Source organism: Asaia bogorensis, assembly GCF_900465345.1.
In the GTDB taxonomy this organism is placed as follows: domain Bacteria; phylum Pseudomonadota; class Alphaproteobacteria; order Acetobacterales; family Acetobacteraceae; genus Asaia; species Asaia bogorensis_A.
Genome location: NZ_UEGO01000036.1, coordinates 1 through 57,671 on the forward strand (window position 1 = coordinate 1; position 57,671 = coordinate 57,671).

A 57,671-nucleotide genomic window follows, 5' to 3' on the forward strand; every position below is an offset into this window, starting at 1 on the left:
GCATCTCAAGATGCGGAAAAGTCGGTCGCCGCCAGGTCCCCTGATCCACCCCACAAAACACACCACCACCCCCGCGGGGTGGAGCAGCCCGGTAGCTCGTCAGGCTCATAACCTGAAGGCCGCAGGTTCAAATCCTGCCCCCGCAACCAAATACCCTACAGACATAATCCAGGGACAGCGCAGATCTCTCACAGAGAATACGCGTCTATACGCGCGCGTGTGCTCGCGCTGAGTGCAGCCCAGATAACCGCGGCAAATATGCGCGGGTGCCACGTCAGGGAACGTCCTCCGCCCCATAACAGGCCGGAAGCCCAACCACAGCGCAACCCAGGCACAGGATAATCAAATCCTCGGCAAGGATGACACATGGTCTTGTTTCCGCGAAATATCTCATGACAAAGTATTAAACCCGGGTGGGGCCATAGAGAGGGCTCACGTTCATGCAGCGTCGAGATGTTCTTGCAGTCATTCCGTTTGTGACAGGGTTGAGTATGGTTTCAGATGCCGCCGCGGCCGAACCCAAAGTGCCGATCGTTCTGGTGCATGGTCTGCATTGTGGTGGCTGGATCTGGCGTTATGTAGCGCCTTTTCTGCAGCGCGCGGGTCATCAGGTCATCACACCTACTCTGACCGGCACAGGCGATCGGGCGCATCTTCTCTCACGCGAGATTACACTTGAGACGCATATCGAGGATGTACTGAGTGTCGTCGATATGCTCGATCTGCCGCGTTTCGCGCTCGTGGGGCACTCTTATGGCGGAATGGTAGTCAGCTGCGTGGCTGACCGGATGAGGGATTGTATCGCGAAGCTCATCTATCTGGATGCACTGATCGCGCAACCAGGACTCTCGGCCTTTGATATTCTACCGAAGGGAATGGCCACGATACGGCGCGAGCGCGCCCGTGTCGGTGGGGCAGATGTGGCCTTTCCAGTGCCCCCTGAAAATGCTGTGTTTCTGCCTGATGCTGATCGAAAAGCATGGTTCATGCGGCATCTGCGCCCTCATCCCGTCGGCACTTATGAGACGCCAGCACGCCTTGAGCGGCCAGCCGGAGCGGGGCTGTCTGTTACCTATATTGCCTACGAAAATCCGGCTTTAGGCTCGATTGAGCCCAGCCGCGCCTTTGCGAGAGCTCAGCCGGGTTGGCACTATCACAGCGAAGCCGTGCCGCATGATGCCGAAATCGTTTTTCCAGAGAAGGTTGCCTCTCTGATCACGGGCGCACTCTGAACCGTCGCAGGGACTGGTTTATCCCTGCGACGGACTCATTGTCAGACCTGCGCCATGAGCGCAGCGTTGCCACCTGCGGCGGTGGTGTTGGTGCTGCAGGCATATTCGAGCACGAGCCATTCGAGAGGATAGCTGCCTGATGCGTCAGGCCCATGAAGGGAGACGATCTGGCCTTCGCGGGAGGCGAGATTCTGGAGCAGGTCCGTTGTGAACGATGAATTGCCATTGCCCAGCGCGACATCGATGAGCGTATTGTCTTGCATGGGGCACACTACGGCTTCCAGACCGGGAGGACGTTCTGGCAGCGCGCGCAGTAGCGTCGCAGGAATGGCGCAGCGATTGCCCGCAGCCAGTGCCGCCAGAATCTGAGTACATAAATCTGCCGTTGTAGGGCCTGCACAAAGCACTGTGCCTCGGGGGGCGAGGGAGTATGTGTTGGTTTCACCCACGGGGCCACTGAGTGAAAGGGATGTGCCGAGAGGGGTGTTGTCGCAGGCAGGGAGTGTTATCGTGGGAAGCGTCGTGGCGACCCAGTCAGCGAAGAGCCTGGCTTCGGCGGGAAGGTTGTGCAGGAAGGCCGGCGATTGTGCCGGACGCTCTGCGAGCAGTCGACGCAGATAGAGAGGGCCACCTGCTTTGGGGCCTGTGCCTGAGAGGCCGTGACCACCGAATGGCTGCACACCCACGACGGCCCCGACCAGATTGCGGTTGATATAGATATTCCCCGCATGGCTCTCGGTTTTCAGGGTTTCTATCGTATCATCGATACGCGAATGAACACCGAAGGTCAGAGCGTATCCCGTGCTATTGATGGCGGCCATGACGTCGGGCAGAGCTTCGCGCCGATAGCGCAGGACATGCAGGACGGGGCCAAAGACCTCCCTCTCCAGATCGGAGACCGCGCCGATCTCGATAAGGGTGGGGGGGACAAAGGTGCCGCTCTGGGCTTCGGGGGTAACGGTCGTCTGGTAGACGTCATGTCCTTTTGCCCGGAACGCGTCGATATGCGCCGAGATCATGGCGTGAGCCTCTGCGCTGATCACCGGTCCGATATCGGTCTCCGGCTTTTCTGGCGTACCAGTCCGCAGCTCCCGCATGGCACCCTTGAGCATGGTCAGCAGGCGGTCTGCACTTTCTTCCTGAACGCAGAGCAGACGCAGGGCGCTGCATCGCTGGCCAGCGCTGTCAAAAGCCGAGGCCAGTACATCGGTCACGACCTGTTCTGTCAGGGCTGAGCTGTCGACGATAAGCGCGTTCTGTCCGCCAGTCTCGGCGATGAAGGGAATGGATGCCCCATCCGGGTTGAGTCGATGTGCGAGCTGCTTCTGGATCAGGCGGGCGACATCGGTGGAGCCGGTAAAGAGCACGGCGCGTATTCCCGGAGCGGCGACGAGTTGTGCGCCTGCGCGACCATCGCCCGGGATGAGCTGGATGACATCCTGCGGTATGCCGGATGCATGCATCAGACGGACAGCTTCCTGTGCGATGAGGGGGGTCTCTTCGGCAGGTTTGGCCAGCACGGTATTGCCGACAGCCAGAGCGGCGGCAACCTGCCCGATAAAAATGGCCAGCGGAAAATTCCATGGGCTGATGCAGGCCACGGGCCCCAAGGGCTGGGCAGCAGAGCCCAGATGGCGTGTCTGGGTAGCGTAATAACGCAGGAAATCGACGGCTTCGCGTATCTCGGCTACAGCATTGGCCAAGGTCTTGCCGGCCTCCCGTATGATGAGAGCCATGAGGCGCGGTGTTTCGGCTTCCAGCGCCTCGGCTGTTTTTTCCAGAAGGGCTGCGCGCTGCGCGGGACCTGTGTCGCGCCAGTTGGGGAGGGCGCTTGCCGCGCGTGTCAGGGCCTCGTCAATGGCTTGCGGGGAGAGAAAGGCAATATGGCCGACGATCTCCGTGGTGCTGGCAGGGTTGATGATGGCTTCGCCTTCGGAAGCGACCGGAGCCGGTGTGGCCGCGAAGACTGCGGCAAGGTCGCGCAACGTGTTCTCGTCAGACAGGTCGAGACCGCGGGAATTCTGCCGCTCAGTGCCATACAGGGCGGGAGGTCGGGCGACGGTGAAGCGGGAGGTTTCCTGTTCTGCCAGGGTAACAGGGCTTGTGATCAGCGCCTCGACAGGAATCGCCGGATCCTGGATGCGGTTGATGAAGGAAGAGTTGGCCCCGTTTTCGAGGAGGCGCCGGACAAGATAGGCCAGGAGTGTCTCATGCGTGCCAACCGGCGCGTAGATGCGTACCGGGCGATCGAGCTTCTGAGGGCCGACGACTTCATTATACAGCCCTTCGCCCATGCCATGCAGGCACTGGAACTCGTATTTCTCGATCGAGAATTCCGGCCCGGCATAGGCGTGTATGCTGGCGAGGGTCTGAGCGTTGTGCGTGGCAAATTGCGGGAAGATGGCATCGGGTGCATCCAGCAGTTTTCTGGCACAGGCGAGGTAAGCAATATCGGTATGGATCTTGCGCGTGTAGACCGGGAAATCGCTTTGCCCATCGGTCTGGGCACGCTTGATCTCGCTGTCCCAGTACGCACCCTTGACCAGTCGGACCATGAGCCGGTGGCCGCTGCGGCGGGCAAGGTCGATCACCCAGTCCAGCACGAAGGGCGCGCGCTTCTGGTAAGCCTGAACGACGAAGCCGATGCCTTTCCAGTCTTTCAGGGCTTCATCCGCACAGAGGGCTTCGAGCAGATCGAGCGAGAGTTCGAGGCGATCAGCCTCCTCGGCGTCGATATTGAAGCCGATGTCATAAGCGCAGGCGAGATGGGCCAGTTTTGTGACGCTTGGCAGAAGCTCCGCCATGACGCGATCGCGCTGGAGGCGGGTATAGCGTGGGTGCAGGGCGGACAGTTTGATGGAGATGCCAGGGCCACGATAGACGCCCAGACCATTGGAAGCGTTGCCGATTGCATGAATGGCGGTTTCATAGTCGCGGTAATATCGCGCGGCATCCTCTGCCGTCATCGCGGCTTCGCCGAGCATGTCGTAGGAGTAGCGGTAGCCTTTTTCCTCCAGCTTGCGTCCGTTTCTGAGGGCCTCGGTGATGGTCTGTCCGGTGACGAACTGCTCACCCATCAGGCGCATGGCCATATCGACACCGCGACGGATGACAGGCTCGCCGCAGCGCTTGAGCAGGTTGTCGAGTGTCTGTGGCAGGCGTCTGGCTTGTGTGGTTGAAAGAAAACCACCCGAGACGATCAGCCCCCAGGTGGCGGCGTTGACGAAAAGAGGCGTTCCCTTGCGGATATGGCCCTGCCAGTGGCCCTTGGCGATCTTGTCGCGAATCAAGGCGTCGCGTGTTGCGGTATCGGGGATGCGCAGCAGGGCTTCGGCGAGGCACATCAGGGCGACGCCTTCCTGCGAGGACAGGTCATATTCCCTGATGAGACCCTGCACGAGCCCGGGTGTGCCATTGCGGCGAAGCGCCTCGACCAGTTTGCGGGCCGTGGCGCGCGAAGCAGCTTCCTGTGCAGGTGTAAGTGTTGCCTCAATGGACAATGCAGCCACGCGTTCGGGCTCTGAGGCACGCGTATGGTCGGTGATTGCCTGGCGCAAGGCGGAACGCTCGGGAGTGATCGTGCGGAAGGCGGCAAAGGGTGCGTTCATCACAGGCCATATCGTTGCTGGTTGTTTATGATCCCTTATGGTGATTTGCTCCAAATGAGTTATGGAAGAATGGAGATCGGGCCGTATATTATTCTTCTTTAGAGAATTTAACCGAATATCGTTCGGATGGGGTGGTAGTGGCACTGGATGAGATTGATCGCAGGATTCTGAGAATCCTCCAGAAGGACGGCCGGATGACCAATGTGGAGCTCGCCAGGCTAGTGAATCTCAGCCCTGCTGCGACGCTTGAGCGCGTCCGCAAGCTCGAACATTCCGGGGTGATCAGGAATTACATGGCGCGTCTGGACCCCGAGACCGTCAATCTTGGATTGCTGGTCTTTGTGCAGGTGACGCTGGATCGTACGAGTGCCGATATTTTCGATTCATTCGCGAAAGCCGTGCGGGCCATACCGCAAGTGAGTGAATGTTACATGGTGGCGGGTGGATTCGATTATCTGGTGAAGGCGCGGGTGCGGGACATGAATGCGTATCGTGCCTTTCTAGGCAAAACGCTTACACGTCTGCCGGGAGTGCGACAGACGCATACTTATACCGTGATGGAAGAAGTGAAAGCGGATCTGGAATTGCCGGTCTGATCTCTGGGTTGTCAGTCGAGGCAGGCAACGCCTTCATGCAGATCGAATGAGAGTCTGGCGCCTTCCAGAGCAGACATGGTGAGAACAGGCGGCTGGGTCGTATCCCCCCTGCGGTAGCGTATGCTGGCATTGACGATATGGCCGTCAATATGAAGCCTGGCACGGTGCAGAACGGCATTCTCACTGATCATGCCTTTCCCTGTCTCGAAATCCTGCTGGATCGGGCTGCCCTTGAGTCCGGGTAGATTGTTTACAGGAATAACGAGGGGCTCGGGTGTATTGTCACCCGTGGCAATGATCGCTTTCCGGCTCTGGCCGTTATAGGAAACAGGGAGAAGGAGGGCAGCCTGCAAGCCTGAGATATCCGATTGCAAGGCCACCGGGCGTTTGCATGAGAAAGGGGCGTCGGGACCAAAACTCATATCATGATCTGTCATGGTGATATGGTTCAGAACGCCCAATGACTGCAGGCCGATAACGACATGGCTGCTTTTCGTGACCATCATGAGCTGGTTATTGAAGGTCGTGTGTCCCAGTGTCAGGCTCGGGACAAGCACCAGCAGAGCTTTTGGCGTGGCGATTGTGTCATCATGCAAGGATGAGACGGTACCGATGACCTGCCAGTGGTGGGTCTGAAAGAGGGGCTCAGGGACGGACCCGAGCAGGGAAGCCGTGTTGATGACGGCATTTGACGGCGTCCCATCCAGAGTCACCCTGACGCCAGCTGTTGCTGTCGGAACACCGTTCACGAGCGTTTGAAACGGGTTGAAGGCCAGTGTGTCGTGTCGAGGGCCGTGCACTGTCAGCCGAGGGAGTTCTTCCCCACGGGTGGAGAGCATGACCTGATCAAGATCGTTGAAGACCAGATCTGGTTTATTGAAATAGGCCTTGAGGGGCGTACGAAAGAAATGATCAAGATAGGCCTTGCCCTGTGCCCAGGCCGTTGAGCGGTCTTCAAGCAGGAGATTGCCTGCAAACATTGTGAAAAGCATGAAATTGAAAGGGTTGATGCTCTGAGCCGGATTACCCCAGGGTTCGGCATGGCGCAGGGCATCATTGATGATCCGATTGGACAAGGACAGATTGCCCTGGGTTCGGGCAATCGCAGCGTCACACAGGGCATTACGCATGACGTTGAAACCGGGCTCTGGCGCCGCGCTTGCATCGAGCGCGCTTCGGATCTGCCTGAGACGGTCTGTATCCCCTGCCTCGAGGGCCTCGAGGATACCTCGTGTATCACTTACGGCGAGTGTCGTTCGGCCAAGCCTGTCCCTGCTCAGACTGTCGGGCTCGAAGAGATGGACAGGGCCTGCGATACCAAGTTCCTGTGCCTTCAAAGGCGTCGTACTGGCGCCGAAGGTTATGATACTGCACAGAGCGAACCGCAGAGCAAAACGCATGGTCAAAATCTCTTCGCGTGAAAAGTCATTCACAATGGATAAAGAGTATTCAGAATGAATGAAAGAAAGATACAATCATCAAAGGTGGCAGAATTATATGGTTACGAACAGATATATGGCTCTGGTGATTGGCCGACTCGTTGATGATAGAATTCCATGAATTGTTAAGCCAGCACAGCGGCGGTCTTATGAAATCTGCGTCTGAAAGATGCCAAGACCTGACCTGTGTTGAAAGATGAGCGGCTGCGCTCATGTCCATAAGCGACTGGCTTCTCCTTATGGAATGGTGCGTTTTGCGGCCGGGAGACGGTACTTGGCCACGCCGCCAAGAGCTTTGTTCAGTGCAGGAAGTCGTATGGGAGCCCGCTATTTCCTGGGAAACAGGACGACGAGACGCGCTCCGACGATACTGATGCAGGCATGACACGACATGCATGACAGCAGGATTTCGGGATCATTTATAGGGAGTGGTGAACCGGGTGGGACTCGAACCCACGACCATTCGATTAAAAGTCGAATGCTCTACCGGCTGAGCTACCGGTTCACATGAGGCGTCTGGCTACAATATGAGCCAGAGGCCGTCAACCGACTGAATCGGGCTCAGTCGGTTTTCATGCGGCTTTTACAGCCGTCACGTCCTCGATCAGGCTTCAGGACGCATGGAGATGATGGCATCGGGGTCCTTGACCATACCCGAGGCGCCAGCGCCGCGCTTGACCTGATCGATATGCTCCATGCCCGACACGACCTGACCGGCGATGGTGTACTGGCCATCAAGCGAGGGGGTGGGCTGGAACATGATGAAGAACTGGCTGTTGGCCGAGTTCGGGTTCATGGTGCGGGCCATGCCCAGCGTGCCGCGCTCGAACTTGGCTTCACGCGTGAATTCGGCCTTGAGGTCAGGCAGGTCGCTGCCGCCCGAACCGGTGCCGGTCGGATCGCCACCCTGAGCCATAAAGCCTTCGATGACGCGATGGAACTTCACGCCGTCATAAAAGCCCTGCTCGGAGAGGGTGCGCAGGCGCTCGGCAGCCAGGGGAGCGAGGTCGGGGCGGAGTTCGATCACGACATCGCCGGTCTTGAGCTTCATGACGAGGCGGTTATTGGTCTCGGACATTGACGTCTATCCTTGTGTTTGCGGAGCCTTGAAAGGCCACGCGGCCTATGTCGGCTTCTCTGTCGCATTGGGCAAGAGATGCCGGGCAATATTCTCTGGCACATAGGGGTGTATATCGCCCCCATAGGCCAGAAGCTCGCGCACGAGGCTGGAGGCGATCAGACGATGCTCTTCACGTGCGGTGAGAAAGACGGTTTCAAGTTCAGGGGCCAGATTCCGGTTGATGGCCGCCATGGGCATTTCGCTGGTCAGATCGGATTCGGAGCGGAGGCCGCGAATGATGAAGCGCGCCTTTTGAGCACGGGCGGCATCGACCATGAGGGTGCTGAAGGCAACCACGCTGACCTGCGTGATGCCCTCAAGGGCAAAGGTCTCGGTGATGCAGGCGCAGCGTTGGTCAATCGAAAGACGTGGCGCCTTGCCGGGGTTGAGTGCCACGCCGATGACGAGGTGATCGACGAGATTCAGGGCACGGTGGGCGATATCGAGATGGCCCAGGGTGAACGGGTCGAACGTGCCGGGATAAAACCCGACACGTTGACCGTTCGATGGGGCGTCAGTTTGCACTGTCATCCGGTGTTGTCTCGCCAGAGGAAGTGGCCTCGGATGAGGGAGCCTCTGAGGAGGTTGTGTCCGGCGCGCCGGAGGCGGCGGCATCCGATTCCTCAAGTGAGGTTTCGGCGTCATCGGCATCCGTGCCCTCGGATTCCGCAACCGGGAAGATGCTGGTGACGCGCTCTTCTGCACCGACGCGGAACAGGGTAACGCCGCTGGCCTGGCGGGCCATGACACGCACCTGAGAGACCGGCACCCGGATGAGACGTCCGACATCGGTCACCATCATGACGTCGGTGCCATCCAGCGTAGGCAGGGTCGCAACAACCTCGCGACCGCGTTTGGGGTTGGTGAGTGTCATATTGGCGATACCCTGACCACCACGGCCGCTGACACGATATTCGTAGGCGGAAGAGCGACGACCGAAGCCGGCATCGGTGACAGTGAGCAGGATTTCTTCCTGAGCGGCGAGCTCGTCAAAGCGCTCCTGCGTCAGATCACCGGCATCGATGGCTTCGTCGGCATCGTCAGAGGCGATTTCCTCGATCTCTTCCTCGTTGCCGGCTGCATTGGCCGCGGCTTCAGCGCGGCGCTTGGCATTGGCCGCACGCAGATAGGCGGAGCGTTCCTCGACGCTGGCGTCGACATGGTTGAGGATGCAAAGCGAGTTGACCTCGTCGCCGGTGGCGAGGCGAATGCCGCGTACGCCTGAGCTGTCACGACCAGCAAAAACACGCAGCGTGTCGTCGGTGATCTGGAAGCGGATCGAACGGGCCTTGCGTGTGGCAAGGAACACATCCTGACCCTCGCGGCAGGTGGCGACACCCACCAGGCTGTCGCCCTCATCGAGCTTCATGGCAATCAGGCCGGAGGCGCGGATGTTCTTGAAATCGCTCAGGCGATTGCGTCGGACATTACCGCTGGCTGTTGCAAAGACGAGGTGCAGATCTTCCCACTGCTCCTCTTCCTGCGGCAAAGCGAGGATGGCCGTGATCGAATCTGTGCCGAGGTCGGGCAGGAGATTGACCAGGGCGCGACCCTTGGCGGTAGGGGAGGCCTCTGGCAGGCGCCAGACCTTTTCGCGATAGGCCTTGCCGCCCGATGAGAAGAACATGACCCATTGATGGGTGTGAGCGTTGAAGCTGTTGACGATGACATCGTCACCGCGACGCCCCGCGGCCGTACGGCCACGGCCGCCACGGTTCTGGGCGCGGAAGATTTCGAGCGGTGTGCGTTTGATGAAGCCGTCACGCGTGATGGTGACGACCATCTGACCGGGTTCGATCAGGCTTTCATCCGACTGGTCGCCCAGCGCATCCGAAATTTCGGTCATGCGCGGTGTGGCGATTTCGGCGCGGGCCAGAAGCAGCTCGTGACGCATGACTTCCATGCGACGGACATGGCTGCCGATGATTTCGAGCAGTTCGTTGATCTTGGTGGCGACCTCGCTCAGCTCGCCCTGGATCTTGTCACGCTCCAGACCAGTCAGGCGTTGCAGACGCAGTTCGAGAATACCGCGGGCCTGCACTTCAGTCAGATGGACCTTGCCATCGACGATGATATTGCCTTCGTCATGGATCAGCTCGATGAGCGGCTGCACGTCGGCGGCGTTCCAGGCGCGGGCCATCAGGGATTCGCGTGCGGTGGCGGCATCGGGGGCGCTGCGGATGAGAGCGATCACCTCATCGATATTGGCAACCGCGATGACGAGGCCGACGAGCAGATGGCCGCGATCACGCACCTTGTTCAGGTCAAAGCGCGACCGGCGCAGGATGACGTCTTCACGGAAGCGGATGAAGGCTTCCAGAACGTCCTTTAGCCCCATTGTGCGGGGCTTGCCGTCATCGAGGGCAAGGCAGTTGACGCTGAATGAGGTCTGAAGCTGGGTGAAGCGATAGAGCTGGTTCAGCACGACTTCGGGCGTTGCGTCGCGCTTGAGCTCGATCACGATGCGCATGCCGGAGCGATCGCTCTCGTCGCGGATGTCGGAGATACCCTCGATTTCCTTGGCGCGGACGAGATCGGCGATCTTTTCCTGCAGCGTTGCCTTGTTCACCTGATAGGGAATTTCGGTGACGATGATCGCCTGACGATCCTTGCGGATATCTTCGATTTCGGCGCGGGCGCGCATGGGAACGGAGCCACGGCCCGTCTCGAAGGCCTGACGGATGCCACGACGGCCCATGATAATGCCGCCCGTCGGAAAATCCGGGCCGGGGATGATCTTCATCAGATCATCGAGGGTGGCTTCGGGGTTTTCGATCAGGGCAAGCGTCGCGTCGATGACTTCGCCGGGGTTGTGCGTCGGAATGTTGGTCGCCATACCGACGGCGATGCCGGAGGCACCGTTGACCAGAAGATTGGGGAAGGCGGCAGGCAGAACCTTGGGTTCGCTTTCGCTTTCATCGTAGTTCGGCTGGAAATCGACCGTGTCGCGGTCGATATCGTCGAGCAGGAAGGACGCCGATTTGGCCAGGCGCGCTTCGGTGTAACGCATGGCAGCCGGGCTGTCGCCATCGACCGAGCCGAAATTGCCCTGACCGTCGATGAGACGGACGCGCATCGACCAGGACTGGGCCATGCGCACCATGGCGTCATAGATCGAGCTGTCGCCATGGGGGTGGTATTTACCCATGACATCACCGACCGCACGGGCCGATTTGCGATAGGGCTTGTCGGAGGTGAAGCCGCTCTCACGCATGGCGTAAAGGATGCGGCGATGGACCGGCTTGAGGCCGTCACGGACATCCGGCAACGCGCGCGAGACAATGACCGACATGGCATAGGCGAGGTAGGAGGAGCGCATTTCCTCCTCGATGGTCACCGGGATCTGGTCAAAGGGTGCGGCTGGCGGCGTCAGGTCGGTCAAGGCAGGTCCGTCTTGTTGATGTGTCGATCAGGGAAGAAGGCGTGAAAAGTGGCCGATCAGAACGGGATCTCGTCGTCCAGATCGCCGCCCGGTGCGTCCCAGCCACCGCCATTATTGCCACTCTGATTGCGCGAGGGAGACTGGCTCATGCCATTGCCACCGCTGCGAGCCGGGGCATTGCCGCCGCCATAGGAACGTGACGGGCCGCTTTCATAGCCGCCCCCCATGCCGCCACTGGACTCACCATCGCGGTTATTGTCGAGCAGGGTGAGTTCACCACGGAACCGGTCAAGCACGATTTCGGTCGTATAGCGCTCCTGTCCGCCCTGGTCGGTCCATTTACGTGTCTGGAGCTGGCCTTCCACATAGACCTTGCGGCCCTTGCGCAGAAAACGCTCGGCGACATCGGCCAGGCGCTCGTTGAAGATCACGACGCGGTGCCATTCGGTGCGCTCCTTGCGCTCGCCTGAGGCGCGGTCATTCCAGCTTTCAGAGGTGGCAACGGTCAGGTTGACGATCTTGGCACCGGACTGGGCATTGCGTGTTTCCGGGTCGCGGCCCAGATTTCCCACCAGAATGACTTTGTTTACACTTCCTGCCATGGCGACCGACCCTAAATACTGAAAATCGAGCCATCTTAGCCCAGCCCGACGCTGGCGTCACGCCTCGGGCGGCATTGCTGCCGACTTTAATCCTGTGGGGGGCAATCCTACATAGGTCTCGAAACGTTCTCGTCTTTCCGTCCCCCAATCTGCCTTGCGTGGTGCTGATGTCTGATCTGCCGTACAACCAGTCCATTCGTGTGCGCGGTGCCCGCGTGCATAATCTGAAGAATATCGACGCCGATATTCCCAGGGACCAGCTGACGGTGATCACGGGACTGTCAGGTTCCGGCAAGTCGTCGCTCGCTTTCGATACGATCTATGCCGAGGGGCAGCGGCGTTATGTCGAAAGCCTGTCGGCCTATGCGCGCCAGTTTCTGGAACTGATGGGCAAACCGGATGTGGATTCGATCGAAGGGCTGTCGCCTGCCATCTCAATCGAGCAGAAGACCACATCGAAAAACCCGCGTTCGACGGTCGGGACGATTACCGAGATCCATGACTACATGCGCCTGTTGTGGGCGCGAGCCGGTGTACCCTATTCGCCAGCTACAGGGCTGCCTATCGAGGCACAGACGGTCAGCCAGATGGTCGATCGTGTGATGGCGATGGAGGAGGGTACACGGCTGATGCTGCTGGCCCCTGTAATTCGCGATCGCAAGGGCGAGTATCGCAAGGAGCTGGCCGAGCTTCAGCGCAAGGGCTTTACGCGTGTGAAGGTCGATGGCGAGACCTATGAGATTGCAGAAGCCCCTCATCTGAACCGCAAGCTGCGTCATACGGTTGAGGTTGTGGTCGACCGCGTGGTTGTGAAGCCGGGTATCGAGACGCGTCTGGCTGACAGTTTCGAAACAGCGCTGAGCCTTGCCGATGGTGTTGCCTATGCCGAGCAGGTGCGTCGCGCCGGAGAGGAAGGCGCGAGCGAGCATATCGTGTTTTCAGCCAAGTTTGCCTGCCCGGTGAGTGGCTTTACGCTTGAGGAGATCGAGCCGCGTCTGTTCTCGTTCAATGCGCCGATGGGTGCCTGTCCGGTATGCGACGGGATAGGTACAGAGACGCATTTCGATGCGCGGCTGATCGTACCTGACGAGAATCTGTCTCTTGCCGAGGGGGCGATTGCCCCCTGGCGCGATGCCAAGACGCCCTGGTACGACCAGACGCTGGAAGCGATGGCGCGTCATTTCAGGGAGAGGATGACAACGCCCTGGAAAAAGCTCGGTGAGGATTTCCGCCAGGCATTGCTTGAGGGAAGCGAAGACTCGGTTGTTTTCACCTACAAGGATGGCAAGCGGGCTTACGAACTCACCAAGCCTTTCGAGGGGGTAATGCGTAACCTGCAGCGTCGTCTGGCCGAGACAGACAGCATGTGGGTGCGTGAAGAAATGTCACGCTATCAGTCCGATGTTCCCTGTCATGCCTGCCATGGTGCGCGTCTGAAGCCTGAGGCGCTTTGCGTGCGTGTGAACCACCTGAATATCGCGCAGGCCTCCGATCTGACCATCCGGCGGGCGCTTGACTGGTTTGGGGGCGTCGAGGCGTCCCTGACGCCGCAGCGTGCCGAAATTGCGCGGCGTATCCTGCGTGAGATCCTCGACCGGTTGCGGTTTCTGGATGATGTGGGGCTCGATTATCTGACTCTTTCACGCGGTTCGGCCACGCTTTCGGGTGGAGAGAGCCAGCGTATCCGGCTAGCGAGCCAGATTGGATCGGGGCTGACCGGTGTGCTGTATGTGCTCGACGAACCCTCTATCGGATTGCATCAGCGAGACAATGAGCGCCTGCTCGGGACGCTCGACCGGCTGAAGAAGCTCGGTAATACGGTCATCGTGGTCGAGCATGACGAGGATGCGATCCGGGCTGCCGACTGGCTGATCGATATGGGGCCGGGGGCGGGTGCGCTGGGTGGCACGGTCGTGGCCTGTGGTCGCCCCGAGGAAGTGGCGAAGAACGAGAACAGCATCACAGGAGATTACCTATCTGGCCGACGCGTGATCCCGGTACCGGAAAAGCGTCGTGTCTGCGACGGGGACCGCATGCTGACCCTTGTGGGGGCGTCCGGCAACAACCTGCATGACGTGACAGCGCGTTTCCCGCTGGGTTGCTTTGTAGCCGTTACCGGGGTGTCGGGTGGTGGTAAATCGACCCTTGTGGTCGACACACTTTACAAGGCGCTATCGCGTGAGCTGATGGGGGCCAACCAGTCGCCGTTGCCGTACAGGGCGCTTGAGGGGCTGGAGCATCTCGACAAGATCATCGACATCGATCAGTCCCCGATCGGACGGACGCCGCGCTCCAACCCGGCAACCTATACGGATCTGTTTACGCCGATACGCGACTGGTTTGCCGAACTGCCGGAGGCTAAGGCGCGCGGGTACAAGCCGGGGCGCTTTTCGTTCAACGTCAAGGGTGGGCGTTGCGAGGCATGCCAGGGTGATGGTGTGCTCAAGATCGAGATGCATTTTCTGCCCGACGTGTTCGTGACCTGCGATACCTGCAAGGGGCAGCGCTATAATCGTGAGACGCTGGATGTGAAGTTCCGCGGTAAATCGATTGCCGATGTGCTGGCCATGACGGTGGATGAGGCTCTGCCCTTCTTCCATGCTGTGCCGCGTATTCGTGACAGGCTGGCGATCCTTCAGCAGGTGGGGCTTGGCTATGTCACGCTGGGCCAGCAGGCGACGACGCTCTCGGGTGGCGAGGCCCAGCGCGTCAAGCTGTCGAAGGAACTGGCGCGACGGGCGACGGGACGGACACTTTATATTCTGGATGAGCCCACGACAGGTTTGCACACCGAAGACGTGCGCAAATTGCTGGATGTGCTTCATGCGCTGGTGGATCAGGGGAATACCGTTCTCGTGATCGAACATAATCTGGACGTGATCAAAACAGCGGACTGGCTGATTGATATTGGCCCGGAAGGCGGTGATGGTGGTGGACGGATCGTTGCCGAGGGGCCACCAGAGGTCATTGCAGCGACCGAAGGGAGCCACACCGGGCGTTTCCTCGGGCCGCTCCTGCCGCCTCGGGCCGTCGAGGTGCAAGCACCCGTCAAGAAGAAGAAAGCTGTGCCAGCGGCTCGGAGAAAGGTGCGTGCGTCATGACCATTATAGTGTCCTTTTGCGGGCGGATCACGCCGCGCGAGAGGCAGGAGAGCCTTGAGTCGATCAATGCCTGCCTGAACAATATAAGGGTTATGCCATTTGAGGACCTGACTGACGGAGAGCGACGTACGGCGCGTATGGCTGTCGTGGCCAACCCGGATCCGGCTGATCTGTCCGACCTACCTATGCTCGAATGGGTGCAAAGCCTGTGGGCAGGGGTCGAGCGGCTGGTCGAGGAAATGCCGAACCCGGCGATACGCATTGTCAGGATGACTGATCCGCAGCTGGCGCTCACGATGTCAGAGGCGGTGCTGGCCTGGACGCTTTATCTGCATCGCGACATGCCGCTTTATCGCGAGCAGCAGACAAAGGCGCGCTGGTGCCAGCATCCGCTCGTTTTGCCGCAGGACCGCCCTGTCGGTATTATGGGCATGGGGAATCTGGGGCGGGCGGCCGCGCATAAATTGAGGGAAAACGGCTTTCCCGTGACGGGCTGGAGCCGCACGCCGTGGGCGACGGCCGATATTCCCATGACATATGGTCCATCCGGGCTTGAAGCCCTGTTGAGGCAAAGTGCGATTGTTGTGGTCCTTCTGCCCCTGACGCCGCAAACCCGTGGGCTGCTTGACGACTGGCGTTTCGGGCAGATGCGCGAGGGGGCGTCACTCATCAATTTTGCACGGGGGCCGATTATCGATCAGGCGGCGCTGGGTAGGGCGCTTGACCGTGGGCATCTGTCGCATGCTGTGCTGGATGTTTTCGAGCGTGAGCCTCTGCCGGAGGACGACTGGTTGTGGAGTCATCCTAAGGTGACGGTACTGCCTCATATTTCTGCCCCGACCCAGACGGGCACGGCATCGCAGCTTGTGGCGCGTAACCTGCAGGCGTTTTATGATCAGGGTGTTATTCCTGCCTGTGTCCAGCGCGATATCGGGTACTGACAGGCGGGCCTGATTATCAGGAAAATTTCATGGCGCCGTCGCTGCTGGTCGGCTCGCTGGCCGATGCCGGGGGGCCGAGGGTCATTTGATCCTTGTGGATCAGACGGGTGGCACTATCCACGCATATCCGGGACTTTCCCATCCGGGCAGCATGATGTCCGTCTCTCTAACCAAGACCGGACGGATATAGAGGCGGATTGAACGGCTCGGCGAGACATGGGCCGTGGCTGGTCCGGTGGGTCTTGCGTCTGATTTTGTGAATTGCGCTGGTCGGGCAAGTCGTCAGAGTGAACTTGCCATTCCAGACGAGGTGCCCCGGCGTTGTCGTGAGGCGGACAACGCCGAAGGTGGTCGGGGGTTACTGGTCGTACATCGGGCGGAGGGTTTTGCCCGTTGCAGCGGCAGGCGCCTGAGGGGCGGCGCTGCTGAGATTTTCGAACTGCTCGGGGTGCTGCGAGATATTGACGCCGCCAACGGGCTGCGGATGGTGCAGATCGTCATATTGCAGCGGTGTGATGGAGAGCGTCTGATCCATCGTGGGCAGGAGCTTGACGTTCCAGCCGCCGCCAAGGGCGCGGACCAGTCCGATATCAGCCTGGTAGAGACGCGTGGCCACCTCGATCTGATGGATGCGGGTCTCCAGCGTCTGGACCTGGGCGAAAATGGCTTCGAGATATGTGCCCACGCCACCCTGATAGAGCGTCATGGTCATGTTCTGGGTCGCCAGGGTCGCATCGACGGCTTTTTCGAGCGTACGATTTTCCTGATCGAGGCGGCTGGTGCGTGACAGGCCGTCTTCCACTTCACGGAAGGAGTCCAGCACCTTGCTGCGGTAGTTGTCGCGTGTCTCGCGATAGGCCGACCAGGCATGCTGGAGTTCGGCGCGTCTCAAGCCGCCCTCAAAAATGGGAAGCTCGAACGAGGCGCCGTAGGACCAGAGCGAATTGGCCAGATTGGCGAGATCAAAGCCGTTCTGGGCAAAGCCGCCACCTGCCTGGAGCGAGATGTGCGGGTAGAACGCGGCACGGGCAATGCCGATCTCGCGATTGGCCTGAGCCATCTCGCGTTCGGCGCTCGCGATATCCGGGCGGCGCTGAAGCAGCTCGGACGGGACGCCGGCGGGAAGGCTGGGTTGATGGAAGCCCATGACCTGCGTCGGCGCGATATGAAACGACGAGGGTGAGGCATTGGTCAGGATGGCGATGGCGTGCTCGGTGACTTCACGGGCAGCCTGCACATCAAGCTCGGCGGCCTGTGTCGAGTAGAGCTGCGCCTGGGCACGGGCCACGTCGAGGCGTGGGGCAGCCTGGTTCAGCAACTGGTTCTGCGTGATCTGCAGAGCCTTCTGATAATAGCCGATCGACTGGTTGTAGATGGCGATCTGCGCATCATAGCCGCGTAACTGCACGTAGTCGGAAGCAAGCTCAGCCTGAAGGCTCAGCCGTGACATGGCGAAGTCGGCGGCTTTTTCCTGCGCGTACTGCTTCTGGGCGCGCACATGGTTGCGGATGGACGACCAGAAATCGGGCTCCCAGGAGGCCAGGCCGTGATATTCCTCATCCGTCTCGGTGATGTTGCCCTTGTAGCGGAACAGGCGGTCTTCTGACTGTTTGTTGTCAAAGGCACCGGCACCGAGTGCAAGATGGGGTAACAGCTCAGAACGGGCCTGAACGACGAGGGCGCGTGCCTGAATGAAGCGTTCGGCTGCGGCCTGGAGGTCGGCATTGGAGGTTGTGAGCGTCGCTTCCATCTGGTTGAGAAGCGGGTCGTTCAGCAATGTCCACCAATTGGTGGGCAGTGTGGCATCGGCCGGGGTGGCTGTGGCGAAGGGACCCTGGCCGTGCCAGCTGGCTGGCACGACGAAGGTGGGCGGCTTGTAGGTTGGCGCGAGGTCACAGGCTGACAGACCGAAGGCTGTCAGAACCGTGCCGCAGGCCAGAGCCAGCTTCTTGATCTTTCTTGTGGTCATTCCGAGGCCCCGAATCCGGACTGGTTGTAGCCGCGCTGGGGTGTGGTGACGTTGACCTTGTCACCTTCCAGCAGGTCGGCTGGCGGGTTGGCGATAATACGATCCTTGGGCGAGATGCCTGCCTGGATTTCGGTTGAGGTATCCGCCATGCGGCCTACGACGACGTTCTTGTAGTGAACCGTGTTGTCATCATTCACGACGACGACCTGCATGCCCTTTTCCTCGAAGACGAGGGCGGAGGTCGGGACCTCGAAAAGGTGGGCCGTTTCGTTATGGGCCTTGAGCTGGACCGAGGCGAAGGTGCCGGGCCAGAGAACCTCACCGGGGTTTTCCATGGTGAATTCCGAGGTCACGGTGCGGGTGTTCGGGTCATAGCCGCGTGCTGTGGTCAGGAAGCTCGCGTGGAACTTCTTGTCCTTGAACTGGGGCACGCTGACATCGGCGGTGATGTCGGGCTGGAGGATATAGGAGAACACTTCCGGCACGGACACGAAGAGGCGCAGCTTGTGCACGTCGGCCACGGTAAACAGTTCGGACGCTGCACCCGTGCTGTTGAGATTGCCGCCACCATCATGGACGTAATCGCCCACATTGATGCTGCGCGATGTCACGATGCCATCGAAGGGGGCCACGATGGTCTTGAACTTCTCAAGGGCCGCAAAGTGATCGACATTGCGCTGGGCGGCGTCGACCTCGGCCTTGGCCGACTGCTCGTTCGCGTTCGATACAGAGACCGACTGGCCTGAAACCGATTGCGACTTGCCCATCGCGCGCCAGCGTTCGGCTGTGACGGCGGCAAGGTGGTACTTGGCGAGTACCGCATTCAGGTCCGCCTGAGCCTGGGCGTACTGCGCATCCAGCGCGGGTGCGTTGATTTCGGCCAGCGCATCGCCGGCCTTCACATGGGCGCCGTAATCCTTGAACCACATTTTCACATAGCCCGAGACCTGCGGGTAAATCGGGGCCTGATACCAGGCATCGATATTGCCGGGGAGGGTGAGGGCCACCTTGTCAGGCGACTGGATGGGGTTCAGCACCGCGACATTCGGGATGGCGTTCTGCGCCGTTTCGGTGGCGAGAGCGTGATTGTGGTGGACGCGACCGACAACGAGGGCGCCGACCCAGAGCGCGAGGACGCATCCTCCCGCAACAGCGATGATCTTGGGGGAGGTGGCCATTAGACGGTTTCCTTCTGGCGGGCAGAGCGGTTGTGCAGGATCGCGTAGACGCAGGGCACGAAGAGCAGGGTGGAGATGGTAGCCACGATCAGCCCGCCGATAACGGCGCGACCGAGCGGCGCGTTGGTGGAGTTCGATGTCGCCATCGGGATCATACCGACGATCATCGCGAGCGCGGTCATGAGAACCGGACGGATACGACCGTATCCGGCCTCGATGGCGGCGCGCAGCGCATCGCCATGAACCTCGAGGCGCTCACGGGCAAAGGACACGACGAGGATCGAGTTGGCGGTGGCCGTACCCATGCACATGATGGCGCCGGTGAGGGCCGGAACCGACAGGCGGGTGCCGGTCAGGAACAGGGCCCAGGCAATACCACCCAATGCGCCGGGAAGAGCCGTGATGATGATGAACGGGTCGAGCCAGGACTGGAAGTTTACGACGATCAGGAGATAGATCAGCACGACGGAGACGCAGAGGCCGAAGACGAGCTGGACATAGGCACCATGCATGGTGGTGGCCTGACCGTGGACATCGACCGCTGTGGTGCGCGGCAGATTGGGCGCATCCTTGGCGATGGTGTCGTTCACGGCGTCGAGCACATTGCCCAGATCGGTGCCTTCGACGTTCACGTAGATGTCGATTTCTGACATCGAGTTGTAGTGCGAGACCTCGCCCGGTGTGCCGGTGGGTACGACGTCGGCAATGGCGCCCAGAAGCTGCGTCTGGTCGTTGGGGTTGCCGTCACCCTTGTCGATGGGGACCGTGAGCAGGTCGTTCAGATGGGTGAGCTGGTCCTGCGACGTGTAGACGTTGAGCGGGAAGGTCACGTTATCGACCGGATCGAGCCAGAACTGGGGATCGACCACGCCGGAACCCGCGAGGGTGAGCAGTTCGTTTGTGGCGAGATCGTTCTCGCTCAGACCGGTGGCCTGGCTGAAGGTACGGTTGCCATTCACCATGAGGGTGGGGGTGGACATCGTCTGCTGGATCACGACATCGGCCGTGCCCGGGATCTGGCGGATCTTGCCGATCAGGTGTTTGGCATAATTGTAGTTATCCGAGACGCTGGGGCCGGAGAGCTGGATGTCGATCGGTGCGGCCGAACCGAAATTCAGGATCTTGTCGGTCAGGTCGGCAGGCTGGAAGGTGAACACCGTGCCGGGGAAGCGTGCCGAGAGGTCCTTGCGGAGCAGGGCACGGTAGTCCCAGACGGGTGATTCCTCATCCTTAAGCGCAATGGTCAGATCGCAATCCTGCGTGCCGATGGTCGGCGTGGGGATGAAGGCCTGGTTGTGCGGACCTTCAGGCAGGCCGCAATTGGAGATGATATTCCCGACCTTGCCCGGCAGGAGCTGGTTGATGCGGTTATCGACCAGGGCAGCAATGCGGCCTGCAACTTCGATACGGGTGCCGAGCGGGGCACGCATATGCATCTGCAGCGAGCCCGATTTGACTTCGGGGAAGAAGTCGCGCCCCGCGACGCCATAGAGACCCAGCGAAGCGATGGAGATCAGCAGGAACACGCCGACAAACATGCCGCGACGGGCCACGCAGCGTGTCAGCAGCGTGTTGTAGCCTTCGCGGAAATTGTTGAAGCGGTGCTCGAAGCCACGCTGGAAGCGGCCGAAGAAGCCCTTGGGCGCCGGGGCGTGGTCGTCATGGCCGTGGGCATGGTGGACCTGACCGGCGAGGAGGAACTTCGCCATGGTGGGCACAAGGGTACGCGAGAGGATGAAGGACGCGATCATGGCGAACATGATGGCGAGCGCCATGGGCATGAAGAGATAGCCAGCGACCCCGGAAAGCTCAAAGAGCGGCAGCCACACGATACAGATGCAGGTGGTCGAAACGAAGGTGGGGATGACGATCTGGTTGGCGGCGTCGATGATGGCGAGTTCGAGATCCTTGCCCATTTCGAGATGGGTATCGATGTTCTCGATCATCACGGTGGCGTCGTCGACGAGGATACCGACGGCGAGGGCAAGACCGCCAAGGGTCATGATGTTGATGGACTGACCCGCCCAGCCGAGCCCGATGATCGAGCAGAGAATGGCAAGCGGGATGGAGGTGGCGATGATGACGGTGGAACGCCACGAACCGAGGAACAGCAGCACCACGATGCCGGTCAGGATGGAGGCCGTGATCATTTCACGCACCACGTCCTTGATCTGCTCCTTCACCATGACCGAGGCATCGGCCAAGATAGAGACCTGGACGTCCGGGGGCAGGATGGCGCGCAGGCGTGGCAGAAGGGCCTTGGTGGCGGAGACCACGTCGAGCGTCGAGGCCGTACCACCCTTCTGGGTGATCATCTCGACCGCCTGACGACCCTTGACGAGCACAAGGTTGGTCTGGGGATGACCGCCGCGATACACATCGGCCACGTCACGGATATAGATGACGGCGTTGCCAACGCGCTTGACCGGGATGGCTGCGATATCTTCCATCGATTCCGGTGCTGCGTTCGTCTGGACCATCCAGTCCGTGGCGTCGATCTTCTGGTCACCGGCGGGGAGAACGATGTTCTGTGCCGTAAGAGCCGCCTGTACATCGGCCGCTGACAGATGATGGGCGCGAAGCTGCTCCTGATTCAGGGACACCATCACGAAGCTGTCCATGCCGCCATAGGGATGGGCGACGACGGCACCGGGAACGGTCGCAAGGAGCGGACGCACGCGGATGACGCCGAGCTTGAACAGATCGGATGGCGTCTGCTTTTCGGAGGTGATCTGAAGCGCGATGACAGGAACCTGTGAGGGATCGAGCGCGACGATCATCGGGGCCGGTACCTTGGGCGGCAGGCCGAGGAGGATCGTTTGTGAAATGGCCGTCACTTCTGCTTCAGCTGTGCCGACAGGCGTGCCAGGCTGGAAGTAGATGTTGACGATCGAACGCCCGTAATAGGAGTTCGATTCCATATGCTCGATGTTCTGCACAGTCGTCGTGACTGCCAGCTCGAAATTATAGGTGATTCGTCCGGCGAATTCGTTCGGCAGCAGGCCGGGATAGGTCCAGATGACCGAAACGACAGGCACCTTGATCTCGGGGAACACGTCGGTTGGCGTCTTGAAGATCGACATGATTCCGAACATCAGAATCAGGATCGAGAAGACGACAAAGGTCAGGGGCCGCCTTAAGGCAGTTACGACGATGGCGTTCATGAATTCATGCGCTCTCTTCTCGTACGAAGGGAAGATGCCTTACGGCAGTTTATACTGTTTCATTAATCTGAATTAATATTAAGAAAATGATAGCATGGCGTTGATGCTGTTCATTACTTATCCAGACTACTCAAATTCGGATCGTATAGGCGCTGACATAAAATGTCGCATAAATGTTGTTTTAGAGAATGGCAACGCATCGCAACTGCACCAGCTCTGTGGCAGATGGCCATAATCTATTCTTGACTTTATGGCACAATGCCATTAATAAGACGTTAATCGTCCAGAAGTCAGTTCGGCTTCAAGGCGCAGCTGGTCGGTTGTTGCTGATCAAAACGCAAGGGCGCGAGGCGCAAGGAATGGTAGAGAATATGCTTGTTCTCGTTTTGTTCTTGCTGCGTCCCGCTTCAAGCGCTATGTCTGCGTACGAAGAAGGCTGTTTTCTGGATGTGCAATAAAAACAAGGACGCTACGAATGGTCCTGATCTTGTCTCCTGGGCGGCTCTTGCATGTCGCAAGGCATGCTTTTGTCCGTGTGATACGCCATGTCCTGCTGCTGGAGCACCAACTCTGGGTGCAGAGCCGCCAGACGAAGGGCCATCTCTTCATCGGTGCGACCGTTCAGAACCCCTTTCAGAAGAAAATCGGTCGAGACACGAAGGCGATTGGAGAGAGACATGATGAGGAACACGCTTGGTGCGCGATCGCCTTTCTCGATCTTGTTCAGGGTCGAGGCGTCCACGCCCAGTAGGCGCGCGCATTCGCTCTGATTGGGAAAGACGAGTTCTCTTGCCCAGGTGATACGACGCCCGATGGCGCGTTGAACGATCGCAAGCGAGTCAGGGCGTTTGTTTTTGGCCATGAGACATTCATAGCAATGGCTCATTGCCAAATCCAGAGGGGAATTGAGCGCCGTCTCTACGGCTATACCTATGGCATATTGCCATATATCGGGGTGAATCGAGTGGGTATCAGGAAAAATTCCATGGAGAGGCCCCGCCGGGCTGCAACAGGTGCCGAATTGGCCCGGATGCTATTGACCATGGACTGTGATGTGGAGGGGGGATGCAGGCCGACGCATAATCGGTACCACCCCGGGAACGGCAAGTCGTCAGATTGTTCTGCGGAAAAACAGAGCCTGAAACCGGTCAGGCATATGCCGGAGAAAACGCGGAGCAGAACATTGGCTCTGGAGTGCGAGCGCGATGAGTCGGGAGCTCTTCCCGCGGGTCACAGGGTGAGTTGGGGGGCTTTGTGGCCGGAAGATGAAACGCCGGCCTATCACGAGGTTTGCGGGTATCGGGTGGCGCATCCGGGCAGTTGAAGAAGGTGTGATTGAAGGTCGTTATTTTGGGGCGGCTGTGTGTGAGGGACGGGGGTGGAATGATGAGACGCGAGCCAGATCAGGTGCGAGATGAGAATGTGCCCACAGCCGAAAGGATGCGCCGTCATCAGTTCAGAAAAGAAGGTGATGCGCTGCGGCTGTGGTCGACAGTTGCCTGGTTGTACAAGGCCGGTGATATCGGGGACGACGAGGTGGCGGCGGCGCAACGCTGGCGCGCGGAATATGACTATGCCGAGAGGGGGGTGGTCGAATTGCAAGGGGCGCGAACAGTCGCGGAGAAAGGCGATATTCACACATGGATGCTCGGGCGTGGCAAATGTGCGGCGCGGATGAGGCAGATGCACACGCTCATGGGGGATGGTCTTCACAGCCGCATTGAGATGATGCTGGTCAGGGAGATGAGTTTTCCTGATATGGCCAGACTGATCTTCCCGGAAGGTACGCGCGCCCAGGCAAGAACCAAGACCGCAGCACAATGTGCCCTCGCATTGGAATGGCTGAGTGAGTTTTATAATAATAAAAATATTGCAAATATAAATAAATTATAGTATAGATAAAGAACACTGAAATAACTTTATATGAAAAATCCCGATATAAATGTCGGGGATGTGGTTGTGTGCAGAAATCTCCTGTTTGTCGTCGTGCATGTCGGTTTGAAGGATGCGGTTCTGAGTCCGCTGGTTGCAGCCTCGGAATTGCGTCATCGCGCGGATCTGGCCCTGGGGTGGGGTGATATTGCCGATGCGAACCTGCCCTCGGGTGATATGAGGGTCAGGGCAGTACCCTGCCTTCGCAGGAAGGCCAGTCTCGTCCGGCTGGGTTGTGTAGGTCCCGCCTGCGTTGCTCTGATCAGAGCACGCCTGAGGCTTGAAATGGCAGAAAAAGACCGTGGATGTGTCGCGTTTTGACGCCCGATCCATCGTCGTTATCTGCGGTCAAGTCACCAGAGATCCGGATGGCCTCACAGATGAAATGTCGGAGCGTGAGGCAGATCAGACGTCCGTAGATGGTTCATGGCAGGCCTGATCGTTTGATCCGGTATCGTCATGAGAAATGTTCGATCCTGGTACGGACAGGTTTTTTTCAATGCACCATTCCCCGAGTTCAGGCAACGGAGTTGAAATGGACAGCAGACGCGTCATCCGGGCGCGCCCCAGGGGCAAGGCCCTTCAGAGCGTCTTTCTCGATCACCTCAAGAAGAGCGCAAATGTTTCGGAGGCGGCACGCGCCGCAGGTATTGATCGCAAAACGGCTTATAACTGGCGTCGTGGCGATGGATTGTTTTGTGAGAAATGGAAGCAGGCGCTGGAAGAGGCAACAGATCTTCTGGAGGCCGAGGCGCGGCGGAGAGCCATACACGGATACGAGGAGCCGCTGCTTTATGGGGGGCGGCTTGTTTGTGATGCCGAGGGCAATCCGGTAACGCGGACACGTTACAGCGACGGGTTGTTGCGTATGTTGCTGCGTGCGCATCGCCCGGCGAGTTTCAGGGATACAGGTAAAAATGACGATGAACCTGAGCCGGCACTGACCCTGGGCGAGGGTGATGACACACTCTAAGCCGCGGTTTGCGCTGACACCTGTACAGGAGGAAGCCAATCGCCTGCTTGGAGGCAGGGCCCGCCATATATTTCTTCGTGGCGGATCGCGCTCGGGCAAGACATTTGTGTTGATCCGGGCGCTGGTTGTCAGGGCCTTGCGGGAGCCGCACTCGCGGCATGGCGTCTTCAGGCACCGCCAGAATGCACTGCGAGCCAGCATCATCCAGGATACGTTTCCGAAAGTGATGCAATGCTGCTTTCCGCGACATCGGTACAAATGGGACGGGCAGAGCAACAGGATCCTGTTTCCCAACGGATCGTCGATCCTCTTTGGGGGGCTGGATGATTCAGCGCGTACAGAAAAAATTCTCGGGCTGGAATTTGCGACGATCTATCTGAATGAAGCGAGCCAGATAAGCTATGGCGCGCGGAACATGTTGCTGACGCGTCTGGCACAGCGTTGTGGGTTGATGCCGCGGGAATATATCGACGCCAATCCGCCGGCGACCGATCACTGGTTATACGCCGTGTTTGAAAGTGGCATTGAGCCTCGGTCGGGAATACGTCATGCGGACCCCTCGCTCTATGCGTCGATGGTCATGAACCCTGAGCAGAACCGCGCCAATCTCAGCGAGGCCTATCTGGGCCAGCTGGATGCACTGCCCGAACGCGATCGGAGGCGTTTTCTGCTGGGAGAGTATCAGACCGTTATCGAGGGTGCGCTTTGGCGGGTCGATATGTTTCAGCGCGCTGAACCGGTTTCTGATCAGCATCGCGACATTCTGCTTGGGCAGATGAAGCGTGTCGTCGTGGCGATCGATCCCTCAGGGGCCTCCGGGCCTTCGGATCTGGGTGCAGACGAAATCGGGATTGTCGTGGCCGCCATCGACCACAATGGAATCGGGCATGTGCTGGAAGATTGCTCCACACGTGACACGCCAATGGGGTGGGCCCGTCGGGCCATACAGGCGGCAGCGCTTTGGCAGGCAGACAGGATTGTGGCGGAACGCAATTTTGGTGGAGCTCTGGTGGAAGCGACGCTCAGAAGCGTCGATCCCAGGGCTGCGCTCAGAATGGTGACGGCGTCGCGTGGCAAGGCGGCGCGCGCCGAGCCTGTTGCGGCGCTCTATGAGCAGGGACGTGTGATCCATCATGGGCGCTTTGCGGCCCTTGAATCGCAGCTTTGTCTCTTCTCGAACCGAGGTTTTGGCGGGGCAGCCTCGCCAGATCGCGCGGATGCGCTGATCTGGGCGCTGAGCGATCTGATGATCGAGCCTCAGGCAGTGCCGGGCCGTTGGCAGGACCGGGGGTGGTTCAGTCTTTCACGATAAGGGAGGTTACATGGATTGGGTGGCGCTTCAGGGACGATATGCCTCTCCTCCGGGTTTTTCTCCGAGGACACTGCGGCTTTTGGCCCTGCAAAGGGTTCTGGATGGAACGCAGTATGATGTTCTGCCCTATCCTTTTGCGACAGAGCGTAATGCGGCGGGGGAATATATCCCCCTCTCCCAGCGGAGACCCTCTGTACGGACCAATCTGTGCAGGACTGTTGTCGATGAAGCGGTCTCGCTTTTATTCGGCCATACGCATTGGCCGCTTGTTGTCTCCAGCGAAAAGGAGACGGCGGATGCCCTGAACCGCTTTGCCTGTGAGACTGGTCTGGCGTCACTCATGACGCAGGCGGCGATACGTGGCTCGGTCGGGTCGGTAGCGCTCTGGATCGAGCTTGTGGGCTCCAGACCGATGCCTCGCGTGCTTGAAACAGCTTATCTGACGCCTGAATGGGATCGTGTGGGTGCCTTGCTGCGCGTGACCGAACGCTATGTCGTGACCGGGCAGGCATTGCGGCTGAGTGGTTATGCCATCGCGCCTGAGCGTGCGGCCATGCGCTTCTGGTGGCACCGATGCTGGGATCGTGATTGCGTGCGGGTTTTTGTGCCCCATCCCGTCGATCAGGAGGGGGATGCACTACTTGATGAAGAGCGGTCGCATCATCACGGTTTTGGCGTGGTGCCGATTGTATGGATCAGGAATTTTGGTGGGAGCGGTGGCGAGGCTGAGGGGGAATGTAGCTTCGAGAAAGCGATCGATACGGTCATCGAAGCTGATTATCTGCTTTCACAAGCCGGGCGGGGATTGAAATACGGCTCCGACCCGACGCTCGTGCTCAAGACGCCGGACATACCCGAAGGCATGGCGCGACAGGGAGGGGCGGCCTCCGCCCTGACCTTGCCGCCTGAAGGCGATGCCAAGCTGCTGGAAATCAATGGCGCTGCGGCCGGGGCGGTTCTGGCGCATTACCGTGAATTGCGTCAGCTGGTGCTGGAGCAGTTGCACGGTAACCGTATGCACGGCGATCGTCTGGCGGCTCCACAATCGGGCCGCGCCATGGAGCTGATGTGTCAGCCCCTGATCTGGATGGCTGATCGTTTGCGTGGCGCTTATGGCGAAGGTGGTGTGCTGCCGCTGTATCGCCTGCTCTGTCATCTCTCGTCGGTTATGCCCGAAGGGATACAGATCGGGACGAAAACCTATCGGAATCTCGATGCGGGGGGACTCTCCCTGCATTGGCCAGCCTGGTTCACTGCTGATGAATCGGAACTACTGCCGCTCGCGCAGGGGCTTTGTGCGGCGCAGTCGGGGGGATTGCTGAGCCGTGAAACAGCGGCCCGGCTCTATGCCAGTGCCGCCGGCATTGCTGACCCGGCTGCCGAGTGGACGGAAATCAGGGCTGCAGAGACGGCCCGAACAAACCCTGTAGGGGGAAATGGACATGGTGGATGATGTCGATGCGCTTCGTCTCTCTCTTGCTGAACTTGCTGCTGAACGGGATTCCCTTGTTCAGGCGCATCAGGAGGAACTGGCCAGAGTAAAGGCAGCCGCACGCGATACTGTACTTGCCGGGGCGCTGCGTGCTGAAGCTGCGCGGCTTGGGGCCTATGACCCTGATCTGGTTGCAGCACATGTCGATCGCTCTGCCATAACCTGGTCTGAAGAAGGGGCGCCGCAGGGCGTTGAAAAGGCGCTGCGCGATGCACGCGAGATGCGCCGCTTTCTTTTTCGGGAAACGCGACAGCGTTTATCGGGCGAAACGCAGGAAAGCGCTGGGATCGTGCCGAAGCCGGCACCAGCCCAGGGACAGGATGCGCGCCAACTGCCCGCGCATGATTATGCCCTGCGCAAGCGGCAGTTTCTTGCTGGAATTATCTGAAATACGGGTCTGGGGTGAGTAGAGATGGGTATCGAGAATTTTCCCGAGCAGCTTCGTGCTGCCATTCAGCAGGGTTTTCTGGCGCGCGAGTTCGAGACGGGGCTTCATTCCCGCCCAGGATTTCGAGCGATTGCGGATCGTGAGGTTTTTCCCAACGCAATTGGTGAGACGCTGACGAAAACGCGCAAGAGCCTCAAATCACCGGTAACGACGCCGCTTCTGCCGTCGGGTAACACGAATTTCGACAACGGGCTGTCACCGAGCGGCTGGTCGGTCGAGCAATACACTCTCAGTATCAATCAGTATGGTGATACGATTGATCTGAACATGGTCACGACCGGTGTTGGCATTGCCTCGCAGTTTCTGGCCAATGCGCAGACAAATGGCATGCAGGCCATGCAGTCGCTGGACCGCCTGGCACGCAATGCACTGTTTGGCGGCGTTTCTGGCGGTGTCGGTGGTTATCTGGGCGGTAATACGCGTGTGGCGGCGACAGCGACAGCGAAAACCACGACGGTTTCGGTCGATGATATTCGTGGCTTCCAGTTTGTCATCGTGTCCGGTCTTGTGCGGCCTGTCGGAGCAAGTGCAGGCATGACGGTGACCATTGGCAGCGGGGTCTACACGGTTACCGGCGCCGTTCCGGACGCTGTGAATGTCTCGACGGCGCCCGGTGGTATCTCCGGGCAGTTACAGCTTTCTGCCTCGGCAACTATGGCAGACGCCACAGCGGGTATGGCGGTTGTTGCATCGACTGCCCCGCTGGTGCTGCGGCCCAACGGCAAGGCGACAACAGCAGATCTTAAAAGGGCCGATGGCGATACGCTCGGGATCCAGAACGTGCTGGCTGGTGTGGCTTCGTTACGACGTAACAACGTACCCATGATCGATGGCGCGTATAATTGTTATCTTGACGATCTGCAGCTGCTTTCCCTCTTCAGGGATGCCGATTTCAAGTATCTTTATCGCGGGGCCTACGGGTCGGAGGAGTACCGGTCCGGGCAGGTGATTGAATTGCTGGGTGTGCGTTTTGTGCCGACGACCGAAGCGCCGCAGCAGGCCTCACTGGGTGGTGGGCCAATTCATCGTGCGCTGCTCTTGGGGCAGGGGGCTCTGGTAGAGGGGGACTGCGCCTGTGTGGGTCATTCGGATATCCCCGATGCCGAGCGGGCGCTTGTCGACATTGTGGACGGTGTGGCGATGGTCACCCGTGAGCCGCTGGATCGCCTGAAACAGATTATCGCGCAGTCATGGTACTGGATTGGTGGTTTTGCCCTGCCGACAGATGTGACGGCCGATGCCTCCATCATCCCGACAGCGACCAATGCCTATCTCAAGCGCGGTGTGGTGATCGAGAGTCTCGGCACGGACGCTCTCTGAGGAGCCGGGGAGATCTTGCCATGTCGATCGGTCAGCCTCCGGCCGGACTTTCAGACGGGAGCGGTGTGATGGGGGATGATATGTCGTGTGGCGACGTACCGCCATCCGGTGAACAACTCACTGATGAAGAAAAAACCGAAATCCGGCGCTTCTGCGGGTATGCAGCCCTCGGTGATGTCGGGTCGGGAGAGAGTTCCTGGCGGTTTTTTCAAAGCGCAGGAACGCTGGAGTTCCGATTGAACACACTTGCGCCACCCGAGCGCCGGCGCATGCGCTATTTTCTGGCGACACTGCTGCAAATGGAGCGGGCGATTTCTCGTGCCTCCGACACACTGGATACGCAGGTGGCCTCGGTATGGACGCGTAATACGCGTGAATTATCCGAGCGGGTTCGATTGCTTGACTGGTGGCGGCGCAGGGTGTGCGGCTTCCTGGGCGTGGCACCGGGCCCCGACATGCAGGACCATGCTCAGATCGCTCTCTGACATGGCGTGCGTCACCGCAGCAGAACACCTCAGAGAATTCGGGAGATGAACCATGCAAATGCTTCAGGAGCGTGTGTCGTCCGGGTTTGCGCAGGTTGCACGCCGCATCGGGCGCATGGGACGCCAATATCGGGTTACTGACCCGCTTACGCCGTTGGGTCATGCGGTAGGAGCCCCTTATCTGTGCCTCGATGTCGATGCAGGATTTCGTATGCGCAAGCCTAAAGGATGGGGTCAGGTCATGACTCTCGGGCTGAGCGATGCACGGGATCTGGCTATTGGTGATTATATCGCGCTGGGCGAGCGGTTTTATTTCGTTGCTGAAATGGAACCGTGCAGGCCAGCACTTTTTGTTGCGTGCAACCGCGAAATATCAGTCATGGGGATGCGTGGAGCAGAGGGTCTGCTGGCCGATCATTGTCCGGCCAGTCTGTGGATGACTGGCAAGGGCGAGGATCGGCATAGCGGTATGCCGGGTGCCTTGCGGTCAGGGAGCTATATGCTGCATTTGCCGGTCATGCCGGGTTTCTGTCTGAAGCCCTATATGCAGGTCATGGACGAGAAGGGCGCGCGTTATCTGGTCGATACTGTCGAGCTGTCGCAGAACGGAACCCGCGCGCTTTTATCCATGCAGCAGGTCTGATCATGGCAGGTGCTTTTCTTGTCGCGCGCGGGCTTGCTCTATGCTGCGCCGCGCGTTTCGCGCTGGTGGCAGAGCCTTCGGCCGGCCTGACTCAGGGACGGGTGATATTCCGGGCCGGGGCTTTGATGCCTTCGGATCTGTTTGCCTCACCTTCACTCAGGGAGGCGGTCAGCTACGTCACGATAACTCTGGTTCCGGGGCGCTATGAACGCTTGCCTGTCCCTTTGGGTGATGTCTGGGCTGAAAGTTTCTATCTACCGCCTGATGTGACCCTGGATGTGCAGGGGCGTGTTGCGACGATTACACGTCTTCTGGGGCGTGCCGCACCGGGGGTGGTATCGCTGCGATGGCTCAGGGATGACGGCTCTGATATTTCTGCCCGCTATGTCGTTCAGGATCGGGATTCGGCGCAAGATATTGTTCAGGCGCTTGCCGCAGAAATGACTGGATGTGACGTCGAGGCAGGCACACTGCGTGTCTCTTCGGGGGCTCTTGAAGGTGGGGTGAGCGGGTATGCCCGTTCCACGCGTTTGACGCGACGGCAAAGTCAGCTTTTCCGGATGTCGATCTGGACGGATAGCGAGTGCACATGTGTGGCCTTGGGCAGGATTCTTACAGAACGACTCCTGCCTGATGACTGGTTGGCTTTGCCTGACGGGACGGCTGCTCAGCTCGTTTTCGAGGGTGAAGAAGACCGGGATGGAATGCAGACCCAGAACCTGTTCCGTCGGGATGTGCTGCTGAGAGCGATCTGGGATGATCATGCTTCTGTCTGGTCACCCCGGATGCTCGCGGGCGGGGGATGGATGCAGGCAGGGGGGACGAGATTCCCTTTCGATGTGCCACCCGGTCTTTTGCGCGGTGAAACGCCTGTGGGCAGCCTTGAGGCACTGGCAGCTCTGGAAGAGATGCCGATTGCCTATCGCGGCTGGCAGTTGAGGCCGGATGGGACAGTGATCGAGACGTCGTCTTTTGATGGATGTGGCTGACGCGAGGATAATTTTTCTCGGGCTTTCGGCTTTTCAGTGTCTGCCTTGCGGCCAGGCTGTGTCGGATCGTTTAGCTCCCGCAAGACAGTTTTCGAAAAAAACAAAGGAATGTTCATGCCACAACTCATACAGAGTGGCACGCTCAACACGGCTGCGCTCTCTGTGCCTGATCTCTATATCCAGATCGCGCAGCCTGAGACGCTTGTTATCTCGGGGGTTTCATCCGGGTTACTTGGCCTCGTGGGGAGCGCGTCATGGGGGCCGAAGGACGTACCGACGATTGTCGGGAGTGTTGCGCAATGTCGTGAGATCTTCGCTGGTAAACGGGGTTGGGCGTCCAACCTCAATGTTGCAGTGGATATTGCCGTGCATCAGGGGGCGAACCAGTTTTGCCTGGTGCGTGTAACTGATGGAACAGATACGCCGGCGCGCGGCACCCTTGGCAATGCCAATATCACGGCGTGTTATACGGGGTCGGCTGGCAACGGGATTTCAATTACCCTGACAAAACAGAGCTATCGTGAAGGGGTGTTTGTCCTGACGGTGGCTCACGAGGAACTGGGGGTTTCATCCTATACAGGCGGGGACTGGGCAGCCCTGCAGACGGCGCTTGCTGCCGACACCCGTGCGCTCGTGCAGATCGATCTGCCAGCTGAGACGGCGATTGGCGATCCGGGCGTTGTGCAGCTTGGTGGTGGCAGTGACGGTGCAGAGCCGGGTCCGGGGCGTTTTGTTGGCGCGTCGGATACCCGAACCGGGCTTTATGCCTTGACCAGCCAGGGGTGTTCGGTTGTTACCTGTGCGGGTGTCGGTGACCCCACGATCATGGTGCCGATGTTGGGCTTTGGTCAGGATCAAGGACTGTACTCGGTTGTATCGGGTCCGAAAAGCGAGACGTTGGCTCAGGCTGTTCAGACGAGAATGGCATTGGGGCTATCGTCTCACGCTCTGAAATACATGCATGGCGACTGGCTCTGGTGGAATGACGACACGCTTGGGTTACAGCTTGTCAGCCCTGCGCTCTTCGCAGCGGCCAAGCTGGCTGCGCTTTCGCCGGAGCAGTCGGGACTGAACAAGCCCCTGACAGGGATTGTGGGCAGCCAGAAAAACGGTCTTGAGGCAACGCGCTTTGGTTATACGCTGGCCGAGCTTGGGCTGCTGATCGAGAACGGGATTGACGTCATCTGCAACCCGTCACCGGGTGGGCAATACTGGTCGATACGGGCAGGTCATAACACTTCGCAGAATGTGGCGATCCAGAGCGATGCCTATACCCGCCTGACAAACTACCTGGCGCGCGCGCTTCAGGGGACGATGGGGCAGTATGTTGGCAGTGTGATCAACGATACACTGTTTGGTAATATCCGTGCCTCGCTTCTTGGCTTTCTCTCGGGCCTGCTGTCGCAGAACATTCTCGGTGTCACAGGGGGCAGATTGCCTTACGCGGTGATCTGCGATGCAACGAATAATCCCACTGAGCGCATTGCGACGGGATATGTGCAGGCTGATGTGCAGGTACAGTACCAGGGCATCAATGAGAAATTCATCATCAACCTGCAGGGAGGCGCTTCGGTGAGCGTCAGCACTGCCAGCGGGAGTGTGTGATTGATGGCGAACCCCTACAGTATCGGGCGGGATTGCAGGATCACGCTGCTCTGGAACGGGTCACGCATTGATCTGCGTGATGTGACCGGGTTCCAGTCGGAGCAACATACGATCATTCAGCGGGCCACGCCGCTGAATGGGCTGCCTGTTGAATTCAATACCCCCAGCGGCTGGCGCGGGATTTTCACGATTGCCAGGGCCAATGCCAATCTCGACAGTCTGGTGGCAGCGATCGAGGCCGCTTTCTGGAATGCTGGCAGTATCGGGAGCGGAACGCTCTATCAGTATATCCGTGAGCCGGACGGCACGACCAGCACCTGGGAATATAGCGGTGTATCGCTGTCCTTGAAGACAGATCGCTGGCAGGCGGAGGGAATGATTCACCAGCATGTGCAATTCTATGCCTCGCTGAGGAGCAAGATATCTTGAGTATGTTGCCTGAGACACTGGAATTCGGTTCGGGGCGCAAGCTCAGCCTGTGCGAACTCGATCCGGGCGACATGCTTGATCTGATCGAGGCGGCGGGGAGCGCTGTGTCCGGACCTTCGGCATCACCCTGGCTGGCCTATGCACAGATGATCTGCTCGGTTCGCGCCATTGATGGTGTGCCGGTGCAGATGCCCCAGACCAAGGACGAGATCAAGGATCTGGCGCGCAGGATTGGCAATGACGGGCTTGCAGCATTGCAGTCTGTTTATGACGGGGCGGTGCAAGAAAATGACGCCGTTATGGTGCCAGCAAAAAACTGACGCGGCACCCTGTTTTTCGTGAGACGCTTTATCTCGTGAAAAACGGGGTGCCGTGGTCGGTCGTCATGGGGTGGACACGGACCAGACGTGTGGCCGCCTGCATTGTCATGGCAGAAATGGACGGATTCCAGTTTGACTGGGAGGCGTGCTGTTACCGGCAAGACCAAGTCTGATCACGCTGAGGGAAAATCATGCAGTTTCATATGCCTGGATTCAGGGGCAAGGTTGGGGATGTATGGCTCTCGGTGCTGAGACGTTCGGGGGGAAGCCACTCGTTTGTGCCGCTGCGGCGCAAGGCCCTCTCGGCTCAGGCGAGCCAATTACGCGATAGCCGCGCTCCGGCTTTTTTTCCTGCGGGAACAGTGTCGCGTTCTGTGCTGTCCTTATCCACCAGAGCGAGAAACACGGGGGTATCGCGGGCATCGGATGCGCGGAGATCGCGAGGGCTAAGCGTTTCAGCCATTGCAGGGGCTCATCTGTTGCGCCCTCTCAAACCCCCTATTGGTCGCCCGGGCATGTCGGAAGCTGGAAGGGGTGTTGTTCTCTCATCTGTTGTGCCGGTTCGTTCTGATATTTCGTCCTTCAGGTATTCAGATGCGGCAACGAAGTCTGTCGCGTTTTCTGATACTAAGTTGCGACGCCGATCTGGCTCGATATCGTATGGGCATTTGCAGCGTATGGGTGCGCGGGAAACGCCCTCTGTCTCCACAGACAGGGGCGGTTTGACAGGTTATGCCGGGGTAGGCCTGCGGGCACATGCCAGGCGATTTGTCGGCGTTATGCCGTTATCTCCGGCATCAGGGACCGGGCCGAAAGGCTCGAGCTTTGGTGCTGTGGCGCGGCAACTGCCTCCCCCTGTCATTCGCTTGCCCTCAGGGCCGCAGGAGCGCGGTATATCCGCAATGCGAATACCGGTTGCTAAAGACAGGGATCTGGCAGTCTTGCCACCCTTTTCCTTGCCGGGTGCGAAGGGGAGTTCTGTTGGAAACGGGGCTGGACGAACCGGGAATTTGCAGCATGAGGAGGGCTGGGTCGCCGCCGAACGATCCTCTCAGCGTGATCGGCAATATCTGCCGATACTGACCAGTATGTCCCGCACGCTATCCATGCGGAGTTACGGCGCAATGATTGATGAGATCGCCACGCCTCAATATCCGAATATGAGCATCGGGCTGATGTAGGAGGGTTACGCATGGGTGTGTCGCTTCTCGAAATGGAAAATGCCCTTGGGGCGATAGGCCTGATCGACAGGTCGGCACCGGTCGTGCTGGGTGATCTGATCCTCAGTGGGGCGGAAGTTCCGGACGAGCTTGTGATGGGTGGCCGGCAATTGCTGGTGATTCATCGGCTTCTCGGTGGCGGCCGTGTCATCGATGCTGTCGGGAATGATCCTGCGCGGCTGGTTTTGACCGGTCGCTTCATCGGTCCCCTGGCGACGCTGCGGGCGAGACGGGTTGAGGCCATGCGTGAAGCTTCACGAGCGCTTGCCTTCTCGGTTGCTGATTTGTCAGCCAGGGTCTGGATTGCCGAATTTACCTGGTCGTATCAGGCGCGGGGCACGATTTGCCCCTACAGGCTTGTGTTGGAGCGTGAGGCTTTGCCGCCTGTTATTTCCCTGAGTATTGGGGAAATGGCGGGGGCTGATCTGGGTAGCGGTTTGAGCACGATAGCGGGCCTGCTGGGGGAGATGTCGGAGGCAGGATGGGTTGGTACGACAATGCTGACCTCACTGACAGGCCAAATCATGCCGGTTGCGCAGGTTCTGGGCGCAGGTGGTGGGGTGGCCCGCGCGCAGGCTGCTTTGAGCAAGGCAAGCGCGCTTTGGCAGACGGCCATGTCTGTATCGCGGGTGCCAACGGCGGCAGTTTCGGTGACGGCGCCTCTTTCCGTTGCCGCTCGTGAACTGGGACAAGTCACGCAGGACGCTGGAGCGGCAATGGAAGCCGGTGCGGTGAATGGCGCAGGCGCTCTGTCCCTGCTTTCACAAAATGCCGGGGCGTCTGTTTTGGGTGTCGAGGCCGGCAGTTACGCGAACCGGGCACTGCGCACTCTGGCCGGTTGAAATCATGGCGTTGGGTTTCGGCCTGTCATGAATATGAATCGGGAGAATTGCGATGAAGATACAGGTGACGTGCGACGATGTGTCGCTTTTCCATCTGGCGGTCCGCTATTTTGGTGATGCCTTGCAATGGTGGCGGATTGCCGCGTGCAACGGGATGAGCGACCCGGATCTGTCCGGCTTTGAGGTGCCGGTGCAGATCCTGCTGCCGGATGAGGCGTCAGTCGGGCAGACGGAAGGGTTGCCAGAGGTATGACGGGCAGGATCCGAAGTTGGCAGGTTCGGCTTCTTGTCGATGGAACGAGCCTCGACGGCGTGCATGTTTGCGGTTTTCGACTACAATGCACGCGATATGAACGGTGCGACACGGCGCATATCGTTATCGCCGCGCAGGATGGATCTGCCCTGTTTTCCCGCCTTACCGGACGAAGCGGCTTTGACCGGCCGGATATCGAGTTGCAGGTGGTTGATCGCCTTGCGGGGGAGGCTGGATGGCGTAGCGTGTTTCACGGGGCGCTGGACGCCATAACGCGAGAGAATGATCCGGTATCGTTTCGTCTGGAGTGTCGGGACTATCTCTGTTTTTTGCTGGATACGCGTCTCACACGCTCATGGAGCAATCAGACGGCTATCGAGATTGTCCAGCAGGCTGCGCAGGCTGCCGGACTGGCGTTTCAGAGCGACCTGAACGGGAACGATATCGCTGGGGATTATTATTGCGGGCAGTTCTGGCAGCTGGAGCACAGACGTTTGTCCGCCAGTGCGCAGCATCGCTATCAAACGGCTTTCGATCTGGCTTTTTCGTTGGCGCGTGATCACGGCTATGAATGTCAGGCCCGTGGACGAGCAATCATCATCAACCGTCCACCAGATGCCGATAGTGGTCAGCTTTTTGAACCAGACGGCATGACGATGCAGCATTTTCGTTATGATTTCGGTCTGAGTGGGGCGGTATCGGTCGGTGTGCGCTCGTGGGATTCGCGCCAGCGCGCGAGAAGCGAAATCTTTTATGATGGGCAGGAATTTTCCACAGAGCCCCCTGCATCGGGTGCAGCGCTTTATACGTTTCGGGGGCCTGGCCTGCGCATGGACGATATCAAACGATTGGCGCAGGGGAAGCATCGTCGGATCGTCTCTCATGCCTGTGAAGCCAGGCTCTCCTTGCCAGCAATTGCGGGGCTGGAGCCGCGTCATTTCATGAAGCTGGGAGGTGAGATGATTGATCGACCAAGGACATTGTCGGTGGATGCGGTCGATCATTTTTTCGATCTCTCCCGGGGATATCGGCAGAAAGTCACGCTTCGGGACCGTATCTTCTGAAGGGGTTATGATGGATAATCCGGTATGGGCAGCAGCCCACCAGATGCGTGTAGCCCATGCGGTGCATGGGATCGTTTGCGCGGTGGACCCTGCCAGTCACGCGGTGAAGGTGCGTTTGCAGCCGGACGATGTTGAAACAGGCTGGCTGCCTGATGCAGCATTGACGCAAGTGGGTGACTTGCGTTTGTCCTGTCCCTGTGCGGTGGGCACCCAGGTTTTGCTCATGCCGATCGAGGGTGATGGCGAGAATTTTGTCATTATATCGGTATTGTTCGATGTGGTGGCAGGGCCCGCGATCTCACCTCAGACGGGTAAGGTGGCGCAACCTGGAGAGTTGCTCGTACGTGCCGGGTGTGGCGCACCTTCAAAGGAGGGGCAGAGCCAATCCGGGGAGGGGGGCTGGTTCCATATCCGGCGCGAAGGGGTCTCCTTTGGGGTCGGCGACCTGCGCTGTGTCATTGGTCAATCGTCCATCGTACTATGTGCGGGGAAGGTTCAGATGAGTCTGGGGGCTGGCGGCCTGGAAATATCCGGCGCGGGTGTGAGGGTTTCTGGGGGTAATCTTTCTGTTTCAGGCGGTGATGTACGCACAGATTTGCATAGTCTCGACGCCCATGTGCATCCGTACGCCAATGGTATGACAGGAAAGCCTGTCGGATGAGTGATTTTTATCATGTGTTTGGCGAGGATCTGCAGTGCGACTCTGCGGGCGGCCTTTGCGAGGCCTCGGGAGACATGCTGACACGACAATCCATATTGCGCCGGCTGTGTACAAACCCCGGTGCCTATCTCTGGCATGTCGATTATGGGGCTGGCCTGCCTGCCCGCATTGGTATGCCTATTGCCGAGGTTGAAACCCGGGGGCTGATTACAAGTCAGCTCGGCCTTGAAGCTGGTGTCGATCAGACCCAGCCTGTGACAGTCGAACTGCAGGCCAAGGCGCCGGGTACTTATCTGTGCACGATCACCTATAGCGGGCTCGATGGATCAGACCGGCAGACATTCACATTCAATCAGGATGGCACGATCTGAGCCTGGCTCGGCTCGCGCCGGCACGGAATCAGGAAGCTCATGGCGTTTTCTCTGCGTTCTTTCTCATCCCTTGTTCAGACGGCCATCGTCACGGCGCAGGCGAGTTGCTCCGGAAAACTGACACTTGATATCGGCACACCAGGGCGTGCGCTTGTCGAGAGCGTTTCGGGACTTGGGCTCTGGCTGCAATACCTGCTGATGCAGGTGCTGTGTCGGACACGGCTTGCGACATCCAGTGGCGTTGATTGCGACAGCTTCGTCGGGGACTTTGGCATGACACGACTGCCTGGCGTGAAGGCGCTGGGGTCCGTCACCATGACCTGCTTTTCCTTTCAGGATATCTCGGCTGTGGTGCGGCCGGGCGTCACGGTAAGGACAGCGGCGGCTGTGACGTTTCAGGTTATCGCCGATACGACCCACGAACGTTGGTCGAGTGCGACGCGGGGGTATGTCCGCCCGACTGGCGTAGCCTCGCTTACCTTGCCCGTGGAGGCTCTTCTGGAGGGCGTTCAGGGTAACGTTGCCACAGGTGCCATATCACTTATGGGCACGTCGGTTGCCGGAATTGATATTGTCACCAATGAAGCCGCTTTTGCCAATGGGGCAGATCAGGAGAGCGACGCCCAGCTGCGGCAGCGCTTCCCGCTCTGGCTTGCCGCCAAGGCGAGCGCCTCACGCGCTGCGGTGGAAAGCGCCCTAGCCGAAACCCAGAATAATCTGGACTACGCGATTTTTGATGGTGCGGCGCCGGATGGAACGACGCGTCAGGGGTATTTCACGGTTGTTGTCGACGATGGGAGTGATGCCGTGCCTGATCAGGTGCTGCGTCGTGTGTATGCTCAGGTTGATGCCTGCAAGGCCCTTGGTGTTGGCTTTGCCGTCCAGCGACCCGTCATGTTTTCTGTCTCGGTTTCGATGGTTGTGAGCATAACTCTCGGCGCTGATGCCGATACGGTGCAGCGTACTCTGCTCGAGGCCATCAGCGCTGATATCCGGGCGTCACGTATCGGGGGCGGCTACGCCTATAGTCGGCTTGGCTATGTGGCCTATGCGGCGGCGGGTGATGCGGTGCTGTCGATATCGCAGATACGCCTGAATAACGCGCAGGAAGATATTGTGGGGGAAGCCAGTCAATCGCTTTTCCCAGGCACGATCTCCGTACAGATCGTTCAGGAGGGGTAATGCCGAAATTCAACAGTTATTTTCCAATCCCCTCTATCGGTGGGGCGGAAGTTCTTGTCGTTGCGACATCAGATGGTGTCGAGACGCTCAATGCCACAGCAAGCCAGATTGCCGGCGCACCAGCCGACTCACCGGCCAGCGGTGAATTCTTTGCCGAGGAGGGTGCCAAGGTCAGTCGCTATGGCGACCGGTTCTTGATCGGCGCTGCCGCCGATTATCCGGCGCTCAATACGCGTGACGTAGACCGACAGGACTGGCTTTCAGCGTTGATGGCGACGACGTCCATCGGGCCCTGGGCGCTGGAAAATGCCCAGGCGGCATGCCTTGCCCGGTTTGGCAACAGTGCCTTTGTTGCAGGATCACGTACGTCCGATGCACTCAAGTCACGCGACAAGCTGGGTCATGTTCCCAGTTCGATCGGGATGGCAGCCTGGGGGATCGCTGATGATACAACGAGCCCGACCCAGACCACAGCCTATGCTTATTACGGTGAGGCCTGGCGTATGCCGGGCGTCAATTACCAGCCGAGCTTTGTCATGGAGCTTGAGGCCGTCAATCTGGGCGGACCAGCTTACGGTGTGTCGACACCCTATCATCCGAATTGCGGTGGCGGCACCTACGCCATACAGATCGGTGCCGGTGGAGGGCAGACCGAAGGAACGGCTGATTGTGAGGCCGGGATTGTGTTCGTCAATAATCCTGATTCCTGGAAAACCGGTATTCTGTTCAGCAACACGTCGCTTGCCGGAACGAATGGTAATGACGGTGGCTATGGAAACGCTGTCTCGATGGCGTGTAACCAGGGCATTGAGTGGCGCACACCAGAGACGCGGGAACATGTGCAGGGGCTGGATGCCGGGGCCATGCTCTTTTCGACCGTAACGCGCACCGCAAACGGCCAGCGTGTGCAGTTTTCGGATGATGGTGTGCTTGTGACCAATATGGCGGGGCAACTGCTCTTCTCGGTATCGCCCAATCCGTCGCCTACCAATACGCTCAATATACAGGCCGGCAGCGGTCTCGCTGCTGCGGGACTATATGTGCAGAAGGGTGATGGTGGATCGCCTAATCTTGGTCTGTATCCTGCTGCGGGTGGGGAAATACAGATGTCATCGCCCGTCGCCAGCCCGGGAGCTGCGGTACCTGCGAAGGCAGAAGGTGGTTTTCTGCATCTGAACGTGAACGGCACGGATTATCGCGTCCCGCTATTCAGTGTTGAGCAGGTGGGTGGCTGATGGCACTTCTGCGAGACCGGGATATGGATGGGCTTCGGGCAACTGACCGGAAGCTTTTGTATGACACGGGTATAGCACCCGGTACGGCGCGCGATTTCGCTCGCCGTATGCGCCTTCTGCTCCCGCAGGGATGGTTTCCAGCCTATCGGGGTGATGAGTTGGAAGAAGCGCCAGTGTTGCAGTCGCTCCTGACCGGGTTCGGGGCGGTACTGGCCTATATATGGCAGCTGATGGGGGTTGTGCGAGCCCAGACGCGCCTTGGGACGACGAGTGGTGCCTTTCTGGATATGGCACTTATTGATTATTTCGGATCCGGAAAAACTGCGCGCCTGCCCCTGGAAAAGGACAGCCATCTGCGCCGACGCATTGCTGCAGATCTGGTAGCGCCACGCAACACGCGACAGGCTGTGTCAGAGGCCGTGCGTCAAATCGCTGGTGCCGCCCCCCGGATTATCGAGACGGGGACTGTGCGCGATTGCGGTGCATGGTGTCATCTGGGTGGTTATGGCGCTGTGCGCAGCCGGTATGGGACGCGACATGGCGGTCAGTTTGTCATCGAGGTTTTTCCGAAACTGCCGGTTCAGCAATTCGAACTATACGCCGCCATCAAGGCGGTAAAGGCGTGCGGCGTGATCGCATGGGTAAGGATGGAAGCTTAATGGATCGTCCAATCATCTATTCAGGCGCCGTGCCCTTTGATACGGATCTCCTGCGTCTTGGCCGCTACGCGAAGGAAGGTGTGGGACGACTTGCAGAGATCCTGCTGGGTAGCCAGACGGTTATGGCGTCGGGTCTTGCTTGTGTGGTCTCATCATCAGATCTGTCGGTCTCTGTCGGGCCGGGAACGATCATTGCGCCCTATGCGCTGGATGGCTCCCATATCGGAAGTGTTTCTGCGGGGCTCGCAGCGGCGCCCGCGATTGTTCCGAGCCTGTTTTACAACGACGAAGTCCAGCATATTCCTGTTTCTTTGACTGGTGCTACGTTAACGCTCTTTGCGATCTGCAGCGAGCAGGATGACAGTCCGGATGTTCTGCCTTTCTATAATGCCGATCAGCCGGACCAGACCATGGCGGGGCCTGATAACCGCGGTAAGGCGCTGCCTACGCGCAGGACGGGGCGCATCGCGTTTGTCATGGCTTCCGATCCGCCAGCCGTCGCCGGTGCTGTGGTTGTGCCCCTCTATGAGGTGACAATTCCTGCGGGCGCACAAACCCTGTCGGGGGTTGTGGCACAGCCGGGGTCAGCGTTCATGCCGCATTTGACCCAGTTTGCGACGAGGGATTTTGCCCAACAGGTCAGTCAGCCTTACGCTGTTTGCGCGACGAGCGGTCTTTTGACCATTCCGGACTGGGCCAAACATGTCGAACTGCGGCTTATTGGCGCGGGCGGCGGCGGTGCGTCTTGCAGTGTTATCTCTCCTGATGCCGGGGCTTTTTCGGGAGCGGGTGGTGGTGCCGGGGGCGATGCATGGGGGATCTATGCGCTCGATCCGGCGCGCGACAGCACATTGTCGGTCACGATCGGTCTGGGTGGCGGTCCGGATCAGAAAGGTGGGCCGAGCTACGTAACCTATGGCGGCCAGCCCCTTCTCTCTGCCGATGGGGGAGAAGCTGGATATTTTTCTGCCGCACGGAATTCCTGCGGCGGCAGCGGCGGGGGTGCTGCTGGCGGGATTCTGTGGAACCAGAATGGTGGCGCAGGGAGTGACGGGCAGTTCGGCAATCTGGTTTTCGCCGGGAACGGTGCCGATGGACCATGGGGCGGTGGTGGCAAGGCAGGGGCGTTGCTCGGTCTGACTGCCACCAAATACGGGGCAGGTGGCGGAGGCGCCTATATGGCCCGCCAGGCGGGAGAGGTGACAGCCGGTGGGCGGGGCTTTCAGGGGTGCCTGATCTATCGGTTTCTCTATTGAGGCAGCTGAAGATGATTCGCGCATATCTTCAGTGCCGGAATATCAGTTCAGTGGATTGGACGCCGTGTTCCTGATCCACTCGGCGTTGTGGGCCCGGAAAGAGCGGACATCGTCTGCCGAGACGGCGCTACCCGTGTTGCCCCAGCTATGGCGTATGAATGTCACGACATCAGCAATATCCTGATCGGTCAGAACGTGACCAAATCCCGGCATGGTCAGTGATGATTGCGCCTTGGCGGTGGCGGGTACGCTTGCGCCACGCAGGACGATCAGAATGAGTGATCCGGGATCCTTGTCCATAAGGGTAGGATTACCTGCCAGGGGCGGGAAGGCTGGTGCGTAGCCATGTCCATCAGTGCGATGACAGGCGGCGCACCGATCGACATAGACCTGTGCGCCATGATCTGGCAGATGCCCCTCATGCAGCGCATTGGCCACGGTCACGTCGGCCCGCCATGGCGCCTCTTTCTTGCGCGCTGGGAGTTCGGTCTTGAGATAGCGTGCAATGGCGTGGAGATCGGCATCGCTCAGATGTTGTGTGCCATGCACGATGGCTTCGCTCATGCCACCAAATGCCGATCCATGCTGGTTTCGACCGGTGGCAAGGAAGGCCACAATGTCATCCTCGCTCCATCGCCCCAGGCCTGTTCTGTCATCCTGTCGGAGATTGACCGGTGTCCAGCCATCCACGGCGCCGCCACCTGCCAGATAGGTGGCACCCTGATCGCTTGAGAGCGCTTTTTCCTGCATGGTCAGGGCACGGGGTGTGTGGCATGCCCCGCAATGACCGGGCCCTTCCACCAGATAGGCCCCGCGCGCGATCTCAGCGGAGGCGAAGGAGCGGTTGGCATTGGCCATCGCAGCTTTGGGTGTGGGCGCAAAGGCCCAGCGCCATAGCGTCATGGGCCAGCGCATTGAAAGAGGCCAGGGTATGGTATTTGCTGGCGGGGCTTTGGCGAGTGGCGCGACACCCTCGCGGAAATAGATCCACAGTGCATGGATATCGGCATCGGTCATGCGCGCGTAGGACGGGAACGGCATGGCCGGATAAAGGGGTTTGCCGTTTTTACCTATGCCCTGACGGAGTGCCTTGGTGAAGTCGGCTTCGGTGTAGGTGCCGATCCCATGCTTGGCATCGGGCGTGATATTGGGCGCATAGAGTGTGCCGATAGGCAGGACGAACGGATTGCCACCCGCATAGGGGGCTGACGGATCATGGGTGTGACAGGCCGAGCAATCGGCCGCCTCGGCCACGTAACGTCCCTGATCGATCAGGCCGCGGTGATTGGTAGTCTGGGCATGACCCATCGGCGGGACCGCGAGTGTGCCGATGAGAGTAAAGCCCGTGGCGAGCAGGAGAGACAGGCGCTTCATCATAGCGAGACCAGCGGGCCGGGCTGTGAGAGATACTGGGTGCGGATGTGATACGCCGCCCAGTAAGCCAGAGCCGCGACGGTACCCGTCGGGTTGTAACCCATGCCCTGGGGAAAGGCATTGGAGCCGATGACAAAAACGTTCGAGACGTCCCAGCTCTGTAGATAGCGGTTCAGGGCGCTGTCCTGTGGGCTTGTACCCATAACCGCCCCTCCGCCCAGATGGGTGGTCTGATAGCGTCGTGTATCGAAGGCCTCGCCATGTTCGAGCCTGCCCAGCTCGTAGCGTCTGGCCCCGAGGGCTTTCATGATCGGTTCGATCTTGCCCACGACATACTGGTTCATGCGGATGTCGTTTTCCTTCCACGTGAAGGTCATGCGCAGAAGTGGCTGGCCGTAACTGTCTTTCCAGGTCGGATCCAGATCAAGATAGACATCGCGATAGGCCATGTTGCTGCCATGTGCGTCCATGGCCATCGAATGCCTGTAGGTGTCGATAAGCCCCGCCTTGTAGCCGGCTCCCCAGCGCGGAGCGGACTTGCCGCCGCCTGTCATGGCGGCGGCGATCGGTTTGACACCGGCCTGGTTGACCCAGATGGGTGACCCGCCGATGAAGCCCAGCGGGCCGTGATCGAAATTATCGCTGTTGAAATCGTCTATGGCGACACCTGCGCCGCCTGCCCCGACAAACTGGTTGGTGTACTGGTTTTCAGAAAGCCATGCCCGGGACGTTGTGATGGTCTGATAAACGAAATTACGTCCTACCACGCCGGTATTACTGACCGGGTCATAGGGTTTGCCGATACCGGAAAGAAGCATGAGGTGGACATTGTGGAACTGGAAGGCCGCGAGAATGACCAGTTCCGCCTCGATGGATTTCTCGCGGTTTTCACGTTGGTCGAGATAGGTCACGCCGGTCGCCTTGCGGCGATCGCTGTCCAGATTGACCCTCAACACATGAGCATCGGTAATCAGGGTGAATTCGGGATCGTTGCGGAGCGCGGGCAGGATATTGATGTTGGGTGATGCCTTGGAATACATGTAGCAGTCGTAGCCGCTACAGTAACCGCAGAAATTGCATGGCCCCATCTGGAGGCCGTAAGTATTCGTGTATTGTTTCGAGGCATTTGCGGCCGGCAAGGCATAAGGATGATAGCCAGCCTCCGCACTTGCCTTTCTGAACAGACTGGCGGTGTAGACATCCTGCATCGCAGGCAGTGGGAAGTTGTCGCTGCGTGACGGGGCGAAAACGTTCCCCTTTCCGACAATCTGCCCGTTGATTTTATAGGCTTCACCAGAAGTGCCGAAAACCTTTTCCGCCTTGTCGAAAAATGGTTCCAGTTCCTCGTAGGTGACGCCGTAATCCTGCAGATTCATCGTTTCAGGAATGAATTTTGCGCCATAGCGTTCGATGACGTGGCTTTTGAGTCGAAGGTCATCCGGGGCAGCGCGAAAATGCACACCGGACCAGTGCAGACCGGCACCCCCGACGCCTTCACCTGGAAGGAATGCGGCCAGCTGCCTGTAGGGCAGGGCTGTCTGGTTGATGGTATTGCGAATGGTGACGGTCGTTTTGGCCGGGTTCTGGAACAGGCGGTGGCGAATGGCCCCGCGCAACTCGTCGATGGAGCCGGGATATGTTCCTTCATCGGCGGTTTTACGTTCGGGTCCGCGCTCAAGCATGACGACGTTTCGCCCCGCCTCGCGCATTTCCTTGGCGAGGATGGCGCCTGCCCAGCCAGCTCCAATGATGACAACGTCAGTCCGTTTTGAAGTCATGCGTCTGATACTCGGTAATAAACGGGGTCAGGCCTTCTGGCCGTCGATTGATACGGGGCCGAAGGGGTAGGCCGCCCCTTCCTGATTGACCCAGTCCATGAAATCGGCGCGTGAGCCGGGGAAGCCCAGCAACATCCAGCCTTGCATATGACGATTGCCACCATGGATCGGGTCGGCAAAAGCGCCTTCGAGCGTGTTGCGGCGCAGCTGCTCGAAAAACAGACGGGCATTGAAGGCGGGGAAATGGACCGCGCCACCTTCGAACGCGCTCAGAAGCTCAATCTGGATATTCTGCGTCAGGTCAGCAAAATCCTTGCCACGCTCTGCGTTCGCGTAGTGATTGGCCGCTTCGATACCCTGTCGATAGAGATCGCAAGGTGCTAGGGGAAGCTGATAGCCAAGATTGGCGGGGCCATCCTGGAATGGACCCTGCATGTACCAGAGTTCGCCGCGGCCATAGGGGGTTTGCATCTGTCTGTCGATGAATGTCGGCACGCCCAATGCGGTCGCGCCAGGGCCGAAGGCATCATTGGGGTAGATGCAATCGCAGGCGGCATCGAGAAAGCGATGTTCAGCAGGGGAGAAGAAGCGCTTGCCTTCATCTTCGCTGGCGGAGGCCGCAAAGGCTGGTACCTGAAATTCCTGTCCGGCAAGCAGAAAGAAGGCCGTCGTGCCTGCTGCGTTTTTGACGAAGCGTCGGCGTGAGGATGAATGGGCGCTCAATCTGTTCTCCTGACAGAACAACACTGCGTGATTCCCATATCCTGGGCGCAACTTCCTTCTTCGCGATTGCCGGGGGAAATGCAAGCCGCTTTCTGAAGAACCAACCGGTGAGACGGGTCAGGCGTACACCGGTTGGCCAAATAGCGCTGGCTCAGGAATGTTTGGAGGGCAGGGAGAGCGTGCCGGGCTTGGGGGATTTGACAGCAGGTGTTGCCGCAGGTGCACCTGTCGAAGAAGCGTCATCGCCCAGAGGGAAGATGGCGTCTGGCTCCTGGGGTGCAGCGGATTTGACAGATGCCGCAGGCGCTGCACTGGTGCTAGCCGGTGCAGCCACCGGCGCATTGGCGCTTGTGACCGAACTGGAGGCAGCCGGAGCAGGCAGTGCGGTGCCCGGCCCAATGTCCTGTTGCGTGATAGCTCCCGGAAGCGGGGCGCCGCTGGCGTCAACCAGCCAGTCATGCAGGGATTTCTTGATCTGGAATTCAAGTTCCACATTCATGTCCTGCATCATCTGTGTGGTCAGATCGTACAGGACCGCGCGGGATTCTGGATCCTTGTCGCCAGGATTGAGGCTGCGGGTAATATGGGCCAGGGCGTAGCCAGCGCGACCGCCTGAGGGAGCGGAAAGATCGACATGGGCTTCAAGCTCACCAAGAAGCGTTCCCCCAGGCGCGTGAAGGATGCTCGCTTTGGTGATCGTGAATGTGCCATTGCCTTCCGAACCACTCGCAATGAGGCGATCGCGCGCCATCTGCTCGAGCGCCTGCTGGGGCGGCGTGGGCGCCTTGGCGGAGATGTCGCCGGGTGTGCTGCCGGGAGGCGCAGAATCCACGACTTCGATATGCGCCACGTTGAGATGCATCTTGCTCAGGTAGCTATAGTCGAGCGGCGCGAAGCTCTGGGGCTCGCTGTCGCCGCAGGCTGTGAGCAGGGGCGAAACACTGCCCAGCAAGAGACAGACTGAACCAAAACGAAGGAAAGACTGAATGCGGGACGGGTTTCGCGACATGATCTGCTCCAGAGAGTAGGGCGGTTGTTACTTCTTTTTGATGAGAGAGCGCAGCCGTTTGATCAACTTGCCTGATGGCTGCGGGTCTTTCTTCTGCTCGGACAGCGAGGTGGCGGTTTGCGGGTTCTGATGCAGAAACGCCCAGGATTCGGAAATCATGTCGGCTGATGCGGCGTCTGGAACCGAAGGTAGCGCAACGCCGGAAGTTGTTGGGTCGGCCATCAACGATGAAGCCTTGCCCAAGCCGTAATCACGCGCCTCAAATGCCTGCGCTCCAGTGATCAGGTTTACATGATCGGGGTTACTCAGATACCAGCCTAGAATGAGTGACGGAAGCATACCCGCCATCGTTTCATCACTGACGATGATACCGGCATGCGGACAATAAAACGAAGGTGGCGCCTCAATCTGCTTTTCCCACCACGCAAGATAGAAAGCGCAGTCGAGTTCTGGATCATGAAAACGATGGATCAGCCGGTGGTCGGCGACAAACGAAATCTGGGAGCGCAGAGGTGCGCCGGAAAAAGGCGACAATACAACCAGGGTTTCCTGGCCAATACGTGTCGCAAGGAGGCGTCTCAGGTCGCGGGCTGACAAGGGCTTGCCATGAACGCGCGTGATTTCTCGCTCCTGCTCTGCGAGAGCGGTTTGTATCTGCTGCAGATTGGCCATCATGCGTACTGACCATGCAGCAGCTAGTTGGGTCGAGAGAAACAGCGGCAGTGAAGGCGCATTGGCAATGACGGAAGGTGTCGAACTCAAGGAAGTGCGGGATAAGGCATCCAACCAAGGTGAGACAGCGGCAAGAATATCATCCGGCCGTAGTCTTTGAACAACCTCTATATGAGATCCGCAATACTCACGACTTTCATTGAAATACCACACAGCTTGGCGATTGCTGAAGCTGTCTTTGAAAGTAACGCAGGTAATGTCATCGGCAAGAGGTATGACGTCCTGTGAAATCCATTGGTCATAGAGTGAGCTGATTTTCTCTCCATCGACTAGCGCGGATTGCAGGAAAACCTCAGCATCACTCATTGTGCAATCTCTGTCCGGTCGAAGCGAAACCCGACATTACAGAATTCGCAGTTCATGGTGATCTGACCCTCTTCAGCCATATGGTCGAGATCATCTTCCGGGAAAGTGGAAAGCACACTTGCCAGACGTGCGCGGTTGCACCGGCAACCGAGGCTGACCGCTCGCGGACGATCCACGATGACATCCTGTGAACCGAACAGGCGTTCGATAAGGGTGGTGGCACTCAGCCGGGGGTCGAAAAGCTCGATGGAGGTCAGCGTATTGCCCAGAACGCAAGCCGTCTCCCAGGCATCTTCATCGCTGCCGACGCCTGACGAAATTCCGCCCTCTTCAGCAATCTTTTCCAGAAGCAGGGCTCCGGCCTGCCAGCCATCCGGGGTCTTTTCGCAATAAAGGCGCATCCAGCACTGATGCTGCTCACTGGTGGCGAAGTAATGCATGGCCATGTCGGCAAGGGTTTCACCCTCAAGCGCTACAATGCCCTGATGACGCTCGGTGTGAGAACCCTGGTCGATCGTGAATGTGAAATAACCTTCGCCGAGAAGCGAGCGGGCCGATCCGGTTTCGAGCGTTTCGGGTGCCCGCAGGTAAAACCGCAATTCACCGGCGTCGGTGCAATCGGTCACCAGCATGGAGACCGGACCATCGCCCTTGATCTGCAGCGAGAATGATCCCTTGAACTTCAGACCGGCGCTCAGGCCGGCAACAAGCGAGAGCGCTTCACCGGCAAGGATGCGGCCGTCATCCGGAATATCGTGACGCATCAGCATGATGTCAGCCAGCTTGCCAAGCCGTACCAGCCGCCCACGCACCGGTCGCTTCGCCAGATGAAATGGCGTGATGCCATGCGAAATCACGAGATCAGGCACTTCATCCGGGCGTTGCGTATCAAGAAAGGCAGGTGTCTCGATCATCTGTGCTTCAACAATTACTTCATACTTAGGGTGAAACCATCACCCGGCCGGGTCAGGCCGGACTACCGAAGTTGCGCCAGTTTTCGCCCCCAAAAGCCCAGAGCAGAAGACCTTTCTGGGCATGGAGGCGGTTTTCGGCCTCGTCAAACACAACGGAGGCCGGGCTTTCAAACACGTCTTCGGTCACTTCCTCACCGATATGGGCAGGCAGGCAGTGCATGAACAGGGCCCCTTCGGGCGCTTTCTGCATCAGGGCCGTATTGACCTGGAAAGGGCGCAGGGTGTTCAGACGCACCGCCGATTCCTCATCGGACATGCTGGTCCATGTATCGGTTACGATGCAGCCCGCTTCTCTGACAGCCTCGATGGGGTCGTGAACAAGGCGGATTTTCCCCCCTTCAGCGCGCGCCCAGTCCAGAACGTCCTGACGGGGCTTCATGGATTCGGGCGTTGCAAGCGTGAGAGAGAACCCGAAGCGGACGGCGCCTTCGATCAGGGAAGCAGCCACGTTGTTGCCATCACCGATCCATGCCCAGTGCGAGCCTGCGACAGGACCGCGATGCTCTTCATAGGTCATGATATCCGCCAGGATCTGCACGGGATGTGAGTCCGGCGTCAGCCCGTTGACGACAGGGATGGAACTCCAGCGGACCAGTTCGCCCAGCATATCCGTCTCACCGGTGCGGACAACGAGAACGTCCAGAAAGCGTGAGAGAACACGCGCCGTATCGGCGAGGCTTTCGCCTCTGCCGATCTGCATGTCTGACGGCGACAGCACAGAGACATCGCCGCCCAGCTGACGCATGCCCACCTCGAAAGAGAGGCGCGTGCGTGTGGAAGGCTTGGACAGCATCAGCCCAAGCGTACGACCGGCTAGGGGGTGCGCGGGATGCATCGGAGCGCGGCGGTTATTCTGCATTGCCTTGACCGCACGACCGACATCGATGATGTCGCGCAGCGTGGCGCTGTCGAGGTCGCGCAGGTCAAGGAAGTGGCGGATCGGTGTATGAGCGCTGGCGTTCGTCTGAATGGTCATGCCTGGCTCTCCGTCCGGCTGTTCGTCTTGTTGTCTGATGTCGCGTCTTCCTGCGCTTCCAGTGCCCGGGCCGCTTGGGAGAGAATGGCGCACGCTTCGCGGCAGTCATCCTGGGTCACAACCAGCGGCGGCAGGAGCCGCAGCACATTCTCACCTGCTGTCACGGTGAGGAGGCCTTCAGCCATGACCTGAGCCTGAACCTGGGCAACAGGCATCCTGCATTTCAGACCCCACATCAGACCGCGGCCACGGGCAAGCTCAAATACGCGCGGATGATCATGCACCAGAGCCGCCAGTTCATTGCCGAGCATGGTGCCCTTTTGCGCGACCTCATCGAGGAAGCCATCGGCAAGAATGACATCCAGCACGGCGTTGCCCGCAGCACAGGCCAGCGGATTGCCGCCAAAAGTCGTGCCATGCGACCCTGCACCCATCGATGCGGCAACTTCCTCGCTGGCAAGAATGGCCCCCATGGGGAAACCACCAGCAATGCCCTTGGCCACCGAGATGACATCGGGTGTGACGCCATACCACTCATGGGCAAAGAGTTTGCCGGTGCGGCCCATGCCGGTCTGAACCTCGTCCAGCGCAAGGATGAGGCCAAATTCGTCGCAAACCTGGCGCAGCCCGGTCATGAACTGCGGATCAGCCTGCTTGATGCCTGTCTCGCCCTGGATGGGCTCGATCATGATGCCGGCTGTCTCGGGTGTGATGGCGGCACGCAGCGCATTCATGTTGTTGAAGGGGACGTGATCGAAGCCATCGACAGGGGCACCGAAACCTTCGAGATAGGCCGGGTTGCCCGTGGCGGCGATCATGGCAAGCGTGCGCCCGTGAAAGGCTCCGTTGCAGCAGATGATGCGCGTGCGCTCGGGATGACCGCGACCTGCCTGGGTCTTGCGGATCATCTTGACCATGCCTTCATTGGCTTCTGCGCCGGAATTGCAGAAGAAGACGCTGTCGGCAAAGGAGTGAGCAACCAGCCTGTCGGCCAGTTTCTCGGCCTGCGGGATGCGATACAGGTTGGACACGTGCATGACGCGTGCGGCCTGTTCGGCGATCGCCTTGACCAGCCCCTCATGACCATGCCCGAGCGACGAGACGGCAATACCCGCCCCGAAATCGAGAAATCGTCGCCCGTCAGCCGTGTACAAGCAAGCGCCCTGACCATGCTCGAAAGCAAGGTCGACTCGTTTGAATGTTGGCATCAGAGCGGAAATCATGGCGATATGAGAGCCCGGTTGGAATGGATTGGAAAGATGCAACAACAAGAGCCCCGCACCTGAGCAATCAGGGCAGGGCACGGGCTGCTGCCTTACCATGATGGGGTTAATCCCCCCGGTTCGTCAAATTCAGTCTGTCATGGCGTGATAAAACAGGTCGCGCGCCAGCCAGCACCCGACACGTATGCCGCGCAAGGCCTGAGCCGCATCCCGCTGGAAGGAGAGGGTCCAGTACCCCGGCGGCGAATGATCGAGCGCCCGCAGGCATGGGATAAGCCAGACATCATCCCCAAGCGGCAGAAGCCGCTCCATGCGCCCTTGCCCCAGCATGCCCGAGAAGGCGCCATAAAGCGCGCCGCCTGTATCGGACAGGGTCAGAATGCTGTCGAGTTCCTCACACAGATACCTCCCTGCCAGATCCTGATGCGATTGTGTCATGGCCAGACGCGACAGGATACGCTGAGTGTTTTCCTGCGGACGGTTCATAATCAGGCCGCACTCGGGATGCCTGTCATCCTGAAATGTCAGGGTGGTGCCGTCGCGACCGGCACCGCTCTGGGTCCAGTTATCCAGGCGCTCGGGCGGATAGGCATAACGAAGCGCCAGATTGTTGCCTGACCCGCCATGCTGATCTGACGATGTGATCGTGGCCGAGAGGCCGGTCTGCGCGTCAAGATAATGCCCAAGCATGGCCGGATTGCCGGGCGCCCTTGCCGGCAGGGACGGGGGGATACCAAGTGCAGCCCCTGCCAGCTCTGCCGCCGCGGAATGTGCCTCTGACATGTGGTTGAGCATGACCACAACCGACAGCCGTTCCTGTGCCAAGTGCAGCCTGTGGCTACGCCAGCCACGCAGGGCGCCTCCGTGTCCGGTCATGGCATGGCCAAACAGGCGTCCGCGCTGCAACCCGAAGCCGTAGCGGGCAGGAGTGCCATCGCCAAAGGTCACGGGCGCGCTGAGCCGGTTATAAAACCCTTGGGGATCATCGCGCTGGGCGTCGATCGCACATTCCCAGGCAATCATATCGTCCAGACTGGCCCCCAGCCCGGCATCGCCCGTCCAGAAGATGTTGTTGACCGCCTGACGATAGCCGGTGGCTTCACTGCCCTCATAGCCTTGCGTTCCGTCCGGCATGGATTGGGTATTTGCCGCAAGAAAGGCGCTTTTCATGCCATAGCGTTCGAAAATCCGTGTGCGCAGCAATTCGGCAAAGCTCCGTCCTGTGCAGGCCTCAAGCGCCTCGGAAATGAGATGGAAGTTCTGGTTGACGTAGGAGTAGCTGGTGCCGGGCCGGAAATGCAGGGATCTGGTGCCGGCAATCACCCGTCGTGCTTCTGCCAGGCCAAAAACCGATTCCGTAGGGGCGCCATGCAGCATGGCCACCGCCCAGTAATCACGCAGACCTGACTGGTTGTGAGCGAGGTGAAAAATGTCCGGCGGTGGCTCCTGCAGCAAGGGTAGGCGAGAGGCGATGACGGCATCCAGCCGGGCCTTGTCCGTTACGGCGTCGAGCAGGGCACAGGTGAACTGCTTCGTGATCGAGCACATGCGAAACAGTGTCTGCGGCGTGAATGGCGTACGGGTTTCGGCGTTGGCAAAGCCCCAGCTATGTCGCGCAATGATCTCGCCCTTCTGGATCACCGCTGCTGCCCCGCCGGGCCCCGGATAGGCAGAGGGCAGGGTCGCGAGAACACGATCGAGCAGAGAGTGAGGCATGGGGAATCTCCGGCGGGTTTTTACCATGTTGCTGCCATGAAATTATGGCACACTCCTTCCATGTCAGCGATTCCGGATCAGACTCCCCCGCCGACAGCGGAAACCCTGCGTGAGGCGGCCCTGCGTCATCTGGCGCGCTTTGCCGCGACCGAACAGGGGCTTGCGCAGGTGCTCGACCGCGCCGTGATGCGCTGGGCGCGCAAATTCGCCACCCAGGGGGGGGAGGCAGACCAGATCGACTCAGAGCGCGAGAAAAGCCGCGCCGTTATTGCTGCAATTGTCAGCGATATGCGTCGCATCGGCGCATTGGATGATGCCGCCTTTGCGCGCTCCCGTTCGCTCAGCCTGACCCGGTCCGGGCGGTCCCGCCGTGCCGTGGCGGCAAGCCTCACGCAGAAAGGGATCGGGGCCGAGACTTTGGGCGAGGCGATGGAAGAGGCTCTCGGCCATCGGCACGACGATGAGGCGAGAGAACGCGAGCTGGCAGCAGCCCTTGTTCTGGCCCGCAAGCGTCGGCTTGGCCCCTTCGCCCGGGATGAGGGTGAAATGGCCCGCAGTGACGCAGGAGAGGCTCATCAGCGGGCACTAGCGATTTTTGCCCGCGCCGGATTTGGCCGAGACGTGGCCGAACAGGCGCTGGCTCTGGATCTGACAGAAGCGGAGGATCGCGTCATGGCGCTCAAATCGTCATGAGAGACACTGGGTTGGAAAGAAAGACGTTGCGCAAGTTGGGCCCGTTTTTCGGGCGTGGGCTGGGATTTGGTCTGTGTCTGGGGCTCGCAGCCTGCGGGGGTGGTCCGCGGGAATATAGCCGCGCCAGTTTCAATGGCCCGCTTCAATGCGCGCCTTATGCACGAGCCAAGACAGGCGTGGCGCTTTATGGGGCTGCATCATCATGGTGGCGCGGTGCCTCAGGCAAATACCGGCGAACGCAGACGCCTGCGCAGGGCGAGATCCTTGTGTTTCGTTCGACCGGGCGCCTGCCGTCAGGTCATGTTTCTGTTGTGCGCAGTACGGTCTCGTCGCGCAAGATTCTCGTGGAACACGCCAACTGGGAGCCGGGCCGGATTGATCGATCCGTGCCGATCATTGATGTCTCTCCGGGGAATGACTGGTCGCTTGTGCGCGTCTACTGGGCCCCCATCAGGAACCTTGGTGCGCGTGCCTATCCTACTTACGGCTTCATCGTACCGCGTGATCTGGACGATATTGCACGCTTGCAAGTGGCGCGTGATCACGCCATGTGAGAAGCGAGAAAAAAGGCGGCTGGATGGTCCCGTCGCCCAAGGAGAGAGATTATGGGTAGCATGAGTCCCCTGCACTGGCTGATAGTGCTTGCCGTTGTGCTCATCCTGTTCGGTGGTGGCAGCAAGATCAGCGGGCTGATGGGCGACTTTGCGAAGGGCATCAAATCCTTCAAGAAGAACATGGCCGAAGACGAATCCATGGATACTCATCCGACCCAGCCCAACGGGCAGATTGCGCCCCCGCCTCATGGCAATGCCCAGGGAGCGCCGCAGGGTGTTCCCCACGGGAATTTTCAGTCACCCCAGTACACGCCTCCCGCCTCGGGCAGCAGTGTAAACAACACCAATCACTGAGCCATTCATGACCGAGGTTGCTGACCGGCTCTGGTTGGGTGCTGTGCAGGATGTGATCCAGGCCGGACGGCGGATGGACCAGCGTGGCTGGGTTCCCGCCACGGCGGGTAATCTGAGCCGACGCCTGTCTGACGGGCGCATCGCGATTACACGCTCGGGGGGGCATAAGGGCTTCCTGACCGAGCAGGATGTGATCGAGATCGACCCGCAGGGGCACCCGCTTGATGCGACGCAAAAGGCCAGTGCCGAGACATTGCTGCACACGCAGCTTTACGCCTTCGATGCTTCGGTCGGGGCTGTGCTGCATGGTCATTCTGTTGCTGCAACCGTGCTTTCCATGGAGATGCCGGGGGCGTCCCTCACTTTGGCAGGATACGAGCTGCTGAAGGTTTTCGAGGGTCAATCGACCCACGCAACGTCCATTGATGTGCCTGTTTTTGATAACGACCAGGATATCGCAAGGCTGGCAGGTGTGGTCGCGCCCTCGCTCGGAAAAATGCCTGCGGGCTATATCATCCGCGGACATGGTGTTTATGTCTGGGGACGGGACATGGCGATGGCGCTGGCCCGTCTCGAAGGGCTGGAGTTCCTGCTGGCCTGCGAACTCGAAAGGCGGAAAGCATGAGCCGACTGACGATCTATCGCGATGACGCGCCTGAGACCATTCTGCTCGATACGCAGGATGGACGTGAAATCGCTGAGACGCTGCGCCCCCTGAATGTGCGTTTCGAGCGCTGGCAGTCACCCGTGACGCCGGCGAAGGACGCGCCGCCTGAAGATATTCTGGAGGCCTATCGTCCCTATCTCGACGGGCTGATGGGTGAGACCGGCGCAGGCAGTGCCGACGTGGTGCGGTTTGACCGCCACACACCCCAGATTGCCGCCATGCGCGAGAAATATCTGTCTGAGCATACCCATAGCGAAGATGAGGTTCGTTTCTTCGTGCATGGGCAGGGGGCCTTCGTGCTCCATGTGGGCGACAAGGTCTATTCCGTGCTCTGTGTTCAGGGTGATCTGATTTCCGTCCCGGCGGGAACGCCTCACTGGTTCGATGCAGGACTGTCGCCCGACGTCGTCGCGCTGCGCGTTTTCACAGATACGACAGGCTGGGTTGCCGATTATACCGGTGACGAGATTGCCCGTCGTTTTCCCGTCACGATTCCGGATATTGCTGCATGAGCGCTATTCGTCTGGTTCTGCTCGATATCGAGGGAACAACCCTGCCGATTTCCTTCGTCAAGGATGTGCTGTTTCCGTATTCGGACAAGGTCATGCCCGATCTGCTGCGCGAAAAGGCCAGCGATCCGCTGGTCAAGGTCGCGCTGGCCGATATCGAGGCGGCCAATCCCGGATGCGACCCTGTGGCGCAGCTCCATGACTGGACGGTACGCGACGAGAAGGTGGCCCCTCTGAAGTCCCTTCAGGGCCTTGCCTGGAAAACGGGTTTCGAAAACGGTGAACTCAAGGCCCGTCTCTATCCAGACGTAGCTCCCGCCCTGAAGGCATGGCATCAGGCAGGGTTGCGCCTCGCGGTGTACTCTTCGGGCTCTGCCAGCGCGCAGCGCCTGCTCTATGGCTATTCCGACGCGGGTGATCTGACAGATCTGTTTGAGGCATTTTACGACCTCGATATCGGCGGCAAGAAGATTGCCGAAAGCTATCGCGAAATTGCGGCCCGTGCAGGCGTTGCCGCCGAAGAGATACTGTTCCTCTCCGATGTGGGGGCCGAACTCGACGCCGCTCTTGAGGCCGGGCTCAAGGTTTGCCAGCTTATTCGTGCCGAGGATGGCACCCGTCCTCATGCAGGTGTTCGTCAGGCCGATGACTTGTCGGGTGTCAGCCGACAGTTCGAGTTGCCGGTTTCATGACCCTGTACGAGAACTGGACGGCGATACCCGCGAAAGCCCGTGGTGCCGCCGTAGCTCTCGGTAATTTCGATGGTGTGCATCTCGGGCATGTCCATCTTCTCAGATCCCTCCACGGTGCGCGGCCCGATCTGGCGCTTGGGGCAGTCACATTCGAGCCGCATCCACGCGAGTATTTTCGTCCTCAGGACCCACCCCTGCGTCTCATGCTGCCCGAGACAAGAGCCTTCTTTCTGCATGAGCAGGGCGTACGCTCCATCTTCCAGCTGCCGTTCGATGCCGATTTCAGTCATCTGAGCCCGGATCAGTTTGTCGAGGATGTGCTTCACAACGCGCTGGGCGTTCAGCATGTGGCTTGCGGGCCCGATTTC

52 protein-coding genes and 2 tRNA genes (1 of these 54 running past the window's edge) are annotated in these 57,671 nt (G+C 59.4%); 33 read left to right on the forward strand and 21 right to left on the reverse strand.

Translation table 11 applies throughout. The features are described 5' to 3' along the window. Positions 1-72: 72 nt before the first annotated feature. Positions 73-149 (forward strand) — tRNA-Met (locus ED655_RS13850). A 291-nt stretch (positions 150-440) separates the two neighbouring features. Next, positions 441-1,232: an alpha/beta hydrolase gene (locus ED655_RS13855; RefSeq protein WP_122050675.1), complete on the forward strand. Its 792-nt coding sequence runs from the start codon at positions 441-443 to the stop codon at positions 1,230-1,232. A gap of 41 nt (positions 1,233-1,273) precedes the next feature. On the opposite strand, the gene putA is transcribed toward ED655_RS13855, so the two are convergent. Next, positions 1,274-4,840: a bifunctional proline dehydrogenase/L-glutamate gamma-semialdehyde dehydrogenase PutA gene (gene putA / locus ED655_RS13860; RefSeq protein WP_122050676.1), complete on the reverse strand. Its 3,567-nt coding sequence runs from the start codon at positions 4,838-4,840 to the stop codon at positions 1,274-1,276. 137 nt (positions 4,841-4,977) lie between these two features. Here putA and ED655_RS13865 point away from each other — a divergent pair, with 137 nt between their 5' ends. Beyond that, positions 4,978-5,436 carry an Lrp/AsnC ligand binding domain-containing protein gene (locus ED655_RS13865; protein WP_475647877.1) on the forward strand — a complete coding sequence of 153 codons (459 nt, stop codon included), beginning with the start codon at positions 4,978-4,980 and terminating at the stop codon, positions 5,434-5,436. An 11-nt stretch (positions 5,437-5,447) separates the two neighbouring features. Here the strand turns inward: ED655_RS13865 and ED655_RS13870 are convergent, their stop codons facing one another. The 6 genes from ED655_RS13870 to ssb form a co-directional block, all read right to left on the reverse strand. Further along, positions 5,448-6,836 carry a hypothetical protein gene (locus ED655_RS13870; protein ID WP_162993538.1) on the reverse strand — a complete coding sequence of 463 codons (1,389 nt, stop codon included), beginning with the start codon at positions 6,834-6,836 and terminating at the stop codon, positions 5,448-5,450. Between the two features lie 468 nt (positions 6,837-7,304). Beyond that, positions 7,305-7,380: transfer RNA gene (locus ED655_RS13875), tRNA-Lys, on the reverse strand. Between the two features lie 99 nt (positions 7,381-7,479). Further along, positions 7,480-7,953 (reverse strand): peptidylprolyl isomerase, encoded by a 474-nt coding sequence (locus ED655_RS13880; protein ID WP_062165407.1) that lies wholly within the window; start codon positions 7,951-7,953, stop codon positions 7,480-7,482. A gap of 45 nt (positions 7,954-7,998) precedes the next feature. Continuing rightward, positions 7,999-8,526 (reverse strand): pantetheine-phosphate adenylyltransferase, encoded by a 528-nt coding sequence (gene coaD, locus ED655_RS13885; RefSeq protein ID WP_122050678.1) that lies wholly within the window; start codon positions 8,524-8,526, stop codon positions 7,999-8,001. Beyond that, entirely contained in the window at positions 8,510-11,314 is a 2,805-nt protein-coding gene (gene gyrA, locus ED655_RS13890; protein ID WP_240993687.1) for a DNA gyrase subunit A, read from the reverse strand. Before gyrA ends, coaD begins: the two co-directional genes overlap by 17 nt. Positions 11,315-11,433: 119 nt before the next feature. Beyond that, positions 11,434-11,979, reverse strand: coding sequence for a single-stranded DNA-binding protein (ssb, locus tag ED655_RS13895; RefSeq protein WP_122050680.1), 546 nt, complete (start codon positions 11,977-11,979; stop codon positions 11,434-11,436). A gap of 167 nt (positions 11,980-12,146) precedes the next feature. Between ssb and uvrA the strand changes: the two genes are divergently transcribed. Both uvrA and ED655_RS13905 read left to right on the forward strand, forming a co-directional pair. Continuing rightward, on the forward strand, positions 12,147-15,080 hold the full coding sequence (gene uvrA, locus ED655_RS13900) for an excinuclease ABC subunit UvrA (protein ID WP_122050681.1): 2,934 nt from the start codon (positions 12,147-12,149) through the stop codon (positions 15,078-15,080). Then, positions 15,077-16,021 (forward strand): 2-hydroxyacid dehydrogenase, encoded by a 945-nt coding sequence (locus tag ED655_RS13905; protein ID WP_122050682.1) that lies wholly within the window; start codon positions 15,077-15,079, stop codon positions 16,019-16,021. Before uvrA ends, ED655_RS13905 begins: the two co-directional genes overlap by 4 nt. A gap of 358 nt (positions 16,022-16,379) precedes the next feature. On the opposite strand, the gene ED655_RS13910 is transcribed toward ED655_RS13905, so the two are convergent. From ED655_RS13910 to ED655_RS13930, 4 genes are all read right to left on the reverse strand, one after another. Next, positions 16,380-17,990 (reverse strand): efflux transporter outer membrane subunit, encoded by a 1,611-nt coding sequence (locus ED655_RS13910; protein ID WP_122050683.1) that lies wholly within the window; start codon positions 17,988-17,990, stop codon positions 16,380-16,382. Beyond that, positions 17,987-19,168: an efflux RND transporter periplasmic adaptor subunit gene (locus tag ED655_RS13915; RefSeq protein WP_122050684.1), complete on the reverse strand. Its 1,182-nt coding sequence runs from the start codon at positions 19,166-19,168 to the stop codon at positions 17,987-17,989. Before ED655_RS13915 ends, ED655_RS13910 begins: the two co-directional genes overlap by 4 nt. Continuing rightward, positions 19,168-22,332 (reverse strand): efflux RND transporter permease subunit, encoded by a 3,165-nt coding sequence (locus ED655_RS13920; RefSeq protein WP_122050685.1) that lies wholly within the window; start codon positions 22,330-22,332, stop codon positions 19,168-19,170. Before ED655_RS13920 ends, ED655_RS13915 begins: the two co-directional genes overlap by 1 nt. Before the next feature lie 469 nt (positions 22,333-22,801). Beyond that, positions 22,802-23,194: a helix-turn-helix domain-containing protein gene (locus ED655_RS13930; RefSeq protein WP_122050740.1), complete on the reverse strand. Its 393-nt coding sequence runs from the start codon at positions 23,192-23,194 to the stop codon at positions 22,802-22,804. Positions 23,195-23,715: 521 nt separating this feature from the next. On the opposite strand from ED655_RS13930, the gene ED655_RS13935 reads away from it, so the two are divergent. The 12 genes from ED655_RS13935 (at position 23,716) to ED655_RS13995 (ending at position 34,280) form a co-directional block, all read left to right on the forward strand. Continuing rightward, the gene (locus ED655_RS13935; RefSeq protein WP_122050687.1) at positions 23,716-24,225 is read left to right on the forward strand and encodes a hypothetical protein; all 510 of its coding nucleotides are present in this window, start codon (positions 23,716-23,718) and stop codon (positions 24,223-24,225) included. Between the two features lie 574 nt (positions 24,226-24,799). Continuing rightward, positions 24,800-25,237, forward strand: coding sequence for a hypothetical protein (locus ED655_RS13945; protein WP_162993539.1), 438 nt, complete (start codon positions 24,800-24,802; stop codon positions 25,235-25,237). Continuing rightward, complete coding sequence (locus ED655_RS13950) at positions 25,224-26,549, forward strand: phage terminase large subunit (protein ID WP_205836052.1); 1,326 nt, start codon at positions 25,224-25,226, stop codon at positions 26,547-26,549. The genes ED655_RS13945 and ED655_RS13950 overlap by 14 nt, the downstream gene beginning before the upstream one ends. A gap of 79 nt (positions 26,550-26,628) precedes the next feature. Continuing rightward, positions 26,629-28,002: a phage portal protein gene (locus ED655_RS13955; RefSeq protein ID WP_240993681.1), complete on the forward strand. Its 1,374-nt coding sequence runs from the start codon at positions 26,629-26,631 to the stop codon at positions 28,000-28,002. After that, entirely contained in the window at positions 27,992-28,429 is a 438-nt protein-coding gene (locus ED655_RS13960; protein ID WP_162993540.1) for a phage scaffolding protein, read from the forward strand. The genes ED655_RS13955 and ED655_RS13960 overlap by 11 nt, the downstream gene beginning before the upstream one ends. Positions 28,430-28,453: 24 nt before the next feature. After that, entirely contained in the window at positions 28,454-29,809 is a 1,356-nt protein-coding gene (locus tag ED655_RS13965; RefSeq protein WP_122050692.1) for a DUF4043 domain-containing protein, read from the forward strand. Between the two features lie 20 nt (positions 29,810-29,829). Continuing rightward, a complete protein-coding gene (locus ED655_RS13970) occupies positions 29,830-30,294 on the forward strand; it encodes a hypothetical protein (protein WP_240993682.1) in 465 nt (154 codons plus the stop codon). A 52-nt stretch (positions 30,295-30,346) separates the two neighbouring features. Then, complete coding sequence (locus ED655_RS13975) at positions 30,347-30,937, forward strand: hypothetical protein (protein ID WP_162993541.1); 591 nt, start codon at positions 30,347-30,349, stop codon at positions 30,935-30,937. Positions 30,938-30,939: 2 nt separating this feature from the next. Then, positions 30,940-31,926 carry a hypothetical protein gene (locus tag ED655_RS13980; RefSeq protein WP_122050694.1) on the forward strand — a complete coding sequence of 329 codons (987 nt, stop codon included), beginning with the start codon at positions 30,940-30,942 and terminating at the stop codon, positions 31,924-31,926. Positions 31,927-32,040: 114 nt separating this feature from the next. Beyond that, positions 32,041-33,531, forward strand: a complete 1,491-nt coding sequence (locus ED655_RS13985; RefSeq protein WP_122050743.1) for a phage tail protein — start codon at positions 32,041-32,043, stop codon at positions 33,529-33,531. A gap of 3 nt (positions 33,532-33,534) precedes the next feature. Further along, complete coding sequence (locus ED655_RS13990) at positions 33,535-33,960, forward strand: hypothetical protein (protein WP_023979321.1); 426 nt, start codon at positions 33,535-33,537, stop codon at positions 33,958-33,960. Between the two features lie 2 nt (positions 33,961-33,962). Next, positions 33,963-34,280, forward strand: a complete 318-nt coding sequence (locus tag ED655_RS13995; protein WP_240993688.1) for a hypothetical protein — start codon at positions 33,963-33,965, stop codon at positions 34,278-34,280. Between the two features lie 307 nt (positions 34,281-34,587). On the opposite strand, the gene ED655_RS15630 is transcribed toward ED655_RS13995, so the two are convergent. Next, positions 34,588-34,743: a hypothetical protein gene (locus tag ED655_RS15630; RefSeq protein WP_162993542.1), complete on the reverse strand. Its 156-nt coding sequence runs from the start codon at positions 34,741-34,743 to the stop codon at positions 34,588-34,590. A gap of 729 nt (positions 34,744-35,472) precedes the next feature. Here ED655_RS15630 and ED655_RS14005 point away from each other — a divergent pair. The 9 genes from ED655_RS14005 to ED655_RS14045 are packed head-to-tail and all read left to right on the forward strand — an operon-like array spanning position 35,473 to position 43,023. Next, entirely contained in the window at positions 35,473-36,342 is an 870-nt protein-coding gene (locus ED655_RS14005; protein ID WP_122050697.1) for a hypothetical protein, read from the forward strand. A 52-nt stretch (positions 36,343-36,394) separates the two neighbouring features. Beyond that, positions 36,395-36,595, forward strand: a complete 201-nt coding sequence (locus ED655_RS14010) for a hypothetical protein (protein WP_240993683.1) — start codon at positions 36,395-36,397, stop codon at positions 36,593-36,595. After that, positions 36,592-37,659 (forward strand): hypothetical protein, encoded by a 1,068-nt coding sequence (locus ED655_RS14015; RefSeq protein WP_122050699.1) that lies wholly within the window; start codon positions 36,592-36,594, stop codon positions 37,657-37,659. The genes ED655_RS14010 and ED655_RS14015 overlap by 4 nt, the downstream gene beginning before the upstream one ends. Before the next feature lie 43 nt (positions 37,660-37,702). After that, on the forward strand, positions 37,703-38,320 hold the full coding sequence (locus ED655_RS14020; protein ID WP_122050744.1) for a baseplate assembly protein: 618 nt from the start codon (positions 37,703-37,705) through the stop codon (positions 38,318-38,320). Then, the gene (locus ED655_RS14025; RefSeq protein WP_122050700.1) at positions 38,317-38,691 is read left to right on the forward strand and encodes a phage tail protein; all 375 of its coding nucleotides are present in this window, start codon (positions 38,317-38,319) and stop codon (positions 38,689-38,691) included. The genes ED655_RS14020 and ED655_RS14025 overlap by 4 nt, the downstream gene beginning before the upstream one ends. 39 nt (positions 38,692-38,730) lie before the next feature. After that, positions 38,731-39,873, forward strand: a complete 1,143-nt coding sequence (locus tag ED655_RS14030) for a baseplate J/gp47 family protein (protein WP_122050701.1) — start codon at positions 38,731-38,733, stop codon at positions 39,871-39,873. Next, positions 39,873-41,108 carry a hypothetical protein gene (locus ED655_RS14035; RefSeq protein ID WP_122050702.1) on the forward strand — a complete coding sequence of 412 codons (1,236 nt, stop codon included), beginning with the start codon at positions 39,873-39,875 and terminating at the stop codon, positions 41,106-41,108. The genes ED655_RS14030 and ED655_RS14035 overlap by 1 nt, the downstream gene beginning before the upstream one ends. Continuing rightward, positions 41,108-41,767, forward strand: coding sequence for a hypothetical protein (locus tag ED655_RS14040; RefSeq protein WP_162993543.1), 660 nt, complete (start codon positions 41,108-41,110; stop codon positions 41,765-41,767). Before ED655_RS14035 ends, ED655_RS14040 begins: the two co-directional genes overlap by 1 nt. Beyond that, positions 41,767-43,023: a glycine-rich domain-containing protein gene (locus ED655_RS14045; protein WP_122050704.1), complete on the forward strand. Its 1,257-nt coding sequence runs from the start codon at positions 41,767-41,769 to the stop codon at positions 43,021-43,023. The genes ED655_RS14040 and ED655_RS14045 overlap by 1 nt, the downstream gene beginning before the upstream one ends. Positions 43,024-43,065: 42 nt before the next feature. On the opposite strand, the gene ED655_RS14050 is transcribed toward ED655_RS14045, so the two are convergent. The 9 genes from ED655_RS14050 to ED655_RS14090 form a co-directional block, all read right to left on the reverse strand. Continuing rightward, positions 43,066-44,397: a c-type cytochrome gene (locus tag ED655_RS14050; protein ID WP_122050745.1), complete on the reverse strand. Its 1,332-nt coding sequence runs from the start codon at positions 44,395-44,397 to the stop codon at positions 43,066-43,068. After that, positions 44,397-46,175, reverse strand: a complete 1,779-nt coding sequence (locus ED655_RS14055) for a GMC family oxidoreductase (RefSeq protein WP_122050705.1) — start codon at positions 46,173-46,175, stop codon at positions 44,397-44,399. The genes ED655_RS14050 and ED655_RS14055 overlap by 1 nt, the downstream gene beginning before the upstream one ends. A gap of 27 nt (positions 46,176-46,202) precedes the next feature. Next, complete coding sequence (locus tag ED655_RS14060) at positions 46,203-46,898, reverse strand: gluconate 2-dehydrogenase subunit 3 family protein (RefSeq protein WP_122050706.1); 696 nt, start codon at positions 46,896-46,898, stop codon at positions 46,203-46,205. Between the two features lie 151 nt (positions 46,899-47,049). After that, the gene (locus ED655_RS14065; RefSeq protein WP_240993684.1) at positions 47,050-47,907 is read right to left on the reverse strand and encodes a hypothetical protein; all 858 of its coding nucleotides are present in this window, start codon (positions 47,905-47,907) and stop codon (positions 47,050-47,052) included. 27 nt (positions 47,908-47,934) lie between these two features. Continuing rightward, positions 47,935-48,945, reverse strand: a complete 1,011-nt coding sequence (locus ED655_RS14070; protein ID WP_122050707.1) for a hypothetical protein — start codon at positions 48,943-48,945, stop codon at positions 47,935-47,937. After that, positions 48,942-49,859, reverse strand: a complete 918-nt coding sequence (gene hslO / locus ED655_RS14075; RefSeq protein WP_122050708.1) for an Hsp33 family molecular chaperone HslO — start codon at positions 49,857-49,859, stop codon at positions 48,942-48,944. The genes ED655_RS14070 and hslO overlap by 4 nt, the downstream gene beginning before the upstream one ends. Positions 49,860-49,911: 52 nt before the next feature. Further along, entirely contained in the window at positions 49,912-50,895 is a 984-nt protein-coding gene (gene argF, locus ED655_RS14080; RefSeq protein ID WP_122050709.1) for an ornithine carbamoyltransferase, read from the reverse strand. After that, positions 50,892-52,118, reverse strand: a complete 1,227-nt coding sequence (locus ED655_RS14085; RefSeq protein ID WP_122050710.1) for an aspartate aminotransferase family protein — start codon at positions 52,116-52,118, stop codon at positions 50,892-50,894. The genes argF and ED655_RS14085 overlap by 4 nt, the downstream gene beginning before the upstream one ends. 129 nt (positions 52,119-52,247) lie before the next feature. After that, positions 52,248-53,834 (reverse strand): D-aminopeptidase, encoded by a 1,587-nt coding sequence (locus ED655_RS14090; protein ID WP_122050711.1) that lies wholly within the window; start codon positions 53,832-53,834, stop codon positions 52,248-52,250. Positions 53,835-53,894: 60 nt separating this feature from the next. On the opposite strand from ED655_RS14090, the gene ED655_RS14095 reads away from it, so the two are divergent. The 7 genes in view from ED655_RS14095 to ED655_RS14125 are tightly spaced (at most 51 nt apart) and all read left to right on the forward strand, a layout consistent with a single transcriptional unit that may run on beyond the window. Beyond that, the gene (locus ED655_RS14095; RefSeq protein WP_122050712.1) at positions 53,895-54,527 is read left to right on the forward strand and encodes a regulatory protein RecX; all 633 of its coding nucleotides are present in this window, start codon (positions 53,895-53,897) and stop codon (positions 54,525-54,527) included. Positions 54,528-54,553: 26 nt separating this feature from the next. Next, complete coding sequence (locus ED655_RS14100) at positions 54,554-55,081, forward strand: CHAP domain-containing protein (protein WP_240993685.1); 528 nt, start codon at positions 54,554-54,556, stop codon at positions 55,079-55,081. A 51-nt stretch (positions 55,082-55,132) separates the two neighbouring features. Then, positions 55,133-55,435, forward strand: coding sequence for a twin-arginine translocase TatA/TatE family subunit (locus ED655_RS14105; protein ID WP_122050714.1), 303 nt, complete (start codon positions 55,133-55,135; stop codon positions 55,433-55,435). A 7-nt stretch (positions 55,436-55,442) separates the two neighbouring features. Next, the gene (locus tag ED655_RS14110) at positions 55,443-56,060 is read left to right on the forward strand and encodes a methylthioribulose 1-phosphate dehydratase (RefSeq protein ID WP_122050715.1); all 618 of its coding nucleotides are present in this window, start codon (positions 55,443-55,445) and stop codon (positions 56,058-56,060) included. Continuing rightward, the gene (locus ED655_RS14115) at positions 56,057-56,614 is read left to right on the forward strand and encodes a 1,2-dihydroxy-3-keto-5-methylthiopentene dioxygenase (RefSeq protein WP_122050716.1); all 558 of its coding nucleotides are present in this window, start codon (positions 56,057-56,059) and stop codon (positions 56,612-56,614) included. The genes ED655_RS14110 and ED655_RS14115 overlap by 4 nt, the downstream gene beginning before the upstream one ends. Continuing rightward, entirely contained in the window at positions 56,611-57,303 is a 693-nt protein-coding gene (gene mtnC / locus ED655_RS14120; protein ID WP_122050717.1) for an acireductone synthase, read from the forward strand. Before ED655_RS14115 ends, mtnC begins: the two co-directional genes overlap by 4 nt. Further along, on the forward strand, positions 57,300-57,671 hold the beginning of the coding sequence (locus tag ED655_RS14125) for a bifunctional riboflavin kinase/FAD synthetase (protein ID WP_122050718.1). 558 nt of this gene lie beyond the right edge of the window; the window shows 372 of its 930 coding nt (coding positions 1-372); its start codon is at positions 57,300-57,302; the stop codon falls past the right edge of the window. The genes mtnC and ED655_RS14125 overlap by 4 nt, the downstream gene beginning before the upstream one ends.

Bases quoted from the DNA above. Each gene is read 5' to 3' on its own strand.
- ssb (WP_122050680.1), bottom strand. From the start codon at position 11,979: ATGGCAGGAAGTGTAAACAAAGTCATTCTGGTGGGAAATCTGGGCCGC.
- ED655_RS13935 (WP_122050687.1), top strand. From the start codon at position 23,716: ATGATGAGACGCGAGCCAGATCAGGTGCGAGATGAGAATGTGCCCACA.
- ED655_RS13870 (WP_162993538.1), bottom strand. From the start codon at position 6,836: ATGCGTTTTGCTCTGCGGTTCGCTCTGTGCAGTATCATAACCTTCGGC.
- hslO (WP_122050708.1), bottom strand. From the start codon at position 49,859: ATGATCGAGACACCTGCCTTTCTTGATACGCAACGCCCGGATGAAGTG.
- ED655_RS14110 (WP_122050715.1), top strand. From the start codon at position 55,443: ATGACCGAGGTTGCTGACCGGCTCTGGTTGGGTGCTGTGCAGGATGTG.
- ED655_RS13980 (WP_122050694.1), top strand. From the start codon at position 30,940: ATGGCAGGTGCTTTTCTTGTCGCGCGCGGGCTTGCTCTATGCTGCGCC.
- ED655_RS14040 (WP_162993543.1), top strand. From the start codon at position 41,108: ATGGCACTTCTGCGAGACCGGGATATGGATGGGCTTCGGGCAACTGAC.
- ED655_RS14035 (WP_122050702.1), top strand. From the start codon at position 39,873: ATGCCGAAATTCAACAGTTATTTTCCAATCCCCTCTATCGGTGGGGCG.
- ED655_RS14005 (WP_122050697.1), top strand. From the start codon at position 35,473: ATGGGTGTGTCGCTTCTCGAAATGGAAAATGCCCTTGGGGCGATAGGC.
- ED655_RS13970 (WP_240993682.1), top strand. From the start codon at position 29,830: ATGTCGATCGGTCAGCCTCCGGCCGGACTTTCAGACGGGAGCGGTGTG.
- ED655_RS13920 (WP_122050685.1), bottom strand. From the start codon at position 22,332: ATGAACGCCATCGTCGTAACTGCCTTAAGGCGGCCCCTGACCTTTGTC.
- ED655_RS13965 (WP_122050692.1), top strand. From the start codon at position 28,454: ATGGGTATCGAGAATTTTCCCGAGCAGCTTCGTGCTGCCATTCAGCAG.
- ED655_RS14025 (WP_122050700.1), top strand. From the start codon at position 38,317: ATGAGTGATTTTTATCATGTGTTTGGCGAGGATCTGCAGTGCGACTCT.
- ED655_RS13995 (WP_240993688.1), top strand. From the start codon at position 33,963: ATGTTGCCTGAGACACTGGAATTCGGTTCGGGGCGCAAGCTCAGCCTG.
- ED655_RS13990 (WP_023979321.1), top strand. From the start codon at position 33,535: ATGGCGAACCCCTACAGTATCGGGCGGGATTGCAGGATCACGCTGCTC.
- coaD (WP_122050678.1), bottom strand. From the start codon at position 8,526: ATGACAGTGCAAACTGACGCCCCATCGAACGGTCAACGTGTCGGGTTT.
- ED655_RS14085 (WP_122050710.1), bottom strand. From the start codon at position 52,118: ATGATTTCCGCTCTGATGCCAACATTCAAACGAGTCGACCTTGCTTTC.
- ED655_RS14090 (WP_122050711.1), bottom strand. From the start codon at position 53,834: ATGCCTCACTCTCTGCTCGATCGTGTTCTCGCGACCCTGCCCTCTGCC.
- ED655_RS13915 (WP_122050684.1), bottom strand. From the start codon at position 19,168: ATGGCCACCTCCCCCAAGATCATCGCTGTTGCGGGAGGATGCGTCCTC.
- ED655_RS13945 (WP_162993539.1), top strand. From the start codon at position 24,800: ATGGACAGCAGACGCGTCATCCGGGCGCGCCCCAGGGGCAAGGCCCTT.
- ED655_RS13985 (WP_122050743.1), top strand. From the start codon at position 32,041: ATGCCACAACTCATACAGAGTGGCACGCTCAACACGGCTGCGCTCTCT.
- ED655_RS13975 (WP_162993541.1), top strand. From the start codon at position 30,347: ATGCAAATGCTTCAGGAGCGTGTGTCGTCCGGGTTTGCGCAGGTTGCA.
- mtnC (WP_122050717.1), top strand. From the start codon at position 56,611: ATGAGCGCTATTCGTCTGGTTCTGCTCGATATCGAGGGAACAACCCTG.
- ED655_RS13880 (WP_062165407.1), bottom strand. From the start codon at position 7,953: ATGTCCGAGACCAATAACCGCCTCGTCATGAAGCTCAAGACCGGCGAT.
- ED655_RS14030 (WP_122050701.1), top strand. From the start codon at position 38,731: ATGGCGTTTTCTCTGCGTTCTTTCTCATCCCTTGTTCAGACGGCCATC.
- ED655_RS14065 (WP_240993684.1), bottom strand. From the start codon at position 47,907: ATGTCGCGAAACCCGTCCCGCATTCAGTCTTTCCTTCGTTTTGGTTCA.
- gyrA (WP_240993687.1), bottom strand. From the start codon at position 11,314: ATGCGCTCCTCCTACCTCGCCTATGCCATGTCGGTCATTGTCTCGCGC.
- ED655_RS14015 (WP_122050699.1), top strand. From the start codon at position 36,592: ATGACGGGCAGGATCCGAAGTTGGCAGGTTCGGCTTCTTGTCGATGGA.
- ED655_RS13930 (WP_122050740.1), bottom strand. From the start codon at position 23,194: ATGGCCAAAAACAAACGCCCTGACTCGCTTGCGATCGTTCAACGCGCC.
- ED655_RS13905 (WP_122050682.1), top strand. From the start codon at position 15,077: ATGACCATTATAGTGTCCTTTTGCGGGCGGATCACGCCGCGCGAGAGG.
- putA (WP_122050676.1), bottom strand. From the start codon at position 4,840: ATGAACGCACCCTTTGCCGCCTTCCGCACGATCACTCCCGAGCGTTCC.
- ED655_RS14050 (WP_122050745.1), bottom strand. From the start codon at position 44,397: ATGAAGCGCCTGTCTCTCCTGCTCGCCACGGGCTTTACTCTCATCGGC.
- ED655_RS14115 (WP_122050716.1), top strand. From the start codon at position 56,057: ATGAGCCGACTGACGATCTATCGCGATGACGCGCCTGAGACCATTCTG.
- ED655_RS14105 (WP_122050714.1), top strand. From the start codon at position 55,133: ATGGGTAGCATGAGTCCCCTGCACTGGCTGATAGTGCTTGCCGTTGTG.
- ED655_RS14055 (WP_122050705.1), bottom strand. From the start codon at position 46,175: ATGACTTCAAAACGGACTGACGTTGTCATCATTGGAGCTGGCTGGGCA.
- ED655_RS14070 (WP_122050707.1), bottom strand. From the start codon at position 48,945: ATGAGTGATGCTGAGGTTTTCCTGCAATCCGCGCTAGTCGATGGAGAG.
- ED655_RS14045 (WP_122050704.1), top strand. From the start codon at position 41,767: ATGGATCGTCCAATCATCTATTCAGGCGCCGTGCCCTTTGATACGGAT.
- uvrA (WP_122050681.1), top strand. From the start codon at position 12,147: ATGTCTGATCTGCCGTACAACCAGTCCATTCGTGTGCGCGGTGCCCGC.
- ED655_RS13950 (WP_205836052.1), top strand. From the start codon at position 25,224: ATGACACACTCTAAGCCGCGGTTTGCGCTGACACCTGTACAGGAGGAA.
- ED655_RS14010 (WP_240993683.1), top strand. From the start codon at position 36,395: ATGAAGATACAGGTGACGTGCGACGATGTGTCGCTTTTCCATCTGGCG.
- ED655_RS13910 (WP_122050683.1), bottom strand. From the start codon at position 17,990: ATGACCACAAGAAAGATCAAGAAGCTGGCTCTGGCCTGCGGCACGGTT.
- ED655_RS15630 (WP_162993542.1), bottom strand. From the start codon at position 34,743: ATGGCTGAAACGCTTAGCCCTCGCGATCTCCGCGCATCCGATGCCCGC.
- argF (WP_122050709.1), bottom strand. From the start codon at position 50,895: ATGACCATTCAGACGAACGCCAGCGCTCATACACCGATCCGCCACTTC.
- ED655_RS14095 (WP_122050712.1), top strand. From the start codon at position 53,895: ATGTCAGCGATTCCGGATCAGACTCCCCCGCCGACAGCGGAAACCCTG.
- ED655_RS14020 (WP_122050744.1), top strand. From the start codon at position 37,703: ATGCGTGTAGCCCATGCGGTGCATGGGATCGTTTGCGCGGTGGACCCT.
- ED655_RS13855 (WP_122050675.1), top strand. From the start codon at position 441: ATGCAGCGTCGAGATGTTCTTGCAGTCATTCCGTTTGTGACAGGGTTG.
- ED655_RS13960 (WP_162993540.1), top strand. From the start codon at position 27,992: ATGGTGGATGATGTCGATGCGCTTCGTCTCTCTCTTGCTGAACTTGCT.